The sequence below is a fragment of the Senegalia massiliensis genome, assembly GCF_009911265.1.
Lineage (GTDB): Bacteria > Bacillota > Clostridia > Tissierellales > SIT17 > Anaeromonas > Anaeromonas massiliensis_A.
In genome coordinates, this window is the sequence record NZ_QXXA01000006.1 from 115,344 (window position 1) to 173,014 (window position 57,671).

Consider the following 57,671-nt stretch of genomic DNA (forward strand, 5'->3'; position numbering starts at 1 on the left):
ACCTTATTTGAATAAATTGAATCAAATTTTCTATCTATATTTAAAGTTTTATCATCAAGTAATAACAGTTCTATATCTTTATTTTCATCACTATATAAATCTAAAAAAGCCTTTGATTTATCAGAACCAGTAACTTTATAATCTTTTTTAAGTAAATTTAAATCTTTTCCTGGTCCCATACCCAATTCTAAAATAGTAGAACCTTTCTGTAAATACTTCTTTAATATGTTAACTAAATAAGTTCCATCTATTCCTTCTGCCATATTAATATATTCTTTTGCATTTTCCATATTATCGAAATATGCCATATAATCCCCCCTTAGCTTAGCATAGTATATGAATTATATAGTTATTATATACCCAAAAAACTCAGGAAAATTTCCTGAGCTTTTTAATTAATATTTACTTTTTATTTTTTCTTCTTCTATTTTTTCAGCTAACCCATTTAAATATATCCATCTTTCCATCTTTTCTTCTAACTTTTCTTCCAGTACTTCCTTTTCTTTTAATAGCTCTTGTAATAAAACATAGTCTGAAGTAGTATCATTTATTTTTTGATCAATTTCTTCTATTTTAGTTTCTAAATCTAATATAATATCGTCTATTTCCTCATATTCTTTTTTTTCATTATAAGAAAATTTTAATTTTTGACTTTTAGATTTCTCTTTATTTTTCTTTTCATTTTTGGTTTTTTCTTCTTTTTTAAATAATGTATTTATTGCTTTATCTCTACTTTTTTTAAATGCAGTATAATTACCTGTATGTTGTACTATTTCACCTTCACCTTTAAATTCAAATAATTTTTCTGCTATTTTATCTAGAAAATATCTATCATGTGAAACTGCTATTACAGCTCCATCAAAGTTTTCTAAATAATCTTCTAATATTCTTAAAGTTTCTATATCTAAATCATTTGTAGGTTCATCTAATAATAATACATTAGGTGTCTCCATAAGAACCCTTAAGAGATGTAACCTTCTTTTTTCACCACCAGAAAGCTTAGATATATATGACCATTGTAAATCTTTTGAAAAGAGAAAGTTCTCCATCATTTGAGATGCAGTTATTTTATCTCCATCTCCTGTTTCTATATATTCTGCTCCTTCTTTTATATATTCAATTGCACGCTGATTTCCATCAATATGAGAAGTCTCTTGAGAAAATAATCCTATTTTAACAGTTTCACCTATCTCTACTTTCCCAGCATCAGGATTTGTAATTCTATTTATTATATTTATCAAAGTAGATTTACCTATTCCATTTTCTCCTATTATACCTACTCTATCATCTCTTAATACTGTATAAGTAAAGTCTTTTATTATTTTATTTTCACCATAAGCTTTAGATATGTCTTTTAATTCAACAATCTTTTTACCAAGTCTTCTACTTCCAACTGATATATCTATATTTTCTTTTGTAGTATCTATTTTACTTTCTTTCAAATTCTCAAATCTATTAATTCTTGCTTTTTGTTTTGTAGTTCTTGCTTTTGCACCAGTTCTTATCCATTTTAATTCACTATTATATAACTTTTTTCTTTTTTGCTCTTCTTTTTCTAAAAGTTCTTCTCTTTCTAATTTCTTTTCTAAAAAGTAATTATAGTTACCCATGTATTCATATATATTCTTGTTATCTAATTCTATTATTTTGTTCACTATTCTATCTAGAAAATATCTATCATGGGTTATCATTAGTAAGGCACCTTTTCTATTATTTAAATATTCTTCTAGATAATCTATTGAATCATTATCTAAATGGTTTGTAGGTTCATCTAATATTAATAAATCACATGGTTTTATAAGAGCAGATGCAAGAGCTATTCTCTTTTTTAAACCTCCAGATAAATTATCTACTTTTCTAGTAAAATTACTTATGCCTAATTTAGTTAATATTGCTTTTGCTTCACTTTCTAATTCCCATGCATTTTTCTTATCCATTTCCGATGATAATTTTATTATATTTTCGTTTGAAGTATTTTTATCTTCTATAGCCCTATTGTATTCTCTTATAGTTTTCATAATATCACTATTACCTTGAAAAACTTGCTCCAATATAGTTGCACCTTTTTCAAAATGAGGATTTTGACTTAAATATTCTATTCTTATATCATTTCTTTTAATAATTCTACCACTATCAGGACTTTCTTTCCCTGTAATTATTTTTAATAAAGTGGATTTACCTGTTCCATTTATTCCAATAAGACCTATCTTATCTTCTTCATTTATTCCAAAAGTTATATTATTAAATAATTCTTTTTCTCCATATCGCTTTGATATATTTTCTAAAGTTAATAAATTCAATTCTTTCACCTCTTAAAAATTTCTATATATATATTATATCATTTTTAAGAGGTATGAAAAAACTATCTAAAATCCAAAGAGTCTAAATATAGTCAAAAATGGTACATATAATATATTGTTTAAAAATACATCTATTATTATAAAAAATGTAGGATATGCTATAAATGATAGTTCCATGCCTTTTTTCTTAGATTCTTTATAGAATATAAAAGTAGCTAAGCCTGAAATAATATTCATAGCTAAAGGTCCTAATAATCTATAAAAATTGCTAAAAAAGAAATTTGGATAATATATTTCATTCCCTTGCGTAAAATATATAAATTTAAATACTATTATATTTGCAATTATATATATACCTATCATGACTGCTATCTTTATAGAATCTTTACTATACCCCTTGTTAAAGTAAGTAAAATAAAATATTCCTAAAGGTAATGCCATCACAAAAATTATCATAAGTCCTCTAATCACTGTATACATTATTGATATAAAAGGTATAACTACTGATTTTAAGCCAGCTGATAAATAATCTTCTCTTGTTATGCCTTCTTTAGCCATCATTTCCTCTGAGTCACTAAATATTCTAAGATCATCACTGTCATAAACCACATCATTAAATACGACATATTTATTTCCATTAAACTTTACTATTTCAATCTGGTTTGAATATTCATCAGTAGTAGAGATAAACTCTACATTTTTAACTTCACCATTTTTCTTAAGTGTCATATCAAATATATCGTTTTTATCTGATGAATATTGATTTCTTGAGTTTTCTCCCGATCCTATTATATGAATTTCATTATTTACCACATAGGTTTCTATATCTGATTCCAAATTATATATATCATAATTATCTAGATAATATTTAGTACTCTCAAAATCCAAGGTATCTTTATCAATTCTAATATTATTTATTTGATAGTCTTTGCTTCCATCTTTATTTAATCTTTTTAAATAAGTTACAACTAATCTGTCTTCTAAATTATCTATATTTATATCTTTTATACTATATCCAGTGTATTTATTTATATCAACTAAAACAATATTTTCATTTTTTTTCTCATTAAAAAGAGTTAATAATTCTCTATCTCTACCTTTATCCTCTACGGATATTAAAAGGTTATCTTCTGGACTATAATATGCGCTCTTTATATTTCTATCATTTTCTTTTTCAAATATATTTTCTAACTCTTCATTTTGAAATTTATAAGCTAATACTTTTTCATCGTTAGATGTAGTTATTATTATATTTTCATCTATCATACGTACAGTTAAATAATTTACATTTTCAATTATTTTTATAGGTTCTAAAAACTTATCTCCATCAAATGTAGACATATATACATTATTTTTGTAAAGGTAAATATATTTATCTTTTATTAAATATGATTGATTTACATTCTTATACTCAAAATTAGAAATTTCAGTAGTCCCACTATCCTTCACTTCACCTTTTTTATCTATAATATTAAAATTAAATTTATTAGGTTTTTCTATATTTAAGTTGAGTATGTTATCTTCTAATGAAGATAATTTAAAATCATCATCATTCGTTTCACCTATTTTAAAGTCTTCACTCCAATCATCTGTAAAGCTTATTTCACTAATATTTAGAAAATTATAAAAATGCATAGAAATCATTACAATTACTAATACAACTACTATTAATATAGTTCTAAAAAATATTTTATTTTTCATACTATCCCCCATTATCTAAATTATATTTATTTATATAATTTTATCATAATTTCAATGTATAATATGTCTGAAAATTATGAAGAAATTGAAACATATTATTTATTCTTTAAATTATCTAATTTAATTTTTATATTCTATAAAAGTATGTATATTCCTTTTTTTATTCTATATGAAGTTATAAAATATTATGATATAATTTATTGGAATTGTAAAATTATATGTAAAGGATGAAAATTTATTGATTACAGTAACTAATATAAGTTTAAGATATGGGGATCAAAAACTTTTTAAAGATGTAAATTTAAAGTTTAACCCTGGAAATTGCTATGGAATCATAGGTGCCAATGGTGCTGGAAAGTCTACTTTTTTAAAGATTCTTTCAGGAGAAATAGAACCTAATACAGGAGATATAAGTATTCCAAAAGATGCTAGAATGTCTGTTTTAAAACAAGATCATTTTATGTATGATGAGTATCCAGTTATAGAAACAGTTATAATGGGAAACTCTAGACTTTATGAAATAATGAAGGAAAAAGATCAAATATATATGAAAGAAGACTTTTCAGATGAAGATGGAATAAAAGCAGCAGAACTTGAAGGAGAATTTGCTGAATTAAATGGTTGGGAAGCTGAATCTGAAGCTTCTGCTTTGCTTCAAGGACTTGGAATACCGACAGATATGCATGACAAAAAAATGAATGAATTAATTGGTTCAGATAAAGTAAAAGTAATGCTTGCAAAAGCTTTGTTTGGTAATCCAGAAATATTAATATTAGATGAGCCTACCAATAACTTAGATATAAAATCTATAAACTGGTTAGAAGATTTTCTGCTAGACTTTGAAGGTACAGTTTTAGTTGTATCTCATGATAGACATTTTCTAAATACTGTATGTACTCATATTTGCGATATAGATTTTGGAAAAATAAAGCTCTATGTAGGAAACTATGATTTTTGGTATGAATCTAGTAAGTTAGCTCAACAAATGATGAAAGATCAAAATAAGAAAAAAGAAGAAAAAGTAAAAGAATTACAAGCATTTATTGCAAGATTTAGTGCAAATGCATCTAAATCAAAGCAAGCTACTTCTCGTAAAAAATTATTAGAAAAAATTACTATAGATGATATACAACCATCAAGTAGAAGATATCCTTTTGTAGGATTTAAGCCTGAAAGAGAAGTTGGAAATGATATATTAATGGTAGAAGATTTAAATAAAACTATTGATGGGGAAGTAATTTTAAAAGATGTAAACTTCACTGTAAATAAAGGAGATAAAATTGCCTTTGTAGGAGATGAAATCTCTATAACTACATTATTCAAAATATTAATGGGTAAAATAGAAGCTGATAGTGGTAGCTTCAAATGGGGAGTAACTATAACTACAGCATATTTCCCTAAAGATAACTCAGAATTTTTTAATGATGTAGATTTAAATTTAGTTGATTGGATGAGACAATTTTCTGAAGATCAATCAGAAAGTTATTTAAGAGGATTTTTAGGTAGAATGCTTTTCTCTGGTGAAGAAGCACTAAAAAAAGCTAAAGTATTATCAGGTGGAGAAAAAGTAAGATGTATGTTATCTAAAATGATGTTAAGTAGTGCAAATGTATTAATACTTGACCAACCTACTAACCATTTAGATCTTGAATCAATTACAGCTGTAAATAATGGACTAAAGGATTATAAGTCTAATGTATTATTTACATCACATGACCACCAATTTATACAAACAATCGCAAATAGAATAATAAAAGTAACTCCAGAAGGTATCATTGATAAAATGATGAGTTATGATGAATTTTTAGAAAAGGTAGAGTAATTTAAATTACTCTACCTTCTTCTTTAACCTTTTTATCCATATTAGCTCCTATTACTAAACCTATACTTGTTCCTAGTCCAGTACCAATAGGTATTCCTAGTCCAATATTATCAAATATAAGTAATCCTATACTTACTCCTAATCCTGAACCTATACTTATTCCTAAGGCTGTATATATCCCAGTATAATAGTCTTCTTGTATAATATTATGTCCTTCCCTAAGGTGTGTAGTTATATCATTTATTAATTCATCATTTCTTTTATAGATGTCTTTAGTTAAACTATATTGATTTTCTTCTAAAAATTGAATATGCTTTTCTAATCTATTTAGGTAATCACTACATTCCTTGCAATCATTAGAAAAAGTTTTCAATTTTTTATATAATTTCTCTAATAAATCTAAATTAAGCTTTTTTACCTCTTTCTCATTTAAATTTATTTTTAACTTATTTATAGTTTTAATCATATAATCACCTTCTATAAAAACTTTTGTACTTCTATAGTATATCCATTATTATCCTTTAAAAAGAAATGGTATATATTAAATTTTTCGTTCTTTTTAGGTTTATCTTCTATATTTATGCCCTTATTTTTAATACTTTCATACATTTTATCTACATCATTAACTATTAATGTGAGAATAGAACTTTTCTTATCTATAGTTTTATTTATATGAGTGCAAAACCCAATAGATGACCCTTGATTTATTTTATAAATCATACATGTTTTTTGGTCTTTATAAAGTTCAAGTTCTAATACATTTCTATAAAAATCATCAGTTTCTTTTAGATTATCTGTTCCTAGAAATAATATAAACTCATTATACATTTTTTCACCTCTATTTTCTAAAAGCCACTTTAAATGCCTCTCCTGCTGCATCTATTGTTTTTTCTATATCGCAATCTGTATGTGCTGTTGATAGGAATAATCCTTCAAATTGTGCTGGTGGTAAAAGAATTCCTTGCTTTAGCATTTCTTTAAAGAATATTGCATATTTATCTGTATCTGATTTCATAACTTGACTGTAACTATCTACAGGTCCTTGTGACATAAATATACATATCATAGCTTTTACTCTATTTATAGTCACATCTATATTTAATTTTTCTATATGTTCATTTAATCCTTTTTCTAACTTCTTGGCTTTTTCTTGTAAATCATCATATATATCTTTATTATTTTCAAGTATTTCTAAAGTATTATATCCCATATACATTGCTAATGGGTTCCCTGAAAGTGTTCCTGCTTGATATACACCACCTAATGGTGCTATCATATCCATTATCTCAGCTTTTCCACCATAAGCACCTACTGGAAGTCCTCCGCCTATAATTTTCCCAAAGCAAGTGAGATCTGGATTTATATCATATATTCCCTGGGCACCAGAGTATGATAATCTAAACCCTGTTATAACTTCATCAAATATAAGTAGAGAATTATATTCCTTTGTTACTTTTCTTAATTCTTCTAAAAATTCTTTCTTGGCTTCAACTACTCCCATATTTCCTGCTACTGGTTCTACTATTACTGCTGCTATATCATCTGAATCTTGAAATGCCTTTTTTACTGAATCTATATTGTTATATTCGCATACTATTGTATCTTCTATTACTGTAGAATTTACTCCAGGGCTTGTAGGAATTCCATAAGTAAGTGTACCTGAACCTGATTTTACAAGTAGTCCATCTGAATGACCATGATAACAACCCTCAAATTTTATTATTTTTTTCTTTTTGGTATAAGCTCTTGCAAGTCTTAAAGCACTCATTGTAGCTTCTGTCCCTGAGTTTACCATTCTAACTTTTTCTACTGAAGGATATGCATCTACTATTTTTTTTGCCATTTTAGTTTCTATTTGTGTAGGGAGTCCATAGCTTGTACCTTTTTTAAATTCATCTTCTATTCCATTTACTAACTTTTCATTACTATGTCCTAATATAAGTGGTCCCCATGAGCAAATATAGTCAATATATTCATTTCCATCTATATCATATATTTTACTTCCTTTAGCTTTTTCTATAAAAATTGGAGCTATATCCACAGAACCAAAAGCTCTTACAGGACTATTTACTCCTCCTGGAATATATTTTTTAGCTTCATCAAATGCTTTCTTTGACTTTTCAAATTCCATTAATTTCTCCCCCTTAGTTTTTCTGCTATTTCTTTTGCAAAATATGTTATTATTATATCTGCTCCTGCTCTTTTTATAGATAATAATGATTCATATATCACTTTTTCATCCATTAATCCATTTTTTATAGCCATCTTAATCATGGCATATTCACCACTTACATTATATGCTGCTATTGGTATATTATATTTTTCATCTACCCTTCTTATTATATCAAGGTAAGAAAGTGCTGGTTTTACCATTATAATGTCTGCACCTTCATCTATATCAATCTCTGCTTCTCTTAACGATTCCTTAGGGTTTGTAAAATCCATTTGATAACTACTTCTATCTCCAAATGATGGTGTTGAATGAGCTGCATCTCTAAATGGTCCATAAAATGATGACGCATATTTTATACTATAACTCATAATAGGTGTATCTTTAAAACCTTCACTATCAAGTTCTCTTCTCATATGAGCTATTCTTCCATCCATCATATCTGATGGAGCTACCATATCTGCTCCAGCTTTTGCATGACTTACTGCTATTTTTGATAGCTTTTCAACTGTAGTATCATTTTCTATTTTCCCGTCCTCAGTTAATAATCCACAATGACCATGATCTGTATATTGACACATACATATATCTGTAATTATATATATATCTGTAATTTCTTTTTTCACTTCTATTATTGCACGTTGAACTATTCCATCATCACTATATGCACTACTACCTATATTATCCTTTTTATCAGGTAAGCCAAATAACATTATATAATGAATACCTAATTTAGTTAATTCTTTTACTTCTTCAACTAATTTGTCTATTGAAAAATGATAATTATTTGGTAGTGAAGGAATTTCTTTTTTTATATTTTCTCCTTCCACTACAAATAATGGATATACTAAATCTTCTATGTTTAACTTAGTTTCTCTTACTAAATTTCTTATTATTCCATTTGTCCTTAAACGTCTTGGTCTGTTTTTTAATTCCACTTTTTCACTTCCTAATTGTTTAATATAGAGCTTATTATTCCATCTATTGTATATTCCTTTGCTTGACTAAATACTTTAAATCCAAATTCCTCTATTGCAGATGACGTAACAGGTCCTATTGATATTAGTTTTGCGTTACTTAATAACTTCTTATTTTCTTTACCTATAATTTCAAAGAAATTTTCAACAGTAGATGAAGATGTAAATGTAATATAATCTACATCTTTAAAATTATCTATAAACTCATCACTTTTACTATCATCTATAACTGTGGTATATGTATGTATTTCACATACATTTGATATTTGGTTTAATTTTTCTACTATAAACTTTCTTCCTTTAGCTGACCTAGGCAAAAGTATATTGTCATCTTTTTTCACTTTATCTTTTAATAAACCATACAATTCTTCTTGTTTGTAAGTTTTAGGCATTATATCTGCTATTATTCCAAATTGTTTTAATTTTTCTGTAGTAGATTTTCCTATTGATACTATTTTAGAGTTTTTAAGCCACCTACTATCATAACCCATTTTATATAATTCTTTAAAAAATATTTCTACTCCATTTTCACTTGTTAGTATTATATAATTATATTTATCTATATTTTTTATTTCATTTATTAACTTTGTATTTTCTAATTTTTCTATTTTTATTGTTGGAAACTCTATTGGATTTGCTCCTAATTCTCGTAATTTTTTTATCATAGAACTATTTTGAGCTCGTGAACGTGTTACAACTATATTTTTACCATGTAGTGGTTTTTTCTCAAAGAAGCTTAATTTTTCTCTATAGTCTACCACATCACCTATTACTATAAGACTTGGTGAAGACATATTTTTCTCCACTGCATAATCATATATCTTATTTAATCTTTCAGTAATTACTTTTTGATTATTTCTAGTAGCCCAATTTATTATTGCAACAGGAGTATCAGGGTTTTTACCATATTCCATTAATCCCTTAGTTATTTTTTCTAAATTTTTCATTCCCATTAAAAAAACTAAAGTTCCATTTAATTTAACTATAGATTCAAAGTCAAATTCTTTTTCATCATCACTTAAATGACCTGTGAAAACATGAAATGAGGTTGCAACGTTTCTTTGAGTAATAGGAATTCCAGCATAACAAAGCCCACCAATAGCTGAAGTAATTCCTGGTACTACTTCAAATTCTATATTATTTTTATATAATTCCTCTCCTTCTTCTCCACCTCTACCAAAGACGTAAGGATCTCCACCTTTTAACCTTACTACTGTTTTACCTTCTTTGGCTTTTTCAACCAATAACTTATTTATTTCACCTTGCTTAAGTGTATGATGATTTGGTTTTTTGCCTACATATATCATTTCACATTCTGTTTTAGATTCTTTTAAAAGGCTATCATTTACTAATCTATCATATACTATTACATCAGCTTCCTTTAATTTTTCCATTCCTTTTACTGTAATAAGACCTATATCCCCAGGTCCTGCTCCTATAAGATAAACTTTACCTTTATTCATCTCCAAACTCCTCTAATACAGTTTTTGCAAGTTCTAATCCTAGTTCTTCTGCTTCACTAATTTTTGAACTCTTTGTTTTTCTAACTAATTTTTTACCATCTTCATCTCCAAATAATGTGTCAAGAATTATTTCATCACCATTTATAGTTGCATATGCTCCTATTGGTATATGACAGCCTCCATTAACACCTTTTAAAAATGCTCTTTCAGCTTTTACTTGAATACAAGCTTGTTTTGAAGATATAGAATCTATCATATCTTCTAACTGTTTATCATCTTCCCTTATTTCTAGTGCAAGTGCACCTTGACTAGGTGATGGTAATATTATTTCATTAGGTAAATACATAGAAATTTTTTCTTCTAATCCTAATCGCTTAATACCTGCTGCAGCTAAAACTACTCCATCTAAATTTTGAGTTTTTATCTTTTCTATTCTAGTTTCAATATTACCTCTAATAGGTACTATTTCTAAATCATCTCTATAATTTAATAATTGATACTTTCTCCTTTTGCTTCCAGTACCAATTTTAGCTCCTCTTGGAAGACTATCTAAGTCACTATATCCTTCTTTTAATATAAGAACATCTCTTGCATCTTCTCTCTTAGGTATAGATGCAAATTTAAGTCCAGTTGGTAAACTAGAAGGCATATCTTTCATGCTATGAATTGCTATATCTATTTCACCCTTTAATAAAGCATTTTCAATTTCTTTTACAAATAATCCCTTGTCACCTATTTTATCTAATGGAATATCTTTTATTTTATCACCTTTTGTGCGTATTATTTTTATCTCAAAATCTATATTGGGATTTTTCTCCTTTAATTTATCTACTACCCATCTCGTTTGAGTTAGAGCTAATTTACTTCCTCTAGAGCCTACTTTTATTTTCATATAATTTTTTTCTCCCCTTTAAATCATCTAAGCTCAAATTTATTATTTCATTTAATATTTCCTTTTTTCTTTTTTCATCATTACATTTTTCTAATACTATTTTTCTTATATCACCTAATAATTTTAAGAACTCTATATACTTTTCATCATACTTTTCTTCTAATTCAAATATTATACTCTTTGAAAGTGATGGACTTTTTCCATTTGTTGAAACAGATATTGTAAGATCTCCTCTTTTAAAAGTAGAAGGTACAATGAAATCAGAATTTCTATCTGTTACATTATTACATAATATGTTTTCATCTTTACAATCAATACCTATTTTTCTATTTAACTTTTTATCATCAGTTGCTGCTATTACTATTGAAGAATTTAAAATATATTTTTTATTATACTTATCTTTTATTATATTAATTTTATCTTTATAATTATAAAACTCAGATTCTATTTTAGGGCTTATAATACTTAGTTTTCCCCCATATTCCATTAAATTTTTAGCTTTTCTTAGAGCTACCTTTCCTGCTCCTATTATTACTATATCTTTATCTTTTAAATTTAACATAATTGGATAAAATGAAGTTTCTTCTTTATAACTCATAAATATCTGACATCATTTCTATATAATTATCTAGTTTTTCTTTATCATTTATTTGCTTTAATTTAATTGCTGGATTTCTAATTATTCTTTTAAATGAAGAATGTATTATCTTTTCCATTATTTTTTTATCTCTTGAACTTAAATCTATTTTTCTAAATATATATTCTAAGGTGTTTTTCTCTATTTCCTCACATTTATCACTCATACTTTTAACTATAGGATCTACTTTTAAAGTATCTATCCAATTCTTAAAACTAATTATATCTTCATTTATTAAACTTTTAGCTTTTTTGGATAATTCTTTTCTTTTAACTTCATTTTTTTCTGAGATTTCCTTTAAATTATCTATATTATAAAGATTTACATTTTCTAGCTCTTCTACATCCTCTTCTACATCACGTGGTAGTGCAAGATCTAAAATATATAAATTCTTTTCTAATTTCTTCATATCTTTTTTCCTTATTATATGATGAGGGCAGGCTGTTGCTGTTATGAGTATATCTATATCTTTTATAATATTATATCTATCATCATATTCAATTGGAGTTACATTTTCATATAATTCTTTTATTTTATATAATTTATCATGACTTCTATTTGACATGAAAATCTCATCTAAATCTTCTTCTTCTAAGTATTTAAGAGCTAGATTTCCCATTTTTCCTAATCCTATAATAAGTGCTTTTTTGCCTTTTAAATCAATTTTTTCTCTTAAAAATTTAACTCCTATATAACTTATGGAAAGAGGTATTTCTGAAATTTTAAGTTCTTTCTTTACTTTTTTAGCTGTAGTAACTGATTCTCTAAATAACTTGTTTAATCTTTTGCCACTTCCGCCTATTTCCATAGCTAGCCTATGTGCTTCTTTTACTTGTCCTAAAATTTGATCTTCACCAAGTACTATAGATTTTAAACCAGCTGCTACTTCATATAAATGATAAATTGATTCTATCTCTTTTTTTACAAAAAAATATTTATCAATTTGCTTTATATCTGACTTTTTTCTATAAATATTTTTAACTACTTCTATATCCCTATCTACATTTCCATCTTCACTATATATATATATTTCACTTCTATTGCAGGTAGAAAGTATAATACATTCTTTTACTCCACTATCTAAAAGATATGTTGTAGTTTCTATTTTCATACTATCTGTAAAAGCTACCTTTTCTCTAATATCTGTTGTTGCTGTATTGTGATTTATTCCCACTACTGAAATATTCATAGATATCAACTCCTGATCCTATTTCTAATTAACACTTTCTGCACGCTCAAGTAATATATCACCTAAAACTGGCTCAACTCCTAATGGTTTAGATATTTTAAAATTAACTTCTTCATATTTATTATCTAACTCTTTTATTATATGAGGTATATCTTCTTTTATATGAATTCCTTCATATAAAAAGTAAGGTACTACTGTTATATCTTTTATATCTTCATTAACCATTTCTTCTACTACTTCTGGTATAAAAGGTCTACTTATCTCCATATAAGCGCCTTTTATAATATACTTATCTGTTTTCTCTTTTACGATATCTATCATATCAGAAAATCCTTTTTTTGCTTCATTTGATCTACTTCCATGTCCTATAATTAACAATCCCTTTTTCATTATATCACCTTTTCTTTCATTTTTATTTTTAAATAGATAGGTTTATATTATTATATTTATCATACATAATTATTAATAATAAAAAAATCCTACCGTAGAGGCAGGATTAAATATACTAATATATTCATACTAGTAAATCCTTCCCTCCGAAGGTTACTTCGTAAAATCAGGCAGGTCTCCTGGCTTACCATCATCCTACTTTCTCTCCTTCCCATTCTAATGAATAGTGGATTTGAGATTTCGTTATGGTTACAGTAGCGGGGGCTGCAGAGGTCTCTCACTTCTTTCCCTATTAATCATAAATATGAACCTAATTTTAATATTCAGTTTTTCTTGTAAGTTTATAATATCATTTGTTGGAGGGGTTGTAAATAGAATGTATATCAAAAATTAATCGAAAAGTATTTTTATTGATTAATTCGTAATTGAATAATAAAATTAATATTTATAATTTTATTTATCTTACACTAAAAACACATAATAAATAAGTAGAATATGCAGGTACTCCATAGGGAATACTTGTAGAAACATCTGCAGATTAAGATTGTGTTCTTCTTGTTGTATAAGTTACACTATGAATTGTAAAACTTGAATTTTTATTGGTATTATTTTTTACTATATTGGTGGCTTATAAATCTTCAATCCTCCTCTCTCTATGTATTAATTAAAATAAGATAATAAATTATTTTAATTCAACATTAGTAATTGCATAGTTTCTGATATGTCTTCATCTTGTGCATAATTTACTTGTGGTATCGATCAAATTAATGCTACAATTATAATTAAGGATATTGTTAATTTTCTGAATATTTTACACTTAAACAATCCTTTTACTATGGTAATTTAAGTGATTAATTACTTTATTAATTTAATTATACATTATAAAGGAAAATATTTCTATCTGAAAGGGTCTGACATTTTAAAAATCGTTTCTGAATATTTTCTTGGTGAAAATGAAGAAACCTATAAAAATTCTCTTAATAAAGCTATACATATATTAGAAATAAAAGGATATGATGAGTTGGCTAAGAATTATAAAGAAATTACAAAAAATAGATATAATATACAATTAAATTAGAAAAAACCCTTGCAAGGGTTTTTTCATTTCATTCTATATCCTCAATCAATTCCCTAATACTATTATACTTATTAGGATAATCTATCTGTGGCCTATCTATTAAAAGTACCTTTATATTCATATCAAGTGCTGCCTTTATTTTTTCATTTGTACCGCCTATATCTCCGCTATCTTTTGTAACTATATACTTTATATTATAAAACTCATACACAGCTTTATTAAAATCAGTACTAAATGGACCTTGAAGTGCTAATATCCTCTTAGGTAAAAATCCTAAATCAGTACATTTTTTTACTACATTTGCTGTAGGAAGTACTCTTATATATAAATTATCTTTAAAATTCACATTTTTAAATTTATCTAGATTATTACTTCCTGTTGTTAAGATTATATTTTCTTTTTTATTTTCTAAGTACTTTATTACTTGTTCATATGATGAAAATCTATCTATATTTTCATAAGTTATTTCTTTTCTTTCAAATCTAAAATATTTAATATCTGATTCTTCTGATGCTTCTATGGCATTTTTAGAAACTTCTGCTGCATATGGATGTGTCGCATCTACTATAATTTTTATATTATACTTCTTAGTTAAATCTACCATATCTTCTTTATCCAATCTTTTTGATATGACTTTTAAATTAGGATGAGTCTTAAAAAGTCTTGCTCCATAATTTGTAGCTGTTGTTGCAATTACAGAATGATTTTTATCTAGTAGTTTTTCTACAATAAGCCTTCCATCCTCTGTACCAGATAAAACTAATATCATATTTTATAACCTCTAGGTGTTACCATTTTTCCACCATCTATATATGAGTTTGAATTTCCTATTATAACTGTTGTAAACATATCTATATCAAAATTTAACATATTTTCTAAATCAGTAAGTATTGTTTCTTCACCTTCTCTTTTAGCATTTCTAACTATGGCTACAGGTGTAGATTTATCTTTATGTTTTAAAAATATATCTCTTGCTATTACAATTTGCTCTGTTCTTTTTTTACTTTTTGGATTATATATTGCTACTGAAAAATCTCCTTCTGCTGCAAGACGTAACCTTTTTTCTATAAGTGACCAGTCTGTAAGTAAATCACTTAAACTAATTGTAACAAAGTCATGCATAAGAGGAGCACCTACACAAGCTGCTGATGCATTGGATGCTGAAACCCCTGGTACTATCTCTACTTCTACATCACTTTTATGCTTTAATACTATTTCAAGCATTATACCAGCCATACCATAAACCCCTGCATCCCCACTACTTACAAGTGCTACAGTTTTTCCATCTTCAGCATATTCTAATGTCTTTTCACATCTCTCTACTTCTTTTTTCATTTGAGATGATACTATTTTCTTGTCATCAATTAAATCATTTACAAGTTCTATATATTTTTTATACCCTATTATAATATCAGATTCTTTTATAGCTTCTACTGCTCTAAAAGTCATATGTTTCTTATCTCCAGGTCCTATTCCTACTACATATATTTTTCCATTACTCATTGTTTTCCTCCCAAATAGATATTGTTATACCATCCATTTTTGTTTTTTTCATTATACATGTTCCATTATTACTTGAGATGTATCCTACAGGCTCTGAAACAGAGGATACTCCTATCGACTTTTTCACAAAATTAGAGCCTTCAAATAGATGTTCAACTTTTTTAATTTCTTCTCTACTAATTATATTAAGTGATACATTTAATTCCTTTGATGATTCTATAAGTCCAATTTCATCTTTTTTAACATCTACTGTTGCTATTTCTTTTAGACTTTCCATATATAAATTATTATTATCCATAGATTTATATATAGCATATAACATTCTATTTTTCTCTATTCCTCTTCTACATCCTATACCTAATACTATATTTCTTGGTATCAATACTGATGTGGGCATAGTGTATTTTTTAATGCTATTTGTTATATCTATTAAACTTTGTATATCTTTAAATCTTTCATCTTCTGGTGTGATGAGATTTTTAATTAAATTTTTATCTATAGAAATATCTGATTTAATTCCTACGTTTTTACCATTTACTATATCTGCTGTGACTATTTTTGCATCTTCCATACTTTCTATAGAAAGATTCAACTCTTTTGCTATCATATCTACAGATAATACACCATTTACATCAGATGCTGTAGTTATAACAGGTGTTGCTCCTATTAATTCAGATAGATGTATTGCGTAACTATTTGCCCCTCCAATATGCCCTGAAAGTAAGCTTATAATATGTTTTCCACCTTCATCCATTACAAGTATAGCAGGATCAATAGTTTTGTCCTTTATATGTGCTGCTATAGACCTTACTACAATTCCTGTAGCCATAATAAAAAGTATGGTGTCGTAATTTTTAAAGAAATCCTCTATATTCTCTGATAGTTTTCCTTTTATTGATTTGAATTTCCCATAATTATGCTTATCTAAGGTATAAATAGGCGTATCTTTTAAATATCTTTTTACTTCTAAAGCTTTCTTAAGTCCGCCTTTTGTAAGTGTAATTATAGCTAATTTCACTTTTTAGCATCCCTATATTCATGGGAAAAATTTTTATCATATAATTTTGATAAGCTATATTTATCTCCTAAAAATCCTCCTACTAATATTTGTGCTGTTTTTGTTATATTAGCTTCTTTTACTTTTTCTGATATATCTTTTAATGTTCCTTGTACTATCTTTTGATCAGGCCAAGTAGCTTTTTGTACCACTGCAACAGGAGTATTTTCATCATAATATTCTAAAAGCCTATCTACTACATTATCAATCATCTGTACTGATAGAAATATAGCCATTGATGCCTTATGACTTGCAAGTTTTTCTAAACTTTCACTTTCTGGAACAGGAGTTCTTCCTTCAAGTCTTGTACAAATTACTGTTTGAGAAACATCTGGAAGTGTAAACTCCCTATTTAATGCAGCTGCTGATGCTACAAATGAACTCACACCTGGTATAACTTTTGATTTTATATCTAGTTCATCTAATCTATCAATTTGCTCTCTTATTGCTCCATATATACTAGGGTCCCCTGTATGAACTCTTGCTACAGATTTTCCTTGTTTTATTCCATTTTCCATAACATCAATAACTTCTTCAAGTGTCATAGATGCACTATTATATAATTTACTTTCATCTTTTCTACAATTTAAAATATCTTTATTAACAAGAGAACCTGCATATATTATAATGTCTGCTTTTTCTACTATGTTTTTCCCTTTAACTGTTATTAAATCAGGATCTCCTGGACCTGCTCCTATAAAATATACTGTATTCATTTAAATACCTCCTTTTTTTATTATAAGTGTTGATAAATATGGTACTTTTTTATTTTTTAAATCATCAATATCATAGCTTATATTTTCTTCATTTGTGCCACATTTAGATACAAGTACAAATTTATCTTCTAAATTTCTGCTCTCTAAAATTTCAGCTAATCTTTTATGTTCAGTAGAAGGCTTCATAACTACTAAATTATCATAATCATCTACTACCTTTTCAAATTCACTTATATTTTTCCTAAGAGGTATTATAGAAAGTGTTTCTTCCTGAGACGCTAGAGGAATATTTACTTTATTCGCTGATGCACAAAAGGATGTTATTCCTGGTATAGTTTCAATATTTATATCTTTCTTTTTTAAGAAAGGTAATAAATACATATATGTACTATATACCATTGGATCTCCTATAGTTAAAAATGCTATATTTTTTCCTTTTTCAAGTAAATCTAATATTATTTTAGAGTTTCTCTCCCAAGTAACGTTTAGTTTTTCTTCATCATAAGTCATTGGAAATTCTAATTTTAATATTTCTGCTTTTTTATTTAAATAATCTTCAGCAATGGAGAGTGCTACACTTTTACTTTCCTTTTTACTTTTAGGACATATTACAATGTCTATTTTTTCTAATACTTTTACTGCTTTTATAGTAATTAGCTCCGGGTCACCTGGACCTACTCCAATGCCATAAAATTTTCCTATCATCATTTCACCTCTTAGCTGATATTATATATATTGGATTTGTACCTATCATCATAGTTAAGTCTCCAATACTTTTGCCTTTGCTTATATTTACATGTACTATATCTATGTCTTTAAATTTATATTGTTTTAAAAAGTTTATTGCTTTATATGCATTTTCTATGGTTATAGTGTTTATTACAATCTTATTATTATCTTTTAATTTTTCATATGACCAATTTATTATTGTCTCCATATTTCCAGATGAACCACCAATGAAAACCCTATCTATATCACCTATATCTTTTAACGCCTCTGGTGCAACACCTTCAATAATTTCTAAATTATCTATATTAAAATGACTTTTATTTTTAGCTATAAGATCTACTGCTTCCTTCTTTTTTTCTATTGCATAAACTTTACCATTTTCTACAATAGATGCTATTTCTATAGAGATACCTCCAGTTCCTGCTCCTATATCTATTACTTTTAAATCCTTTTCTAATTGTAATTTACCTATAGTTATAGCTCTAATTTCAGATTTTGTCATAGGTACTTTTCCTCTTATAAAATCATCATCTTCTATACTAAATCTACTCATCTTGTAATATCACCACCACATTTAAATCACTATTTTTTATTTTTATTATATCCTCAGGACTTCCACTATGAATCTTTTCATTTGGATATGATAAATTCTCTCCTATATAAATAGTTCGTCCTTCTATCCCATTATCCAAAAGTTCCTTTGCTATTTTTTGAGGAGTCCAGATTTTATCTGTAAGTATTGCTACCTTTTTATTTGTTGCTACTATTTCTAAAATGTCACTTTCTCTACCATGTAATGATAAAAAATGTGCATCTTCCCAAGATTCATTTATCCTAGAAAACATATATTGAACTGAACTAATTCCTGGGATTATGTCCATTTCTACATTTTTTAAATTTTTCTTGATATATGACTTTAAACTAAAAAATCCTGTGTCTCCTGAAACTACGACTGCTATTTTTTTGTTTAGATTTTCTTTTATATAATCTATCATTTTAGAAAGTCCTTGTGATATATCAAAAATTTCTTTTTTAGAGATATCAATATTTTCTAAATTTCTTTTAGCACCTATTATTATATTTGATTCGGCTATTTTCTTTTTAGCAATAGGTAATATATAATCTTTATGACCTGGCCCAAGTCCTATTATATATAATTTATTCATTTTTATATTCCTCCAACATATCTTTTCCTATAGGACACATTCCCAATAATCCATACTTTTTAGAAAATATTACTGTGCCAATTTTTATACTGTCATATACTCTGTCTCTACATTTCTCAGTTATTTTTTGTACTAATATTTTAAACAAATCATCTCTTTTATTTTCATCAATATATTCTATAGCCTTATCTGTTGTAATACTATTTAGTATATTATTTATATCATCTTGTAATCCACCTAAAGCTGCATAGTTACTAGCTAATATCTCCATTCTTGCATCTGCTACTTTACTATGTGTATGGAATATTCCACCTGATACTTTTATCATTTTGCCAATATGACCTACAAAAAGTATTTCTTCTATGTCATATTCTACAGCTTTATCTAGCATAAAACCTATGAAATTACTTGTCTTTATGAGAGAGTAATTTTTTAAATTTAACTCTTCTACAAAATCTCTACCATAATTTCCTGGTGAAAATATTACTTTTTTTATGCCTTTATTTTTAAGTACTGATAGCTCAAGTGCTATGGAATCCTTAAATGCTTCCTCACTCATAGGCTCAACTATGCCGCTAGTTCCAAGTACTGATATACCTCCTAATATACCAAGCTTTGGGTTAAAAGTTTTTTTGGCTATATCTACACCTTCTGGTATAGATATAGTGATCTTTACTCCAAGCCCTTCAGGTAATTCTTCTCTTACGGCTTCAATTATAGTTTTTCTAGGAACAGGATTTATTGCATATTCACCTATGTCTACAGCAAGTCCCTCTCTTGTTACCTTCCCTACTCCTATTCCACCTGTTAAAATTACTTCTTCGCCTTCTATTAATTCAGCTTCTGCATAAATCTTTATTCCATTTGTAGAATCAGGATCATCTCCACTATCCTTTACAATAGCACATTTGACTTTATCTTTTTTTATAATAATATCTTCTACATCTAAAATTAAATCCCAACCTTTAGGAGTTTTTATCTTTACATTTTCTATTTCGCATCCTGTAAATAGCATTCTAGTTGCTGCCTTAGCTGCCGCTGTAGCAGATGATCCTGTGGTATATCCATATCTTAATTTTTTACCACCTTTAACTACATATCTATCCATATTATCACCTATATCATATATAAAAGTGCATTTACTATAGCTGCAGCTACTGTACTTCCACCTTTTCTACCATTGGTAACTATATATGGCACTCCTAAATCTTTGATTATTTCTTTTGATTCAGCAGCCCCTACAAATCCTACAGGTACTCCTATTATCAAATCAGGTTTAGGCATTCCTTTTTCTATCTTCTCTTTTAAAGTGAAAAGTGCTGTAGGAGCATTTCCTATTGCAAAAATCTTTATATTTTTATTGTTCATTGCCTTTTCTATAGCTACCATTGAACGTGTGATTTCTCTTTTTTTAGCTTCTATTACTACATCCTCATCATGAACAAAATTACATACTTGTCCGCCAAGTTCACCTAGTACTCTTTTGTTTATACCTGATAAAACCATTCCAGTATCAGCATAAATATCACATCCATTTTTAAGTGCTTTTATCCCACTTTCTATGGCATCTTCATGAATTTCTAATATATCAGCATATTCAAAGTCAGCAGTAGTATGTATTACTCTCTTTACTACTTTACCTTCTTTTTCATCAAACTTTTTATCACCTAATTCTTCTGTAATTATTTCAAAACTATTTTTTTCTATAGTTTTTGGCTCTTTTACGTAATTCATTTTTTCACTCCTCTAAAATAGGCTTGGACCACCTTTTATTATGTTATATTCTTGTACTCTTTCATATTTATTAAAATTTATTATATTTTTAATTTCATATAAAAACTTTTCTTTATCAAAACATTCTTTATCATATAATATTCCTGTTACAGTACCACTATGTGAAGTGTTTATACCATATGCATTATATTTAACAGCTAAATTATATATATTTTCTAAATCCTCTTTAAATAAATATTTTTGATTTATGAAAGCACTCAATGTAGACCCTTTGGCTAATTTATGCATATCATTTTCTTTTAGTCCTTTTTCAACTAAACTTAAAGATTTTCTATATTCTAACTCATGTTTTATCTTTTCATAGTATAAATTTAATTTGTTAAATTTAACAGTATCAATAGTACCTTTCCCCTCAATACAAAGTACTTTTAAATCTAATTTATTCTCATATAATTTTTTATATCTGCCTTTTAAATAATCATATAATGTAAGTTTTTGAAATATAGTACTATCTGTAGGTTCTATTTCTATAGCTATATTAGCTATTTGTTCATTATCTATTTCTTCGTTTAAATACCTGCTTGTTGCAAGTATAGTAGCAGCTAAGTCAGCTGTACTACTTGCCATTCCTTTTCCTATTGGAATATTTGAATCTATATCTAAAGCAATGTTTTTATATTCATTTTGATTATATCCAAAATATTTAAGAGACTTTTTTATAGCATTATATGCTTTAGGATATAATATTTCATTTGATATACCCTCTTTAATTGTAACTACTGAAAATAAATCTATAGGATATGAAATGAGCAAGTTTTTACCATCAATATATCCCTGAAATAACTCTCCACAACTTGCTGGACATTTAGCTCTTATCATAGAATTTTCCAACCTTAAAAACAGGTTTATCTATATCGTTTTTCAATGTTTCATAGTCCTTATGGTCAATGCTTACTATAATACAAGTTGAAGTTCCTGCTGATTTATATAAATCTATATCGACACTTTCATCTATAGAGTAATCTAAGTCATTAGTCTTAGCCATTTCTTCTATTTCTTTTAATATTCCTTGTGATCCTACAGGTAATATCTCATGAATATAATCTTTTTGTTTTAAATCAATTATATTTTTTATTGAAATTATCTCTCCATTGTCTTCTAATATTTCATTTCCAACTTTAGGAATTCCAACAACTGCTATTAATGAATTCTTTGGAGTATAAGGCATTTTGAAGTTTCTCTTATCTACTAAACCTATGGCAGTCAATCCTATACCCGTTTGAACTGTAGGAAAATTTTCTTCTGTACTTCCTGTAACTAGTATATCTTCATCTAAGTTTAATTCTCTTAAAAGATTTTTTATTCCATTTAATATAATGTTTCCTGTAGGGTTCATTTCTACTGATAATGTATTTATTATAGAAATAGGTTTTGCTCCTATTGAAAATAATTCTGATAATACTACATGAAGTGTTAAATACCCTAAAGTTTCAGGATATGTTTTTACGATATCCTTTTCTTTATTTCCTATACCTCCAGCAGAATCACATGAAATTATTAATTTGTCATTTTCATTTATATCTATAAAAGTCAAATCTCTAAATTGTGTGGAATTCATAAAACTATCTCTCTTTCTTTTTTATAATTTCAAAAAGTGTAGAAGCTGCTATTATATTTAACATAGATGCTAATGTTAAAGGTATTACTATTGCCATGAATAAAGCCATACCTGAAAACGGCAATGCTAAAATGCTCGCCAATATTCCTGCTATAAAAGCTGAAATAGGTCCATTTAATATTATAGCTACTACATTTGATAATATCTTAAATCCTTTTATGTACACTTTTCCAAATACAAATGCTGTAAATGCCATAAGTGCCATAACTTCTAAATGCATAGGTAAGGAAAGAGGAAAGCCACTAGTCATAGCAGTTAAAAGGTGACCTAAGCCTGCAACCACAGCGCCATATACTGGTCCTAAAAAAATTGATGCAAAAAATCCTGGCATGCTATCAAGTGCAATGGTTGTTCCAGGATATTTAATCATAGCTCCTATAAAAGATAATGCTATAAGTACTCCTGAATAAGTTAATTTTGTTGTAGTAATTTTCTCATAAGTTTTAGTATTTGTCATAATTCTCCCCCTTAAAATTTTCAATATAATCTAATAAATAATATAAAAATTCTATATTACTATAAAAATGAATATGAGGATATCCTGCAAGAGTATTTTGTTTCTTTATCCCACATTTCCATCTTTTATATACTTTGCCTTCTCTTTTTTTAGATATATTATATAAGAAATCTATTTCATCATTTTTATTAATCATAGAGCGATGAAATTCATGAGCATTTATATTTATACCTTTGAAGTCTATTTCAATATATCCAAAGCGTTGAAGTTTTTCTGTCATATGACTATCTGTATCAATAAATCCTACCATTTCACTTTTATTATTATCTAAATCATAAATTGAATTTGTAAGATACATAAGTCCCCCACACTCAGCGTAACAAGGAAGTCCTTTTTCTAATATTTCTTTTAAGTCTTCTCTAAATGATTTGTTTGTTTCTAATTCATTACTAAAAACTTCTGGAAATCCTCCACCTATATATAAAGCATCTACATCTGGTAATTTTTCATCTTTAATTGGACTTATAGGAATAAGAGTTATGCCTAGTTGCTCTAATAAATCTAAATTATCTTTATAATAAAAATTAAAAGCTTTATCCTTAAATACTCCTATCTTCAAATCATATTTTTTTGTTATACCTATATAGTTTTGTGTTTTTATAACTTCCAGTTTTGATATTTCTAATAACTTATCTAAGTCTATAGTTTCTTCTATGGTTTTAGATAATTTTTCACTTTTTTCTTCTAGTTCATCTACTTCTTCAGCTGGTATTAATCCTAAATGTCTACTTTTTAATGATATATCTAAATTTTTAGGTAAATATCCAAGACACGGAATATTATTTTCTTTTTCTACTATTGTACGAAGTAAATCATAGTGCATTTTACTTGATACATTATTTATAATAACTCCAGCGATGTTAATATCTTTGTCAAAATTTTTATATCCTGATATTAAAGCTGCTAAACTAAGTGACATTCCTCTTCCATCCACTACAAGTATTATAGGTAATTTAAGTATTTTTGCTATATGACTAGAACTTGCATTGTCTTTTTCTATTCCAAAACCATCATATAACCCCATTACTCCTTCAATTATAGATATATCCTTGTCTTTTGAATTTTTATTAAATAGATTTGTAACTAATTCTTTATTTAGTAAATAACTATCTAAATTATATGAAGCATTCCCTGTTACAAATTCATGAAATTTTGGATCAATATAATCAGGTCCAACCTTAAAGGGAGCAACTGTAATACCTCTATTTGTAAGTGCCTTCATTATTCCAAGACTTAGAGTAGTTTTTCCTACTCCACTATTTGTACCAGCTATCATTATACCTTTCAATTCATCACCTCTTTTTATGCAAAATAAAAAATCCTACTTCGAAGTAGGATTAGATTTACAGCTATAAATATATTATTTACAAGCTAGCAATCCCTTCCCTCCGAAGGCATACTTTTAAAAAATCAGGTAGGTCTCCTGGCTTGCCATCATCCTACTTTCTCTCCTTCCCATTCTAATGAATAGTGGATTTGAGATTTCGTTATGGTTACAGTAGCGGGGGCTGCAGAGGTTTCTCACCTCTTTCCCTATTAATCATAAACATGAACCCAATTTTAATATTCGATTTTTATTGTTAAATATATATTATCATTTGTAGATATAGATGTAAATATTATTTTTTATTCTCTTATGATTTTTATTAAAACTTCTTTATCTTCACATCACCTTCATAGTTAATATTTATTTTTATTTTAGCTTTAGCTTTATTTCCTACCATTTTTATTTGACTTTTACCAGATTCTAATTTAAGTTCTTTATTATCTGCTATATCCTTTTCATAAATTTCTACTATATCCTTATCTGGTGTAACTAATACTATTTTAAAATCACCTTCTGTCACTTCTATATCATAATCTAGTATTACTTTCCCATTAGCTTGTGATTCAATTTTCCATAACGTTTTTACTCCAGAAAAGCTACTGAATTTTAATGACTTATTATTACCCATATTATTTTCTACGCTTTTTATGAATAATGCACTATCCTCACCTGAAGCTATTTCATGGTTATCATTGTATACTTCACCTTTCTTTTCACTTAAATATGAACATCCCATTAATGCAAATGATAAAAATATAGTTAAAATAAATATCAGTAATGTTTTTATTGATTTCTTCATCACAAACCTCCACTTAATCTTATTTATAAGATCTAACGAATTCATATAAATCCCCTTATATCAATTGAATTTAAAATATGTATAACAAAAACTAATAAATATTCAACATATAAAATATTCTATAAAAGTTTTTAAATCCCTTCTTTTATTATATTAAATTGAAAGAATCTCTCTAATAATTAATCAAAACAAAAAAACAAGTAAAAAAGTAATTACTTTTTTACTTGTTTTTTCATCTAATATTATATTCCTTAACCTATTAATAGGTTTTTTACTAATAATTAATTAAATTCTTTAGAACTCCATAATCATCTATATAGTCTATTTCAACTAATGCTCCTTCTGAAACTTTAAAATGCCATCTATCATCTATATCTAAATCAAGTAATAATGCTATAATGGTTTGAATAACTCCACCATGAGTAACTAGCAAATATTTTCCATCTTTTTTCTTTAGAATATTTAAAAATTCTTCTACTCTTGTGTATAAATCCCTTAATGATTCTCCTTCTGGTATAGCATAATTAATATAATCAACTATCCAATTTCTCCATTCATTTGGATATAGTTTTTCTACTTGTTTATAATTTTTATTTTCAAATATACCGAAATTTAATTCATTTATATTTTCTACTATGTCTAATTTAGTATCTATTTTTTCACTTATACTCTTAGCAATTATCTTACATCTTGTCATAGGGCTTGTATAAATACAATCCACATCATAATCAAAGTTATTTACTATCTTATCAAATTGATCTCTTCCTCTATCTGTATATTTAGATTCAGTTTGTCCTATATATACTTTTTTACTATTTGCAATGGTCTCAGGATGTCTTAAAAGTATTAGTTTCATTTAAATCCAACTCCTTAATATATAAATAGAAAATAAAAATATAATTTGTGTTATTTCAATTATAAACCCTATGGTATCTCCTGTCATCCCACCTATTTTTTTTGTTATATATCTTGTTAAATATAATGATACTAATATACAAATAACAATAGGTAGAATTGCATTAACTCCAAACAATACTACAGTTATTATACCTAAAAACACAAGTGCCAAACTAGATTCTTTTTTATTTATATTATCCATAAATATCTTACCCATACCACTTTCTCTAGCATAATCACTAATTGAAGCTGAAAATATTGCAAGTGTTCTACTTAAAATAGGTACTAATAATATATACTTTAAATCTATATAAGAAGTTAAAGTGATATTTGATATTAGTAATATTATTATCCCAATTACACCAAATGCTCCTATCCTACTATCTTTCATTATTTCTAACATTTTCTCTTTATCTCTATTTGAAAAAATTCCATCTATTGTATCAGAAAAACCATCCAAATGAATGGCTCCTGTTATCCAAATATATATAATCCATATGATTAAAGATAATACTGGTCTATGAATAAATTTTTCTAAAAATGTAAATATAAAAAGTATAATACCTATTATCAAACCTATTATAGGTAAATATTTTATTCCTTTTTTATATTTTTCTTCTGTATATTCTACATATGGTACAGGAATCCTTGTGAAAAATGATAATAAAAGTATAAAACCTTCCATCATTTTTCTCCTTTAATTTCTATAGGTATACCAGACACTGTAAGGTACACTTTATTTGCTCTTTTTGCAATATATTGATTTACCCTACCTGCAATATCCCTAAATATACTACCTAATTTATATGAAGGTACAATTCCCATGCCTAATTCATTTGTTACAAGTACTACATTTTTATCTTTTAATGCATCTAAAAGTATATATATTTCATTAAATATCTGATTTTCTAAAGTATCTATTTCTTCTTCAGAAATATCATCAAAATCTATATTTTTTTCTAATATTAAATTTGAAATCATTATTGTAATACAATCTAATATAATAGTATCTGCATATTTAAATTTATCGTCGTCTAATATAATATTAAAGTTTTTATACATTTCTATTGTATGCCAAGATTCTGGTCTTTGTTTTCTATGTTTTTTAATTCTAGATTTCATACCTTCATCAAAAGGTATCGAAGTTGCAATATATACTACATTTTTCCCATTCTTTTTTACTATTTTTTCAGCAAAACTACTTTTTCCACTTCTAGCTCCACCTGTTACTAAAGTTAAATCACCCATTTAATTCACCTGCTTCATCTAATGATTTTAGTGCATCTAATATGAATATATTTTCTTCTCTTCTTTTTATGGCAATTCTAAAATAGGTATTATCTAAACCTACAAAGTCTTCACATGTTCTAATATAAATATCTTTTTCTAATAATAAATATTGAAGAGTAGATGCTTCAATATTTTTTAATCTACATAAAAAGAAATTTGTGTAAGTTTTATATACATTCAAATATGATATCCTTTTTAATCCTGAATATAAAAAGTCTCTTTCCTCATATAACCAAGTTAAACTTTTATAATAATATAGATCATCATCAATTATATCTTTAACTACATTTAATGCTAAACTATTTACAGCCCAAGGCTCAATATTATCTTTCATTTTCTTTATAATATCTTTATGTGAAATGCCAAATCCTAGTCTAAGTCCAGGTATAGCATAAAATTTTGTAAGAGACCTTAATATAAAGATATTATATTTATCTATAAATTCTATAGTGGTTTTTTCTTCTAAAAAATCTACAAAAGATTCATCTATAAATAAAAATATATTTCTTTCATCTAATATCTCTAATAACTTTTTTAGAAAGTCATTATTGTAGAAATTCCCTGTAGGATTGTTTGGATTACACAACACAAGACAATCTATATTTTTTTCATCTAAATGGATTTTTAGCTTTTCTAAATCTATATTAAAATTATCTTTGTCTGTTTTAAAATACTCTATATTACTTCCACTAAGACTAAATGCCCTTTCATATTCATTAAAAGTAGGTTGGACTATAGATATATTTTTGAATTTTATACAACGTGAAAAAACGTATATAAGCTGTATTGCACCATTTCCAAGTATTACATTTTCACTACTAATTCCTAATTTTTTCGAAATTGCTTCTCTTTGTCTCTTTCCATCTACTTCTGGATATTTATCTATATTATCTAAAGAGCTTCTTAAACTTTCTATTACTCTTTCAGATGGACCTAATGGATTAATATTTATACTAAAATCTATTATATTTCCATCTCCATAATATCCACCATGTTTATTCATATATCTACCCTCCAATTACAAATACTATAACAATGAAAAATAAGGAAAATAATATTTCACTTATATACATAATATTTATAGTTCTATTTATATCTTCAATTTCTAATGTTCTATTTTTATCTCCTATAGTTGGCTTATATATTTTTTCACCGAAATAAATATTCTCCCCACCTATTTGAATATTTAATAACCCTGCTACTGCAGATTCAGGAAATCCTGCATTTGGACTCTTATGATTAAATCTATCTCTTATAAATATTTTAAAGCCATTTTTTATATCATATTTTAATAAACCAACTAAAATCATAAAAAAACTTCCTATTCTTGCTGGTATAAAATTTACTACATCATCTAATTTAGCTGAGAAGTACCCAATATCTTTATATTTTTTATTAGTGTAACCTACCATTGAATCAAGTGTATTTATTGATTTATATAAAAATACAAATTGTACAGGCATTTCTACTAAAAATCCTATAAATATATAAAACAAAGGTGCTAATACTCCATCAATAGTATTCTCTGCTATAGTTTCTACTGTAGCACGTGTTATTTCATCTTCAGATAAATTTTCTGTATCACGTCCAACTAAATATGATATTAATATTCTTGCTTTTTTTATATCACCTTTTTTTAATACTTTATAAATTTTAATTCCTTCATCTCGTAAACATTTTGCTGCAAGGGATGTGTAAAGCAAATAAATAGTTATTACAATATTAAAAACCGGGTGAATCTTATTAGCTATAAAAAGTATAATACTAATAATTATAAAAACTATCATTAATACTAATATTAAAAGTAAAAATCCTCCTATTTTTAAATCCATTTTTGATTTTCTGATTTTATTTTCAATATATGATATTAACTTACCTATATAAACAATAGGATGTGGTATAAAATATGGGTCCCCAAATAAAAAATCTAATATAAGAGCTAAAAAAATTATATACATTTCTATCATTTTTTACAATCCCATTATTTCTTTTATTTTATCCATATCTAAATTTGTTCTAGTTAAATCTGCTAATTTGTTATACTCACCTTGTTTTATTTCTTCAAAGCTAGTTTTATCTTTATCTTTTTCTAATCCTTTTTTTTCTAATATTTCTTCTATTATATTTATTCTAAAATTATCATTTTCAAATATTCCATGAAGATAAGTACCATATACTGTTCCCTTATCATTTATAGCACCATCAAATCTATTTCCTTCTAATTCTATAAATGGTTTACAATTAAATCTCTCAGTTTTACCCATATGAATTTCGTATCCATTTATACTTTCACCATTAAGTTTTCCTGATACTCTTAATGTATCTTTCTTTTCATTTATAACTGTTTTAGTACTAAGAAGGCCTAGTCCATTTATTCTATCCATATTAGATTCAATATGTAATGGATCAGATATTTCTTCTCCTAACATTTGATATCCTCCACATATACCCATAATAGGAATACCTTCTTTATGCTTTTTATATATTAATTTATCTAAATCGCTTTTTATTATATATTCCATATCTTTTATAGTGTTTTTACTTCCTGGAATTATAAGAAAATCTATATTATCAAAGTCTTCTTTTTTAGTAATATATCTTACATTTACTCTTCTTTCCATTTCTAGAGGCGTAAAATCACTAAAATTTGATACAAATGGAAGCTTAATAACTCCTATATTCACATCATTATCCACATTTTTATTAAATCTTGTAGTTACACTATCTTCATCATCAATATCTAATTTAGTAAATGGAAGAACTCCAAGACAAGGTATATTTATTTTTTCTTCTAACATTTTTATTCCAGGATTTAATATTTCAATATCCCCTCTAAATTTGTTTATAATGAAGCCTTTTATTCTTTCTCTCTCTTCTGGCTCTAATAACATAATAGTTCCATAAATACTTGCAAACACGCCTCCTCTTTCTATATCTCCTACAAGTATTACAGGACTATCTACCATTTCTGCAAGTCCCATATTTACAATATCATTTTCACGTAAGTTTATTTCTGCAGGACTTCCTGCTCCTTCTATTGCTACTATATCAAATTTATCATTTAATTCATTATATGCTTTTTTAACAATTCCCTTTATATTTGGTACTTCTTTTCTATATTCAGATGCAGTTAAAGTTCTATGAACTCTACCCATAAGTATTACTTGACTACCTACATCACTTGTAGGTTTTAAAAGTATTGGATTCATTTCAACCATTGGTTCTATTTCTGCTGCTTCAGCTTGTACTACTTGAGCTCTACCCATTTCTTCTCCATTTTCAGTGACATATGAATTCAATGCCATATTTTGTGATTTAAATGGAGATATACTATATCCATCTTGTTTAAATATTCTGCAAAGAGCAGCAGTAACTATACTTTTTCCTACAGAAGACCCTGTGCCTACTATCATTATATTTTTTGCCATGACTTTTCTCCTTTATAATTATAAAATTCTTTTTCATTTTCAAACAATGGTATCTCTAATTTTTTATGGACTTTAACAAGCCAAGGTTCTTTTAAACTAGCCTTATCTAATGTTTTTTTATTTAAAAATACTTCTCTTGTTATACCAGAATCTATTATTTCACCTTTATTTAATACATATATATAATCGCAATATTCATATATAAAATCCATATCATGACTTGATACTATTGTTTTTTTTCCATCATTAACAATACTATTCATAGTATTTATCATATTATCTGTCATTATTGGATCTAAACCAGCTAATGGTTCATCAAAAAATATTACTTTACAATCTAATGCTAAAACTCCTGCTATTGCAACACGTTTCTTTTCCCCATGGCTTAAAAAATGAACTGGTTTATCTTTAAATTCTTCTATATTGAGTAAATTTATTATTTTATCAACTTTTATTTTTACAGTATCTTCATCAATTCCTAAGTTTCTAAGCCCAAAGGCTATATCATCATAAGTGTTAGAATAAAAAATTTGTTTATCTGCCTCTTGAAATACTATCCCTACTTCTTTTCTTAAGTTCCTTAAAAATTTTTTATTGTATTTTATTTTTTTATCATTAAATAAAACTTCACCTTTATTGGGTTTAAGATAACCTATTAGATTTAAAAAAAGAGTAGTTTTCCCAGCACCATTTCCTCCAACTATACCAATTTTATTTCCTTTATTTAAATCTATATTTATATTTTTTAATGCAACTTTTCCGTCTTCATAATTATAATTTAAATCTACTGTCTTTAACATATATTCACCTACATATAAAACCTATTGTCATAATTTTTACTTTCAAGAGAAATTATCATATCTTTATATCGTTTAATAATCCTAACAATTAATGTTCTTAAAAGTAATCCTAAAGAATTAAAACTATTTTTCATGTTTATATATCCAAACCTTAAATCTTGTGCTTTATAAATCTTAGCTATCTCTTCTAAAAGTATAAATATAAATCTATATGTGAGCATTATAAGCTCTATTAAAAGGACTGGTATTTTATATTTTAATAATAATTTAATTAAATTATTAAAGGGTGTAGTAAGTATTAAAAAGTAACTACAAGATATGGCTGAAAATGCTCTAGTTGTAAGGATGATAGCTTTAAGTAAGCTATCATCCCTTACAACTAGATAAAAATTAGAAAGTTTAACGCTAAAAAAAGTGTCTACATTACTATGTGAAATCGAAAAAACTAAAGCTATTAAACTTAAAATAATAAAACTCATAGGTAATAAATACATTTTAAAGTATCCTTTTATAGGTATTTGGGCAATACCTACTAAAATAACACTCATAATAATGAAAATAGATATATGAACAATATAGCTATTAGAAAATAAAGCTATAGTAATCATCATAATAAATAAAAAAAGCTTTAAATCATCATTAAAATATCTTAATTTATTTATATATGCATATCTATCAATTATTAGCATTTTTAGCTTTACCCTTCATATAGCCTAAGAAATATGCTATTATTCCAGTACCTATAGCTCCTTGTAAGGTAAATATAAGGGTTTCAGTTTCTCCTCCTGGTGGTTCCCAAAGAGGACTAAACCAAGGAGTATAGCTTTCAGGAATAGCTTCCTCAGCTAGAGAATCAGAGCCTGCAAACTCAGAGTCTTTTATTACAAGTATTGGAACAGCTATAAGTATTACAACTATAAATAAAAGTAATAAATTTTTATATGTTTTTTTCATAAGCTAAAACTCCTTCCTCTTTATATCCAGCTATTAAATTATATACAATAACACTAAGTATTCCTTCTGCTATAGCAAGCGGTATTTGAGTTATAGCAAATATAGATAAAAACTTAACTAATAATTCCATAAATCCTTCATTTGCTCCTGCATGAGCCATGGCAAGCTGAAAAGATGTAACAACATAAGTTATTAAATTTCCAAATGCAGCTGCTAGAAATATTGAAAACTCTTTTTTCCATCCAGCTTTCTGAGAAAGCTTATAAATACCAAATGCTACAAAAGGTCCTACTATTGCCATAGAAAACGTATTTGCTCCAAGTGTAGTGATTCCTCCGTGGGCAAGTAATAATGCTTGAAAAATTAGCACAATCATCCCAATTACACTCATTACAGATGGACCTAATACTATTGCTCCAAGACCTACCCCTGTAGGATGTGATGAACTTCCTGTTATAGATGGTAATTTTAAAGCAGATAACACAAATACAAATGCCCCCATAAGTGCTATTAATATTTTTTTGTTTCCATCTTCTTTCACCATTTTAGAAATATTCCTAAATCCTAAAATTACAAAAGGCAAACTAACAATTGTCCAAAGTCCTGCCCAAAAAGGACTTAAGTAGCCTTCCATGATATGCATAGCATTTGCATATTTTGGCATAAACACTAATACTAAACCAAATAAAACTAGATACTTCTTTTTCAACTTTATCCCCTCCGAATATTTTTTACACAATAAAAATCCTACCTCGGAGGTAGGATAGTTTTTTAGCTAAAATATATATTATCTATAAGCTGGTATATCCTTCCCTCCGAAGGCTTAATTCCCTAAATTAGGCAGGTCTCCTGGCTCGCCATCATCCTACTTTCTCTCCTTCCCATTCTAATGAATAGTGGACTTGAGATTTCGTTATGGTTACAGTAGCGGGGGCTGCAGAGGTTTCTCACCTCTTTCCCTATTAATCATAAGTATGAACCTAAATTTAATATTCGATTTTTATTGTTAAATATATATTATCACTTGTGAAGATAGAAGTAAATATATTTTTAGTTTTTATTCTGATTATAAAAAAACCTATAAAATAGACCTCTCTAAAATCATCTATCTTATAGGTTTATATTAATATAATTTATCGTTTATCTATTAACTTTCTACTTCTCCTAAAGCAACTGGTTTCTTCAATACCTTTAAAAGTAATGCTGTAATTATACTTCCTACTAATATTGCTATTATATATAAGAGCCAATTTGTAACTACAGGGAATACAAATATTCCTCCATGTGGTGCAGGGGAAGATGCTCCAAATACTGCGGATAATCCTCCTGCTATAGCTGAACCTGCTATTATTGAAGGTATTACACCTTTTGGATCTGCTGCTGCAAAAGGTATTGCTCCTTCCGTTATAAATGAAAGTCCCATTACATAATTAGTTTTTCCTGCATCTATCTCTTTTTCTGTAAATTTATCTTTAAAGAATGTAGTCGCAAGCGCTATTCCAAGTGGTGGTACCATTCCTCCAGCCATTACTGCTGCCATTATATGTCCATTTCCTTCTGCAACTGATGCTACACCAAATACATATGCTGCTTTATTTACAGGGCCTCCCATATCTACTGCCATCATCCCACCAAGTATTAGTCCTAATAATAATTTATTTGCTCCACCAAGTCCACTAAGCCAGCTATTTAGTCCTGTATTTAGCCATTCTACTGGTGGAACTACTATAAAGTTCATAATAGCACCTACTATTAATATTCCAAATAGAGGAAATAACAGAACTGGTTTTATTCCTTCTAATGATTGTGGCAAATTACTAAATAGTTTTCTGAGCATTTTTACTACATAACCTGCTAAAAATCCTGCTAAAAGTGCTCCTAAAAACCCTGCTTTTCCATTTGCAGCAAGAGCTCCTCCTACAAATCCTGGTGCTAGAGCTGGTCTATCGCCTATAGATGATGCAATGAATCCTGCAAGTATTGGTAGCATAAAGCTAAATGCTGTGCCTCCTAGTGTATTAAAAAATGCCGCAATTTCATTACCTGAACCATAATTATCTGCTCCTGCATTATTAAAATCAAATAAAAATGCTAATGCTATTAATATTCCTCCACCTACTACAAATGGAAGCATATTTGATACACCATTCATTAAATTTCTATATATTCCCTTGCCTGTACTTTGAGATTTAGTAGATGTAGAAGTTTCTTTTGCTTCGTATACATCACCATTTTTTTCTAATGCTCTTTCTATTAAAGCACCTGGCTGCTTTATAGCATCTGATACTGGAGTTTGTATTACAACTTTTCCATGAAATCTATTCATTTCTACTTTTGTATCTGCTGATACTATTATAGCCGTTGCTTCTCTTATTTCTTTATCTGTGAGTCTGTTTTCTACACCTGTTGAACCATTTGTTTCTACTTTTATATCTACATTCATTTTTTCAGCTTTAGATTTTAAAGCGTCTGCTGCCATATAGGTATGAGCTATTCCAGTAGGGCATGCTGTAACTGCAAGTATTTTTTCTCTTTTTTGTTCTACTTTAGGTTTTTCTTTTTCTAATCCTTCTTTTTCTATTTGTTTTTTATCTATTATATCTAATATTTCTTTTTTGGTATCTGCAATTAATAATTCTTTTCTAAAACTCTCATCCATCAAAAATGTAGATAGTTTCTGAAGGGTTTTTAAATGATCATTGTGTGCTCCTTCACTTGCTGCTATCATAAAAAATAAATGAGTAGGTTCTCCATCTAATGAATCAAAGTCTATACCATCTTTACTTCTCCCAAATGCTATTGATGGAGTTTTTACTGCATTAGTTTTAGCATGAGGTATTGCAACTCCTTCTCCTATTCCTGTAGTCCCTTCTGATTCTCTTTTTAATATTTCTTTTTTATATTCCTGTTTATCATTAAGTCTATCTGCTTCATCTAATTTATTTATAAGTTCATCTAATGCATCTTCTTTCTTTATACTTTCTAATTCTAATATAATAGTATCATTTTTTATTAATTCAGTAATTTTCATTTTTTCACATCCTTTACTTTAATCTTTCAATAACTATATTATCTAGCAATTGTTCCACTTCTTCTTTTTTAGCTAAATCACTAGAAAAAGCTGTTGCAGAGCCTGCTGCTACCGCCCATCTAAATGAATTTAGTACATCTTTTGTCTTTGTATAACTTGATAAAAATCCTGCTATCATTGAATCTCCTGAACCTACTGAATTTTTAAGTATTCCTTTTGGTGATTTTACAAAATGCACTTCATTTTCTGATAGTAATATTGCTCCATCACCTCCCATAGAAACTATTACGTTTTCCGCTCCTCTTCGTTGTAACTTCTGTCCATACTTAATTATGTCTTCATTATCCTTTATTTCTATATTAAATATTTCTTCCAATTCTTTCTTATTTGGCTTTATCAAAAATGGATTATTCGAAAGAGTTTTTTCTAAAGATTCTCCTGTTGTATCTACTATTATATTAATATTTTTTTCACTACATCTTTCTTGTATTGTAAAATACATATCTCTTCTAAGTGATGATTGAATATTTCCTGCAAGTATTAAGAAATCACCATCTTTTAATTTATCTATTTTTTTATAAAATTCTTCTATTTTTTCATCAGGAATATCAGGACCTATTGCATTTATTTCTGTTTCAATTTCACTTTTCAATTTCACATTTATTCTTGTTGGTTCATCTAAATATATAAAGTCTGTATTAATATCGGATTTCTTTAAATACTCTTCTAAGTATTTTCCTGTAAAACCACCTATAAACCCTAAAGCTGTACTTTCTACTTCTAAATTATAGAGTACTCTTGAAATATTTATTCCCTTGCCCCCTGGATAAATATATGTGTCTTTTGCTCTATTTGTTTCTCCAAAATTTATTTTATCTATTTCTAGGTTATAATCTATTGCTGGATTAAAAGTTACTGTGTAAATCATTACTCTGTCACCTCTATTTCTGTATGTTTAGTATAATTACTTTGTTCTTTATCTGTAATTATTATGACATCAGAAAAATCTGTTACTTTCACAAAACTAATTTTGTCAAATTTACTATGATCAGCTAATACAAAACTTTCAGTAGAATTATCTATTGCCCTTTTTTTCATTATAGCTTCCTCTGTGTCTGGTGTTGTAAGTCCATACTCTAAATGAATACTATTAATCCCAATAAAAACTTTATCGAATCTAAATTTTTCTAAATTTTTAAGTGCGTCTGATCCTACTACTGCTTTTGTCTTTCGTTTAATTTTTCCACCTAATATATATACATCTATTCCTCGGTCAAGTAGTAAATCTACATTATCAACTCCATTAGTTACTACAAGTATATTTTTTTTATCTATTAATTTAGCCATTTCATATGCAGTAGTTCCAGCATCTAAATATATACTATCTCCTTCTTCTATAAGTGATGCTGCATATTTTGCTATAGAAACCTTTTCCTTTTTATTATGAATAAGCTTATCTTTAAAACTTTCTTCATTAAATCTTCCTTCTAAAAGTGCAGCTCCTCCATGAACTCTTTTTAATTTATTCTCCTGTTCTAAATATGATAAATCTCTTCTTATGGTTGATTCTGAAGAGTTTGTTATTTCTACAAGTTGATTTACTTTTACAATTCCTTTTTTATTTAATTCTTTTAATATAAGTTCTTGTCTTTGTTCTGTAAGCATATTTTTCACCTTCTTAATTACATTATAAATTAAAAAAACTATAAAGTCAATCATATTCACTCAATTATATTCATTAACAATCACAAATATTCATATATGCAGTCACTTTCAATCATATCATGTAATAAAGGTACTAGGATTTGTGCCCTAGTACCTTTATTATCTATATTTAATTATTTTTTAAATATATCTCTTATAAAATCAAATATACTTTTACTTCTCTTTTCTTCAGGTGCATTTATAGCTAAATCAGCCATTTTTAGTATTCCTTCCTTAGATTTGGCAACTGCTATAAATCTTCCTGAATGACAAAATACAGCATCTTCTACTCCAGTTATTTCTGCTAATTCATCATTTTCTTTTCCTGCCCAAGATTTAGGCAATTTCTTCTTATCAGTACCATCTTTACCTCTTACTGTCTGGATAGCATAATTATGATCTTTAGGATATATTACAAATAATACTTCTCCTCTTTCATCTATTTTTTTTAATATTTCTCCCCAAGGAGAAAATTGTTGTAAAATTAATATCTTTGGATTTGTTCTATTTTCAAAAGCAGTTATAATATTTTCTGTAGATTTTATTACTGAAATCCTACTATTAAAAGTATTTTCAAATACTACTTTTGCTAATTTCACAGCTTCCATAAAAGCATTGTCTATAGAATCATCTAAATACCAAGGAGGATTAAACCCTGATATTATTTTGGAAATATGCATAAGTGGTATATCTTGTTGAATTCTAATACCATTATCTAAAGCATCTATTCCTTCTATTACTACTCTATCTATATAGTGAAATATATCATTGACTTCTTCTTCACTTAATGAATCTTCTTTAAACTTTATAATCTCTTTACCAAATTGTCTCCATATTAAGCCACAAGCTGCATATGGTATTCCATTTTCTCTATATTTTTTCTCTATACCATGATGGTCAAATTCTCCTCTACCTACATCATAAACAATATCTAGATCTTTTAATATATCATTATCTCTAGTTCTTATTAATTCTATATCAAATATTTGTTTAAGTATTGCTGTAGCCATGACATCATCTGCATGAAATCTACCATTATGAGTACCTACTTTTTTAAATTCTTTTTGATTAGCCATCTTATCACCTTCTTAAAATAAAATCTCTATCATGTCATGATAGAGATTTTATAATTATATATTTCTATTTTTTACGAATTCCTTTTTATTATCCTTATTTTTTATAATTCAATTTCAAGTTCTACTGGACAATGGTCACTTCCCATTATATGCGAATGAATTTTTGCATCTATTAAATCATTCTTTAATCTTTCAGAAACTACAAAGTAATCGATTCTCCATCCAGAGTTTCTCTCTCTTGCTTTTCTCATATAACTCCACCAACTATATACTTCTTCTTTATCAGGATAAAAGTGTCTAAATGTATCTATAAAGTTAGCATTTAAGAGTTCTGTCATCTTTCCTCTTTCTGTATCTGTAAATCCAGCATTTTTCCTATTGCTTGATGGATTTTTAAGATCTATTTCATTATGTGCTACGTTTAAATCACCACATAATATTACAGGCTTATTTTTGTCTAATTCAATTAGATAATTTGTAAAATCATCTTGCCATCTAGCTCTATAATCTAATCTTTCAAGACCTCTTTTTGAATTAGGTGTATAAACATTTACAAAATAAAATTTATCAAATTCAAGAGTTATTACTCGTCCTTCTTTATCATGTTCTTCTATCCCAAGTCCTTTAGTAAAAGATATAGGTTTTTTCTTTGTAAATACTGCCGTTCCAGAATAACCTTTCTTTTCTGCATAGTTCCAATACTGATTATAACCTTCTAAATCCAAATCAATTTGTCCCTCTTGTAATTTTATCTCTTGAAGTGCAAATATATCTGCATCTACTTCATCAAAATATTCTAAAAATCCTTTTTTTACACAGGCCCTAAGACCATTTACATTCCAAGATATCATTTTCATATATATCACTCCAATTAAATATTAATGTCCATATAAATGATACCACTATTTAGAGTAAAAAAACAATTATATTAAATATTCCATTTTGTGATATATTGGTTTTGTTTGTGGTATAAATATATTAAATATTTCATTTTAATATATTTATACCACAATACGTGATAGGAATTATTGTAAAAAATAATAAATATAAATTACATGATAATAAAAGAATTGCAATAGTATGTCATAGAGATGAACAACATGAATTAGGAGCAGGTATGATAACATATTTTTTTATTTTAGTAGGTTATAATAATGATATAAAAATAAGAAAAAGTCATATAAAGATATAGATCCAGATATATACTTAGACAGTTTTAATGATATCTTAAACTTAAGAAAGGAAGATTCAAATGAAATTAGCTTTTAAAATTGCAGTAAGATTTTTAAAATCCAATAAAGGTCAAACTATTCTTATTGCACTTGGTATTGCAGTTGGAGTATCAGTTCAAATATTTATAGGTTCACTTATACAAGGTCTTCAAAAGGATTTAGTGGATAGTACAATTGGTAATTCATCACAAATAACAATAACTTCTGATTCAAATGACAATATAATAAGTAATTATGATGAAAAAGTGAAAACAATAAACAATACAGATGATAGAATAAAAAATATATCTGTAGCTGCAGATGGTCCAGCACTTACTCGTGGTGATAAAAAAGATTATTCTTTACTTATAAGAGGATTAAATATTGATAATGCAAATAATATATATGATATAAATAAAAGAATCTATAAAGGTAAAAAACCAAAAGGCAATGGTGAAGTCTTAATAGGTAAAGTTTTAAAAGAAGAATTGGATGTAAATTTAAATGAAAATATTGATGTTGTAACCAATTCAGGTAAAACAAAAGAAATGAAAATAGTAGGTTTTTTTGATTTAGGCGTAGCAACAATTAATGAATCTTGGATGATCACAACCCTTGAAACAGCTCAAAATTTATTTGAATTCAATGATAATATTACAAGTATAGAAATGCAAGTAGAAGAAGTATTTGAGGCAGATGTTATTGCTAATAAAATTAAAAGTAATCTAGATGAAAATATAAAAATTACAAACTGGAAAGCTCAAAATGAGGAATTATTAAGTGGTTTAAATGGTCAAAGTATATCTAGCATAATGATTCAAGTTTTTGTTATTATATCAGTAGTTTTAGGTATAGCATCAGTCCTCGCTATTACTGTTATACAAAAGTCTAAGCAACTTGGAATTCTTAAAGCAATGGGTATACAAGATAAAACTGCTAGCTTGATATTCTTGTTTGAAGGATTACTTCTTGGAATAATTGGTGCAATACTTGGAGTAGCACTTGGACTTTTTATAAGCTATATGTTTACTCAATTTGCAGTAAATCCAGATGGATCACCTGTAGTAGCATTATATATTGATCCTATATTTATTGTCATATCAACATTTATAGCAATAGCTGCATCTGTTATTGCAGCACTTATACCAGCAAGACGTTCTTCAAAATTAAGTCCAATAGAGGTGATTAGAAATGGGTGATAGTATTTTAAAATTAGAGAATATCGATAAAGTATATGGTGAAAAAATAAAAACAAAAGTACTACACGATATAAACTTAAAATTCCAACAAGGAACATTTAACTCAATAATAGGCACTTCAGGTAGTGGTAAAAGTACACTTCTAAATATAATAGGTACATTAGATAAGCCTACTAAAGGAAAGGTTATTATTGACGGTAAAAGAACTGATACCATGAAAAAAAATGAAATAGCTACTTTACGAAATAAAACTATGGGGTTTATTTTTCAATTCCATTATTTATTGCCTGAATTTACAGCTTTAGAAAATGTCCTCATGCCATATAGAATAGGAAATAACAAGGTAACAAAAGAAGTAAAAAGAAGAGCTGAAGAACTTATAGAATTTGTAGGATTAAGCCATGTAAAGAATAATTTAGCTACAGATATGTCTGGAGGTCAACAACAAAGAACTGCTGTTGCAAGAGCTCTTATCAATAAACCTAAGTTACTTTTAGCAGATGAACCAACTGGAAATCTTGATTCTGAATCAACTGAAAAAGTATATTCTTTACTAAGGAATATAAGTAAAGAAATGAATACTACATTTATAGTTATAACCCATGATAAAAAAATAGCTGAAAGAACAGATAGAATAATAGAATTAAAAGATGGAAAGATAAATATGGATGTAGACAAATAAAAGTTTGGCATTAATGATATGATACTTCCAAAGTAGACAATCTAATTAATTAAAATTTAGATTATCTACTGGGAGGTATTTTTTATGGCAAAAAAATCAAAGCATAATATTTATCCCTTGGTTCTTAGAAACTAGATTAATAAATCGTATAATGATATAGAAACAGTAAAGTGGGTTATCCAAAATGATATGAGTTATAAGGATACTGTTAGTAAATATTCACTTATAATTATGAAAAACTATTAAGAATTACTTAATAAAAATACAAAATTAAATACAAATCCTTTCATAAAAGATTATAATATATATAAGAACTTAATGACAAAGTAAAAGGGAGGAGGTTGTTTTTTGAAAATTATTCAAATTATACTTTCTATTATTGTAGTTATTTTAGGAGTAATCTCTATTGTTAACGGAAGTTCTATTAAAACTATCACAATGTCATTTATGCTTATAGTTTTAGGGATTCTTCAGGGCGTTGATGCAATATATTTTTACAAACAAGATAAGAAGATTATTGCTGGAATTATGTTATTAATAAGTTTATTTATTGTTATAATCACAATTGTCAATTTTTTTACAATGTAAAAATTTATATTATAAAAAAATATTAATAAAATAATAAACTTATTTGTCATTGGATCTTGTTTTAAGTTAATAGTTAATGTTTTGAAAAATAAGTAGCCATAAACTACTTACTTTTCCGCATTTATATATTCAAATCCCTATAAAAATTGTTAATTTAATCTTACCTAGTTTCTAAATACCTTTCTGTTGCCAAATTAGGTTGCGACAACATCAATATTAAAAGCTTGCATTATATTTCACAATATTCTATAATTTAACTATGAAATCTCTATTATAAATGAAATGAGGTGAAAATCATGAAAAAATTATTTGTTTAATTATGGTTAGTACATTTTTTTAAGTTCTTCTAGTTTAGTATTTCCTGAAACTAATTTAACATCTTTCCAAAATTAAATCTTATTAAAGGAGAATATTATGGACATTATAAAGAAATTTGTTGTTACATATGTAGAATTTTTTATTATAATTTTTCTTGCTGATTTATTAATTGATAAAACATTTAATATTGTAGGAAATTTAAAAGGTTCATTTATTATAACAGCCATATTTATGTTATTTGGATATGTCTTTAAAAAATTATCATATAAATAAAAATCCATGTGAAAGACTTTTATAATATTTACTCCAATGTCTAAATATATTTAATTATAAAATGTTTTTAATTTTAAACAATTAACTTCTAAGAAAAGCAGAACATTAACAATAATTTGAAGAGTTAACAGAAAAAATAAAAGAATATATTAGATTTTATAATGAAAGAAGGTTACAAAAAAACTAGGATGTATGGCTGCTTTAGAATATCGAAACCACACATCCCTTTGTGCATAAAATTTTAATTAAATTATCTGTCTACTTAACATAGGTCAGTTCATAATGCCAAACTTTTATTTGTCTTATCCTAAGGCAACATCTAGTGTCATCATTACAGCAAAACCAAGCATTGCTCCAATTGTTGCTACATCTGTATGTGATTCTTGTTGCGCTTCTGGTATAAGCTCCTCTACTACAACATAAATCATTGCTCCTGCTGCAAATGCTAAAGCATATGGAAGTATTGGTCTCATTACAAGTACTAAAGCAGCTCCAAGCACTCCTGCTATTGGCTCAACTATTCCAGATGCCTGACCATACATAAAACTCTTTCTCCTAGATAATCCTTCACGTCTTAAAGGTATTGAAACTGCTGCTCCTTCAGGAAAGTTCTGGATTCCTATACCTATTGCAAGAGCTATAGCACCTGCTAAAGACGCAGATGGTAAACCTGCTGCTGTTGCCCCAAAAGCAACTCCTACAGCTAATCCTTCTGGTATATTATGCAAAGTAACTGCAAATACTAACAATATACTTCTTTGTAAACTCGTCTTTATACCCTCGGCTTTTTGTCTAGGTTCACCTAAGTGTAAATGAGGAAGTAATTTATCAACTAATAATAAAAATACTCCTCCAGCTAAAAATCCTATTAAAGCTGGTACAAATGACCCATCTGACATTTCTATTGCTGGTGCGAGTAATGACCAAAAACTTGCAGCAATCATAACTCCCGCTGCAAAACCTAACATTCCATTTAATACATTTATATTAATCTTTTTAAAGAAAAATACAAGGGCAGCTCCAAGGGCAGTAAACCCCCATGTAAATAATGTTGCAAGTAACGCTTGAACTACTGGATTTAATTCTAAAAACCAATTCATATATTCATTCTCCTTCATTTATAATTGCAATTATTTTATTATATTATTCAGTTAATTAAATATATACCCATTGTCATATAATTGTAACCAAAAAGTTAGCTTCAGCTAATAATCAACCATTTGATATAATGTAAATATATGATAAGATTAATAGGACAAATTAGTTTATATTATATATTTTAAAGAAAGTGAACTAATACAAAATAAAGCAGTTGTACTTGGAGCAAATTATTACATAGGTCTTAGTATTATACGCTCACTAGGAATGGAGGGTATAAATGTAACTGCTATTGACTATTCTAAGAAAGATACTATGATTTTTATTCTAAATAAAAAATTAATAGCTCCTCATTATAAGGAAAAACCAATACTATTTCGTAGTGCTGATCCTTATGTAGAGTTTATAGAGCAGAAAAGCATAATATAGCTGTACCTGAAGCATATGCAATATGGGATATAAAAGATCCAAAACCAGTAATATCATTTATGGATTTAAAATTAAAACATGTTAAAAATAAGTTTTTATAATATAGGAGATGAATAACAAATGATTAAATTAAATGAACTTCTTAAATCAATAAACATAATTAATTCTTGGAATGAAAAAAATATGGATATAACAGGAATATCATATCATTCAAAAAAAGTTGAAAAGGGCAATATTTTTGTATGCATAAAAGGATATAAAACTGATGGTCATAAATATATAATGAATGCAATTAATAATGGAGCAAGTGCATTAATTGTAGAAGAATACCAAGATGGATGGAATATTCCACAATATAAAGTAGCAAATAGTAGAAAAGCACTCGCACATTTAAGTAGTTATTTTTATAATAACCCTTCACGAACTATGAAAATAATAGGAATAACAGCTACAAATGGGAAAACAACAACTTCATTTATGATAGATAAAATACTTGGTGATAATGGATATAATACAGGACTTATTGGAACAGTTATGAGTAAGTTTGGAGATGTAACAATACCTTCAATTTTAACAACTCCTGAATCATTAGATTTGCAAAATTATTTTTATCAAATGAAAAACAAGAAAGTTTCACATGTAACAATGGAAGTTTCATCATCTTCTTTGGAATTAAGTAGAGTTGAAAACGTAGACTTTGATATTGTTGCCTTTAATAATATAAGTAGAGAACATATTGATTTACATGGATCCTTTGAAGATTATTTTAATGTAAAATCAAGTCTTATTACAAATGCTAAAAAATCTGCTTGGTCTGTGCTTAATATTGATTCACCTATGCTTAAAGATTTAATAGATAAAACTAAAGCAAATATTTTAACATATGGTGTTGAAAATAAAGATGGTGATTTATCATGTGAAGAACTAGATCTATCTACAGGTAGAGCAAGTTTTTATGTATCTATAAATAATACTTTAAATCTAGGAAATATAAAATATGATAAAAGAAGATTTAAAATAAATTTATCAGTACCAGGATTCCACTCAGTATACAATTCAATGAGTGCTATTGCTATTGCTCTCTTATCTGGAGTTCCAATAAAAAATATTCAAAAAAGTTTAGAAAGCTTTGTTGGTGTTGAGAGACGTTTTCAATTTGTATTTGAAGATAACTTTAAAATTATAGATGACCATTTTGCAAATGTTGGAAATATAAATGTTACACTTGGCACTCTTCATAAAATGGTTTATAAAGATTTACATTTAGTATATGGAATAAGAGGAAATCGTGGACCAATAGTTAATAAAGAAAATGCTGAAACAATAGCAAACTGGGCAGACAAATTAGGCTTTAAGAAAATAATAGCAACAACAAGTGACTCTCATGTAACAGAAAAAGATAAAGTCACTAAAGAAGAATTAGATGTATTTATGGATATCATGAATAAGAATAATATAGAAGTAGAGTTATATAATGAATTACCTGATGCAATTAATAGTGGGCTTTCTCGTGCAAAAGATAGTGATGTAGTATTACTTGCAGGATGTCAAGGTATGGATTATGGTGCTCATATTGCACTTGAAATTATGCATGACTTAAGACCTGATATAAATAAAGCTTTATTATATGCACCTCTAAAAGATAGAGTGGCTGGTTCATCAGAGTTAGATATTATGGAATAAATAGAGAAAAACTTTGAAAAAGCCGGTGTGGATATAGTATGTATACCTTGCATTACTACCTATTATTTTATAGAAAAAATTCAAAGCAATTTAAAAATTTCAATCTTAAATTGCCTAAAACAAACTAATAGATATATCCAGCTACTAGATCCTATGCAAATATTAGCAGATTATATAACAAAAAGCTAATTCACTTTGGAATTAGCTTTTTGTTATTATTTTTATTTTAAATAATACTCCATTATATTTTTAACTCTTGGAACAACATGATGACTACCACCTTTATCTTCTACACCTTCTATTATCATAGAAACTACTAGTTCAGGATTATCAATGTCCATAGCTACAAACCATCCATCTTCTTTTCCAGTTTCATTTTGTGATGACTTTAATTCTGCTGTTCCTGTTTTACCTGCCAATTTTATGCCGTCAAGTTTAGCTTCATTTCCTGTACCATTTTTATCTTCAATTATATTAATTAAACTTTGTTTTAATATGTCTATATTTTTATCAGTTATAACATCTTTCTTCCATATTTCTGATTTAACACCTTCACCTTGTTCTAATATAGGCTTCATTATATCTCCTTCATTTACAACTGAACTATATATTAATGAAAGATGTAATGGACTTACAAGTACTTCTCCTTGACCATAACCTGTATTAGCTAATAGTATTTCATTTCCCATCTTATTTTCATTAGCAATCTGAGATTTTTCTATAGGATAATTCACTGGAATATCTTCATTAAATCCAAATTTTTTCGATTCTTCTATAAAGTTTTTTTCTCCAATTTCAAGTGCAGCCATAGCAAAATATATATTATCCGAATATACAAATGCATCATTTAAATTAACATTAGAAATTTTATCACTCACTCTAGTTACTTTATAATCTCCCCAAGAGTTATCTTTTTGCCACTGCTTTCCATTTATACTCAATTTTTCACTAGGATTTATTGAATTTTTATCTAAAGCAATATCTGCCGTTACAAGTTTAAATGTAGAACCTGGAGAATATGCATCATTAAATCTATTTTGAAATTCATTTACTTCTGTATCTTCCCATTCCTTAGATTGAGTGTTTGATATATAAGTTGTAAATAAATTTGAATCAAATGAAGGAGAACTTACCATTGATAAAACTTCACCAGTTATTGGATGTATGGCAACAGATGCCCCTACATTTCCATCCATTTCATTATATATTTTCTTTTGTAAATCCATATCTATAGATAACTTTAAATCTTTGCCATCTTCAGGCCTAGTTTTTGCTAAAACTACCTTATCTATTTCCTTTCCATCATTTATCTTAGATATATATATTTCTTTACCATCTTTAGAACGAAGACTTTCTTCATAAACTGACTCTAGTCCTAGTTTACCAACTATACTTGTACTGTTATATATACCTTCTTTATCCTTTTCTAATTCTTCAGCTGTTATAGAGCCAGTATAGCCAATTAAGGATCCAAAAGCTTCTCCTCCAGGATATATTCTTTCTTTAACTTCTTGATGTTTTACACCTTTGATATCAAGAAGTTGCGAAAGTTTTGTATCATCTACTGACAATTTTACTATAGGAATAAAATATTCTGGATTAGTATTTTTGTCTAATTTATCTTCTATTAATTCTTTGTCTATGTCGAGAATGTTTGACATATTAGATATATTAGATTCTTTATTTTCTTCAAATAATTTAGGATATATACCTATGTTATATCTTGTCCCATTTACAGCAAGCCCATTTCCAGATTTGTCGTATATTTCTCCTCTTTCTGAATATAATGTTTCAATTCTAACTTTATCCTCTTTATTCATATCTGGGAAAATTAAATTTTCATCCCATTTCACATGCCAATTATTTTCTCCATCTATATCCTCTTCTACCATTCTAATATTAAAATCTTCTAGTTTTATTTCACCTGCTATTGAATCCATCTTCAACGTAAATTTCAATGTATCATCTTTATCTTGTTCGTCATTTAATTCTATATGTATATCCTTAGCTCCAATACCATCATATATATTAGTATATCTTGTTATAAAGTCTTCTTTTGATATATATTTTTTTGAATCAGTTGATAAAATGTCATACATTTTTTCATAATCTTTAGATGCCCAGCTATCTTTATACGCATTAAATGCATCTTCTTTAGTCTGACTACTACATCCAGTAAATATTAATACAGTCATTAAAAATACGACTATAATTAAAATACTTATTTTATGTTTATTCAATTTATACACCCCTTATACAAAATAATATTAAAGGCAACCTATTTACTTCAATAGGTCGCCTTTTTAATTAGCTAATTGGTTCCATATACATCATAGATCTCTTTTCTGGTGTTAATACTTTTTGATGAGCAAGTAACCCGTTAAAAAATCTTATTAAATCATTTTGAATTATATTATTAGATAAATCTATCTTTTTATCTATCATTTCATTTGTAACAATTAAATTTGGATTTTCTATTACTTCATCACTTTCAAATGAATACAGTTTTGAAGATGATGCTGAATAAAAATGTTTTTTATTCAACCATGATCCATCAGGAAATACCACATTATTTTCTTTTACACTCATAATGTCATTACCTAATTGATAAGGATTAAATATCCCTAACATATTTGAAATTGTAGGTAGAGCATCTACCATTCCCATTGGTGTGTTGATAGTTTCATTAAATTGCTTATCTTTAGACCAAACAATAAATGGAGTTCTTTTTAATTGCTTTTTAAATCTTCCATTCATAGCTGTATATTCTGGATCTTCTTTTGTATAATATTCTCCTGTATCTTGATTATAATTAAATGTCTTTCTGTAATCATCAGTTGATATTTTAGCATGGTGGTCACCATATAAAACTACTACAGCATTATCTAATAATCCTTCTCTATCCATTCCTTCTATAAATGATTGTAAAGCTAAATCAGCATAATGATAAGATTTTAAGTAATTTCCTATATCTGTGCCTTCTAAATGTCCTACATTAAACCCTGGATATTTTTCTACATCATCAAAAGGATAATGATTGGAAAGAGTTATAAGAGTTGACATAATTGGCTTCTGTTGTTCTTGTTTAACCTGCTTTATTTTTTGAATTGATTGGTTAAAGAAAGATTTATCACTTAATCCTAATCCTAATCCTATTTCTTCATCAATTACATAATCATCTTTAGAAAAAAACTTGTCATAACCTAACGTTTTGTGCATCACATTTCTATTCCAAAAGTCTCCATTATTACCATGCATACTCATTGTGTAGTATCCTTTATCTTTCAATAATTTTTGCAAAGATACATAATTTCTATCAGCATGAGTCATAAAGACCGTTCCATTATTTATTGGCAAAAGTGAAGTATTAAATGTAAACTCTGAATCACTACTTGTTCCTACTGAATGCTGAGGATAGAAGTTATCAAAATATAGCCCTTCACTAGCCATTTTATTTAAAAACGGAGTTACAGAACCATCTTCAAATTCTAAATCCATAGCAAATCTTTCTGCACTTTCATAATGTATTACATACACATCTTTACCTTTAAATATATCTGTATATTCATTTTTATTTTGTTTATCTATATTGTTTTCAACTAAATCTTCTAATAATACAGTAGCTTCTTCTGTTTTAATTTCTGGTACACTACTTGAAGCGATATTCTTCACAAAATCTGCAGTTGTATAAGAATAAATACCTAATTGTTCAACTAAGTATGGTCTATTCCACTGTTTCATTATACGACTCTTATCTGTACCACTTAAAGTACTAAATACAAAGAATAAAATTGTAGTTCCTATAACAAGTGGAACAACAAACTCTAATCTACTTCTATTATTCTCTGCTTTTTCAAAGAAATTTCTTCTCTTTAACTTACGTATCACTACTACTAATACTATTGTAGGAATTGCAAATAATAATACTTTAAGATCTAATGTTTTTATTACACTATCTCCTACTTCTTTAACCTGAGTAAGTTGCTTTAATAATGAAAATGATAAAAATGAACTATAATGCTTATAATAAACATAATTCATTCCATTTAATAAACTAAAAAATACTGACAGTGCTACATATAAATAGTTCCTACGTTTATATGATAAAAATAATGCTATTATACTTGTAAAAATTATCATTGGTATAGTAGTTACAATAGGTTTCCAATAAGAAATTCCACCTACTGTCATCTTTCTTAATAACATATCATTTAGAATTGCTCCTATTATCAGTAGTATAAATATTATATTGTTTTTAAACCCACTTAGTAATTTGTTTTTGAGTTTCATATTATCCCCTCTTCATTCCATATCCTATTAATTTACATTATCTTTCTATTTTACTATAAAGATAGTTTATATCAAAGTGAGTAAAATATCAATTATCTATTCTTATTAATAGTATTAAAAAACTATAACAACAATTCTTATTTTTTTAGATATAATAAAATTATTTTATTTTATACAAATATAGCTTATTATAATTTATATGTTCAATCCCTTTAAACAAGCCAATTGAATTTTCAAAAATGTTTAGAATTAACTATACAATTAAAACTTTTTTTAGATTCATAACATATATTACATAATTATTTCAAAAAAATGGATTTATAGCTTGTTTTTTTTGTTATATTACATTTTCATTAAAGTTTATTCTTCTATTGCCTTATTATACTATTTTCCATAATCATAAATAAAAATTTTATGGGTGAATTAGATTTCCTTCAATATGTTTAAATAAACTATTCTTCAAGTTGAACATCTCTTTTCACTTTACTATTGTCACTTTGATATAGTTTTGGAAATATTGATTTATCTAACTTATAATTAAAGCCTACTACTATTGCAGCTATTATTCCTATAATTCCAAGAACAATAAATGCAGCTCTATAAGACATATTATCAATTAAATATCCCATAACTACCCTTCCCCCAGTTCCACCTATAAAATATCCAATATTTCTATAACTATTTATCCTACCTCTATGACTTGCTGGAACTCTTCTACTTATATAAGGTGCTGATCCTAACATATTTACTATTTCTCCTATTGTGAATGCAAACATCATTATGTAAAAGATAAAATAAATATCAGTATCTACTATGATCAAGTAACTAAGTGAATAGAGAGTTATTCCTATTATTATTTTAGGCAATTCATTCAATTTTCTTAGTAAATGAGTAACTATAGGGGTAAACGCTATAACTACGAATCCATTAAAACTAGAAATTAAACCAAAGTATCTTGCTCCTTTATCTAAAAATATATCTTCCATATAAAGAGGCAATACAAAAGACCATTGATCATATATAAATGATGAAAACATAAATATTATTAACTGTATAAGTATTGATTTTCTCTTTTTCAAAATATCAAGTGATGAAGTATTTACGTCAGCATCATTTTCATATTCATTTTCTTCTTCTTCAATATTTTGAATTTTTACATTTTTAATAAAAAATATTATAAGCATAGTAGATAAAAGAGTTGTTGCTCCATCAATTATAAATGCTAGACTTAAATAATTTTCAAATAACAATCCACCAATACTTGCTCCAAACATAAATCCCAAATTATGCCCTAAATATGATAGTGAATAAACTTTTTCTCTCTCTTTTGGTTTAGTTACATCTGCTATTAATGCTTCAAATGCTGGATATTCCATATTAGCAAATAACCCTGCTATTACAAAAAATACAAGCATTAATGTTCCAGGTTCTACAAGACCTGCTAACATAAAAAATATTACAGTTATTATATCAAATGTAATTATTAAATTTTTTCTGTTATATTTATCAGCAAGTTTTCCTCCTATTATTGTAGCAGGCAAAAATAATCCTCCAATAGCAATAGATAGCCAAGCTATTGTAGATGCTGAATATCCAATCTTTCGACTAAGTATCAAAGTTAAAAGTGGCCAAATAAATCCTCCCATATTTGTTATTATTCTAGCAAAGAATATAACATATGCAGATTTAGAAAGCCCCTTATATTGAGAAAATATACTTATCATTATTGTTCATCTCCTTAATTTCAAATAAAAATAACACCAATTATATTATAATATAATTAGTGTTATTTTTCTCCTTTATTTTAGATTAAACCTTCTTTTTCTAGGAAATCTCTTGCTACTTTTTCTATATCTTCTTTTTCAACATCCACAAGATAATTCATATTCTGCATTTCTTCATCTGATATAGTATCACCTAGCTTTTCTAATACTCCTTTTAACTCTGGGTATTTTTTAAGGCTTTCATTATGCATTATAGGGGCTGCATAATATGGTGGGAAAAATGACTTATCATCTTCTAAAACTTTTAAATTTAACTCTATTATCTTCCCATCAGTTGAAAAGGCATCAATAGTATCTACTTCCCCACTATCTATAGCATTATATCTTAATCCTGGATCAAGACCATTTGTTTCTCCGAATTCAAAACCATAAGCTTCCTTAACTCCTGGATAACCATCACTTCTCTCCAAAAACTCTACAGTAGCACCTAAAGTTAATTCCCCTGCTACACTTGCTAAATCACTGAAAGTTTCTAAATTATTTGCTTCAGCTAAATCTTTTTCTACTGCAAATGTATAAGTGTTATTAAACCCTAAAGGTTCTAACCATGTAATATTATATTGATTTTGATATTCTTCTTTTACTATATTATATACTTTATCTGGATCAGTTACTTTATCTTCTCTTTTAAGTATAGCTTCAAATGCTGTACCCGTATATTCTACATAAGTGTCTATTTCATTACTTTTAAGTGCTTCAAATGCTGGTAGTGTTCCACCTAACTCTTTTATTTCAGTTTCATAATCTGTGTTTTCTTCGATTAATATTGAAAGTATCTGTCCTTCTATTCTAGCTTCTGTATAATTTTTAGTTCCTACAATGACAGTTTCATCTTCATTGAAATACTGATATCCTACAACACTCACTATAATTAATACAACTGCTAAAGCCAAAGCCCCTATTCTTTTTCTTGTTTTTTTATCAGTAATAATGTGTCCAAAGACAGAAACTGAAGCTTTCTTTTCTATCAAACCAAGTAAATAATCTATCCCAAGAGCTAATGCTGTCGTAGGTATTGCTCCTGCAAGGATTATAGAATTATCACTCATAGATATTCCTCTAAATATAAAATCTCCAAGGCCTCCTGCACCAATAAGAGCTGCTATTGTTGTAGTACCAATGTTTATTACAGTAGCAACTCTTATACCACCCATTATAACCGGAAATGATAGTGGCAAGCTTACCATAAACAATATTTGTATAGGTGTCATTCCTACACCTTTTGCTGATTCTTTTATAGATTCATCTACACTCTTTATACCTATAAACGTATTTTTAATAATAGGTAAAAGCGCATATAAAAATAATACTATAACTGCTGGTCTATAACCTATACCACCTATTAATGGAATTGGAATGATAAATCCAAACATAGCCAAGCTTGGTATAGTTTGAAATATATTTGCTACAGTAAGTATTCCATCTCCAAGCTTTTTACTTCTTGAAACTATTATTCCGAGTGGTACCCCTATAAGTACTGCTAATAATACTGCAGTAAGTGTTATTTGCATATGTTCAATAGTTTTCGCTATAATCTCACCAAAATTTTCAATCATATAATTAAAAACCATAAAATTCTCCTTTCTTAATCAACTTGTAATAAATCTGATATAACATTTAATGCACTACTTTTCGTTACTGCTCCTTTTACTTTATTTTGAGAGTTTATAACAGGAACAAAGTTAATATTTTGTTCATTTATTATATTTATAACATCTGCCATGCTCATATCTTCATGCACTGGTTTTATATCTGTTCTTTTCAGTTCAGTCATAGTCATATTTTTATCATTACTTCTTGTATCCTTAGCAGTTATATAACCTTGATAATTTTCATCTTTATCTACAATTATAAGAAAGTTAACTTCTCTTTCTCTCATTCTTTCAACTGCTTCAGCAAGTCTTCTTCTAAGATAAATCTTGGGATATTTTTTAACCATTATATCACTAGCACTAATCAGTTCTGGACTCCTCCATAACCTATCTTTTCCAACAAAGTTTTCTATAAATTCATTTTTAGGATTAGATAATATTTCTTCTGGAGTATCAAATTGTACAATATTTCCTTTATCCATAACAGCTATTCTATCTGCCATTTTTATAGCTTCATCCATATCATGAGAAACCATAACAATTGTTTTCGATAACTCTGATTGCAATCTTATAAGTTCATCTTGTAATTGTTCACGGGTTATAGGATCAAGTGCAGAAAAAGGTTCATCCATTAATAAAATATCAGGATTTGCAGCTAATGCCCTTGCTATACCTACCCTTTGTTGTTGACCTCCACTTAATTCTGAAGGATACCTTTTAGCATATTCATCTGCTGGAAGTCCTACTAAATCTAATAATTCGCGTGCCCTTTCTTCTCGTTCTTCTTGAGTCCACTCCTTTAGTAGTGGTACAAGCTCAATGTTTTCACTTACAGTCATATGTGGAAAAAGACCAACCATTTGAATAACATATCCTATATTTCTTCTAAGTTCTATAGCGTTTATATCTAATATGTTATCACCATTTATTAATATTTCTCCTCCTGATGGCTCAATGAGTCTATTTATCATCTTCATTGTAGTAGTCTTTCCACAGCCACTCTCTCCAATAAGTACAACTAACTCTCCTTTTTTGATTTGAAAGCTTAAATCATCAATAACAGCTTCAGTTGCATCATCAAATATTTTTTTTACGTTCTTAAATTGAATCATTTAATTTCTCCTTTCCTTTTATATTAAAAATAATTTCAACAATATTTTTTATAATATAATTATTAACATTTAAAATTAAAGCTAGAAGTTTATACACATATCTAGCTTGTCCTTATCAGTTATGATATTATAATTTATATTTAAAAATCTTTGGTAAAGTAAGATATAGCCTAAAGTAATATAAGAGAATTAATCTATAAGAGGATTAAAAAACCTAATAAGTAAATTACTATATTTTATTATATTACATTTTCAGAATATTTTCCAGTAAAATTCCGAATTATAATATATTTTTTTTGTTAAATGTTATTTAAATTACTTTGTTTTAATATTAAATGTATCTGTATAGTTCATTATTTTATATATTAAAAATAAAATGGACCTTTATTGGTCCATTTTATTTGAATTTTTAGTCATTTCATTTATAGTATTCATTTCTTTATTTGTTAAATACCTCCATTTACCTATAGGTAAATTTTCTAAAGTTACATTCATTATTCTTATTCTTTTAAGTTTTACTACATTATACTCTAAATATGAACACATTCGTCTAATTTGTCTATTAAGTCCTTGTGTTAATATTATCTTAAATTTATATTTACTAATTTTTTCAACAAAACATTTCTTTGTTACTGTATCTAATATAGGTACTCCATTTGACATATCTTTTATAAATTTATTTGTTATAGGTTTATCTACTGTTACTATATATTCTTTTTCATGGTTATTTCCTGCCCTAAGAATTTTATTTACAATGTCCCCGTCATTTGTTAAGAATATTAGCCCTTCAGAATCTTTATCAAGTCTACCTATAGGAAATATCCTTTCAGGATAATTTACAAAATCTACTATATTGCCTTTAACATGTGATTCTGTTGTACATGTTATACCTCTAGGCTTATTTAATGCTATATATATAAGTTCTGGTTTGGCATTCATTAATTTACCATCTACTTCTATATAATCATTAAAATCAACTTTATCCCCTAATTCTGCTTTTTTACCATTTATTTTAACTCTTCCTTGCTCTATCATTGAATCAGCTTCTCTTCTAGAACAAAGTCCTGTCTCTCTTATAAATTTATTAATTCTTTTCTTTGAATTATTTTGTTCCATTAAATATTATTACTCCTTAGAATTTAATTATTTTTGATTTTGTAACATCTATTTCTATCTTTCTTAACTCTTCACTTTCACCTGTAATTGCATGAACACTAGGAATATACTCCCTCCAATATTTATATTCGTTAATAAAATTATACCCTTATGTGCTAATTATAACACAAAATTTAATTATCACTATCTCATTTTACCTATGTTATAATTGTATTGATAGTAAAATATAAATTTAAAAGGTGAAGATATGGAAAAAAAGAGTAATCTTAATTTTGTAATAATACTACTTATATCCTTGATTGGAACAGGAGTTATTGGATATAAAATATTACTTGAACTTAATTTTATAGATGCATTATATATGACTGTTATAACAATATCTACTGTTGGTTATGCAGAAGTTGGAGAAATGGATACAGAAGCAAAACTCTTTTCTATAATCTTAATATTTATAAGCTTAGGTACAGTAGGTTATTTATTTAGTAGTATAGTGTCTTCTTTTTTAGAGGGAGATTTAAGAAAGGCTTGGAGGAGGAGAAAAATGGAGCAGTACATAACAAAATTAAATAATCACTATATAATATGTGGCGCAGGAGAAACAGGTTATAATGCTATCAAACAGTTTAAAAGAAGTAATGAACCATTTGTGGTTATAGATAAAGATAAAAATAAAATTAATGAATTAATAGAAAATGATATATTTGGAATATGTGGAGATGCAACAGCAGAAGATACACTTAAAAAAGCTAAAATTAAAAATGCCAAGGGACTTATATCTTCTCTATCAACTGATGCAGAAAATGTTTATACAGTTTTAACTGCAAGACAAATGAATAAAGATTTATATATAGTATCTCGTGCTATAAATAAACATGCAGATGAAAAATTAAAAAAAGCTGGAGCAAATAACACTATTTCTCCAAATGAAATAGGTGGAACCAGAATGGCTGCATTAATGCTTAGACCTACAGTTATTTCTTTCTTAGATATAATGACAAGAGCCGGCGATGTAATACTTGATCTTGAAGATGTAGTTATATCAGAAAATTCCTCACTTATAGATAAGGCACTTCAAGAAGCTAAAATCCCCGAAAAAACTGGATTAATTGTACTTGCTATAAAAAAGAAAGATTCAGAAAAATTATCATTTAATCCAAGTTCAGATGAGATTTTAAAAGAAGGCGATACAATGATAGTATTAGGTAGAGAAGAGCAAGTAAATGACTTAAGAGAAATAGCAAATGATAGAGGAAAAAGACATTTAAGTATAT

General features: G+C 27.2%; 58 protein-coding genes, 1 pseudogene and 3 riboswitches (2 of these 62 cut by a window edge). Of the genes and pseudogenes, 11 read left to right on the forward strand and 48 right to left on the reverse strand.

Annotation, left to right across the window (positions count from 1 at the left end; genetic code table 11):
- The 3 genes from D3Z33_RS06350 to D3Z33_RS06360 form a co-directional block, all read right to left on the reverse strand.
- Positions 1-308, reverse strand: partial view of a class I SAM-dependent methyltransferase gene (locus tag D3Z33_RS06350; RefSeq protein WP_160196939.1) — the 5' portion only. It extends 256 nt beyond the left edge of the window; the window shows 308 of its 564 coding nt (coding positions 1-308); its start codon is at positions 306-308; the stop codon falls past the left edge of the window.
- A gap of 87 nt (positions 309-395) precedes the next feature.
- Positions 396-2,300 (reverse strand): ABC-F family ATP-binding cassette domain-containing protein, encoded by a 1,905-nt coding sequence (locus D3Z33_RS06355; RefSeq protein ID WP_160196940.1) that lies wholly within the window; start codon positions 2,298-2,300, stop codon positions 396-398.
- A 66-nt stretch (positions 2,301-2,366) separates the two neighbouring features.
- Entirely contained in the window at positions 2,367-4,001 is a 1,635-nt protein-coding gene (locus D3Z33_RS06360) for a hypothetical protein (protein ID WP_160196941.1), read from the reverse strand.
- A gap of 238 nt (positions 4,002-4,239) precedes the next feature.
- Between D3Z33_RS06360 and D3Z33_RS06365 the strand changes: the two genes are divergently transcribed.
- Positions 4,240-5,823, forward strand: coding sequence for an ABC-F family ATP-binding cassette domain-containing protein (locus D3Z33_RS06365; protein WP_160196942.1), 1,584 nt, complete (start codon positions 4,240-4,242; stop codon positions 5,821-5,823).
- A gap of 1 nt (position 5,824) precedes the next feature.
- On the opposite strand, the gene D3Z33_RS16515 is transcribed toward D3Z33_RS06365, so the two are convergent.
- From D3Z33_RS16515 to D3Z33_RS06410, 9 genes are read right to left on the reverse strand one after another with little or no spacing between them, the layout of a single operon-like run.
- Positions 5,825-6,289, reverse strand: a complete 465-nt coding sequence (locus D3Z33_RS16515; RefSeq protein WP_201750451.1) for a hypothetical protein — start codon at positions 6,287-6,289, stop codon at positions 5,825-5,827.
- An 11-nt stretch (positions 6,290-6,300) separates the two neighbouring features.
- Entirely contained in the window at positions 6,301-6,651 is a 351-nt protein-coding gene (locus D3Z33_RS06375; RefSeq protein WP_160196943.1) for a VOC family protein, read from the reverse strand.
- Between the two features lie 10 nt (positions 6,652-6,661).
- Positions 6,662-7,954, reverse strand: coding sequence for a glutamate-1-semialdehyde 2,1-aminomutase (gene hemL, locus D3Z33_RS06380; protein WP_160196944.1), 1,293 nt, complete (start codon positions 7,952-7,954; stop codon positions 6,662-6,664).
- Positions 7,954-8,931, reverse strand: a complete 978-nt coding sequence (gene hemB / locus D3Z33_RS06385; RefSeq protein WP_160196945.1) for a porphobilinogen synthase — start codon at positions 8,929-8,931, stop codon at positions 7,954-7,956. The genes hemL and hemB overlap by 1 nt, the downstream gene beginning before the upstream one ends.
- Positions 8,932-8,942: 11 nt before the next feature.
- Positions 8,943-10,433: a uroporphyrinogen-III C-methyltransferase gene (cobA, locus tag D3Z33_RS06390; RefSeq protein ID WP_160196946.1), complete on the reverse strand. Its 1,491-nt coding sequence runs from the start codon at positions 10,431-10,433 to the stop codon at positions 8,943-8,945.
- Positions 10,426-11,325, reverse strand: coding sequence for a hydroxymethylbilane synthase (hemC, locus tag D3Z33_RS06395; RefSeq protein WP_160196947.1), 900 nt, complete (start codon positions 11,323-11,325; stop codon positions 10,426-10,428). The genes cobA and hemC overlap by 8 nt, the downstream gene beginning before the upstream one ends.
- Positions 11,303-11,923, reverse strand: a complete 621-nt coding sequence (locus tag D3Z33_RS06400; protein ID WP_243153439.1) for a precorrin-2 dehydrogenase/sirohydrochlorin ferrochelatase family protein — start codon at positions 11,921-11,923, stop codon at positions 11,303-11,305. The genes hemC and D3Z33_RS06400 overlap by 23 nt, the downstream gene beginning before the upstream one ends.
- Positions 11,913-13,151, reverse strand: a complete 1,239-nt coding sequence (hemA, locus tag D3Z33_RS06405) for a glutamyl-tRNA reductase (RefSeq protein ID WP_160196948.1) — start codon at positions 13,149-13,151, stop codon at positions 11,913-11,915. Before hemA ends, D3Z33_RS06400 begins: the two co-directional genes overlap by 11 nt.
- Before the next feature lie 24 nt (positions 13,152-13,175).
- Complete coding sequence (locus tag D3Z33_RS06410) at positions 13,176-13,541, reverse strand: sirohydrochlorin chelatase (protein ID WP_160196949.1); 366 nt, start codon at positions 13,539-13,541, stop codon at positions 13,176-13,178.
- Between the two features lie 152 nt (positions 13,542-13,693).
- A riboswitch (cobalamin riboswitch) is annotated at positions 13,694-13,870 on the reverse strand.
- A gap of 518 nt (positions 13,871-14,388) precedes the next feature.
- On the opposite strand from D3Z33_RS06410, the gene D3Z33_RS06415 reads away from it, so the two are divergent.
- On the forward strand, positions 14,389-14,619 hold the full coding sequence (locus D3Z33_RS06415) for a hypothetical protein (protein ID WP_160196950.1): 231 nt from the start codon (positions 14,389-14,391) through the stop codon (positions 14,617-14,619).
- Positions 14,620-14,647: 28 nt separating this feature from the next.
- Here the strand turns inward: D3Z33_RS06415 and D3Z33_RS06420 are convergent, their stop codons facing one another.
- The 29 genes from D3Z33_RS06420 to D3Z33_RS06560 all read right to left on the reverse strand — a co-directional run bounded on the left by D3Z33_RS06420 (position 14,648) and on the right by D3Z33_RS06560 (position 39,882).
- Complete coding sequence (locus D3Z33_RS06420) at positions 14,648-15,388, reverse strand: cobalt-precorrin-6A reductase (protein WP_160196951.1); 741 nt, start codon at positions 15,386-15,388, stop codon at positions 14,648-14,650.
- Positions 15,385-16,122, reverse strand: coding sequence for a precorrin-3B C(17)-methyltransferase (gene cobJ, locus D3Z33_RS06425; protein ID WP_130805328.1), 738 nt, complete (start codon positions 16,120-16,122; stop codon positions 15,385-15,387). Before cobJ ends, D3Z33_RS06420 begins: the two co-directional genes overlap by 4 nt.
- Entirely contained in the window at positions 16,115-17,140 is a 1,026-nt protein-coding gene (cbiG, locus tag D3Z33_RS06430; protein ID WP_160196952.1) for a cobalt-precorrin 5A hydrolase, read from the reverse strand. The genes cobJ and cbiG overlap by 8 nt, the downstream gene beginning before the upstream one ends.
- Positions 17,137-17,895 (reverse strand): precorrin-4 C(11)-methyltransferase, encoded by a 759-nt coding sequence (gene cobM, locus D3Z33_RS06435; protein ID WP_160196953.1) that lies wholly within the window; start codon positions 17,893-17,895, stop codon positions 17,137-17,139. The genes cbiG and cobM overlap by 4 nt, the downstream gene beginning before the upstream one ends.
- Positions 17,896-18,600 carry a precorrin-2 C(20)-methyltransferase gene (cobI, locus tag D3Z33_RS06440; RefSeq protein WP_160196954.1) on the reverse strand — a complete coding sequence of 235 codons (705 nt, stop codon included), beginning with the start codon at positions 18,598-18,600 and terminating at the stop codon, positions 17,896-17,898.
- 4 nt (positions 18,601-18,604) lie between these two features.
- Positions 18,605-19,177 carry a precorrin-6Y C5,15-methyltransferase (decarboxylating) subunit CbiT gene (gene cbiT / locus D3Z33_RS06445; RefSeq protein WP_160196955.1) on the reverse strand — a complete coding sequence of 191 codons (573 nt, stop codon included), beginning with the start codon at positions 19,175-19,177 and terminating at the stop codon, positions 18,605-18,607.
- Positions 19,170-19,790 carry a precorrin-6y C5,15-methyltransferase (decarboxylating) subunit CbiE gene (cbiE, locus tag D3Z33_RS06450; protein WP_160196956.1) on the reverse strand — a complete coding sequence of 207 codons (621 nt, stop codon included), beginning with the start codon at positions 19,788-19,790 and terminating at the stop codon, positions 19,170-19,172. The genes cbiT and cbiE overlap by 8 nt, the downstream gene beginning before the upstream one ends.
- On the reverse strand, positions 19,783-20,898 hold the full coding sequence (gene cbiD, locus D3Z33_RS06455; RefSeq protein ID WP_160196957.1) for a cobalt-precorrin-5B (C(1))-methyltransferase CbiD: 1,116 nt from the start codon (positions 20,896-20,898) through the stop codon (positions 19,783-19,785). Before cbiD ends, cbiE begins: the two co-directional genes overlap by 8 nt.
- An 8-nt stretch (positions 20,899-20,906) precedes the next feature.
- Positions 20,907-21,524, reverse strand: coding sequence for a precorrin-8X methylmutase (locus D3Z33_RS06460; RefSeq protein WP_160196958.1), 618 nt, complete (start codon positions 21,522-21,524; stop codon positions 20,907-20,909).
- A gap of 12 nt (positions 21,525-21,536) precedes the next feature.
- Complete coding sequence (locus D3Z33_RS06465) at positions 21,537-22,403, reverse strand: hypothetical protein (RefSeq protein WP_160196959.1); 867 nt, start codon at positions 22,401-22,403, stop codon at positions 21,537-21,539.
- Complete coding sequence (locus tag D3Z33_RS06470) at positions 22,390-23,142, reverse strand: AIR synthase related protein (RefSeq protein ID WP_160196960.1); 753 nt, start codon at positions 23,140-23,142, stop codon at positions 22,390-22,392. The genes D3Z33_RS06465 and D3Z33_RS06470 overlap by 14 nt, the downstream gene beginning before the upstream one ends.
- Positions 23,143-23,146: 4 nt before the next feature.
- Entirely contained in the window at positions 23,147-23,659 is a 513-nt protein-coding gene (locus D3Z33_RS06475) for an ECF transporter S component (RefSeq protein ID WP_160196961.1), read from the reverse strand.
- Positions 23,646-25,007 (reverse strand): cobyrinate a,c-diamide synthase, encoded by a 1,362-nt coding sequence (locus D3Z33_RS06480; RefSeq protein WP_243153440.1) that lies wholly within the window; start codon positions 25,005-25,007, stop codon positions 23,646-23,648. The genes D3Z33_RS06475 and D3Z33_RS06480 overlap by 14 nt, the downstream gene beginning before the upstream one ends.
- 108 nt (positions 25,008-25,115) lie before the next feature.
- Positions 25,116-25,292, reverse strand: a riboswitch (cobalamin riboswitch).
- A gap of 73 nt (positions 25,293-25,365) precedes the next feature.
- Positions 25,366-25,845, reverse strand: a complete 480-nt coding sequence (locus tag D3Z33_RS06485) for a hypothetical protein (protein ID WP_160196962.1) — start codon at positions 25,843-25,845, stop codon at positions 25,366-25,368.
- Positions 25,846-26,119: 274 nt separating this feature from the next.
- The gene (locus tag D3Z33_RS06490) at positions 26,120-26,701 is read right to left on the reverse strand and encodes a histidine phosphatase family protein (protein WP_160196963.1); all 582 of its coding nucleotides are present in this window, start codon (positions 26,699-26,701) and stop codon (positions 26,120-26,122) included.
- Positions 26,702-27,427, reverse strand: coding sequence for an adenosylcobinamide-GDP ribazoletransferase (gene cobS / locus D3Z33_RS06495; RefSeq protein ID WP_160196964.1), 726 nt, complete (start codon positions 27,425-27,427; stop codon positions 26,702-26,704).
- Complete coding sequence (cobU, locus tag D3Z33_RS06500) at positions 27,427-27,990, reverse strand: bifunctional adenosylcobinamide kinase/adenosylcobinamide-phosphate guanylyltransferase (RefSeq protein WP_160196965.1); 564 nt, start codon at positions 27,988-27,990, stop codon at positions 27,427-27,429. The genes cobS and cobU overlap by 1 nt, the downstream gene beginning before the upstream one ends.
- Positions 27,983-29,035 carry a pyridoxal phosphate-dependent aminotransferase gene (locus tag D3Z33_RS06505; protein WP_160196966.1) on the reverse strand — a complete coding sequence of 351 codons (1,053 nt, stop codon included), beginning with the start codon at positions 29,033-29,035 and terminating at the stop codon, positions 27,983-27,985. Before D3Z33_RS06505 ends, cobU begins: the two co-directional genes overlap by 8 nt.
- A 4-nt stretch (positions 29,036-29,039) precedes the next feature.
- Positions 29,040-29,999: an adenosylcobinamide-phosphate synthase CbiB gene (cbiB, locus tag D3Z33_RS06510; protein ID WP_160196967.1), complete on the reverse strand. Its 960-nt coding sequence runs from the start codon at positions 29,997-29,999 to the stop codon at positions 29,040-29,042.
- A gap of 3 nt (positions 30,000-30,002) precedes the next feature.
- Complete coding sequence (locus D3Z33_RS06515; RefSeq protein ID WP_160196968.1) at positions 30,003-31,460, reverse strand: cobyric acid synthase; 1,458 nt, start codon at positions 31,458-31,460, stop codon at positions 30,003-30,005.
- Positions 31,445-32,260 (reverse strand): energy-coupling factor ABC transporter ATP-binding protein, encoded by an 816-nt coding sequence (locus D3Z33_RS06520; protein ID WP_160196969.1) that lies wholly within the window; start codon positions 32,258-32,260, stop codon positions 31,445-31,447. Before D3Z33_RS06520 ends, D3Z33_RS06515 begins: the two co-directional genes overlap by 16 nt.
- A gap of 8 nt (positions 32,261-32,268) precedes the next feature.
- Complete coding sequence (gene cbiQ / locus D3Z33_RS06525; RefSeq protein ID WP_160196970.1) at positions 32,269-32,949, reverse strand: cobalt ECF transporter T component CbiQ; 681 nt, start codon at positions 32,947-32,949, stop codon at positions 32,269-32,271.
- Entirely contained in the window at positions 32,936-33,214 is a 279-nt protein-coding gene (locus D3Z33_RS06530) for an energy-coupling factor ABC transporter substrate-binding protein (protein WP_160196971.1), read from the reverse strand. The genes cbiQ and D3Z33_RS06530 overlap by 14 nt, the downstream gene beginning before the upstream one ends.
- The gene (locus D3Z33_RS06535; RefSeq protein WP_431768828.1) at positions 33,198-33,923 is read right to left on the reverse strand and encodes an energy-coupling factor ABC transporter permease; all 726 of its coding nucleotides are present in this window, start codon (positions 33,921-33,923) and stop codon (positions 33,198-33,200) included. The genes D3Z33_RS06530 and D3Z33_RS06535 overlap by 17 nt, the downstream gene beginning before the upstream one ends.
- A gap of 113 nt (positions 33,924-34,036) precedes the next feature.
- Positions 34,037-34,213, reverse strand: a riboswitch (cobalamin riboswitch).
- Positions 34,214-34,361: 148 nt separating this feature from the next.
- On the reverse strand, positions 34,362-36,245 hold the full coding sequence (locus tag D3Z33_RS06540; RefSeq protein ID WP_160196972.1) for a PTS fructose transporter subunit IIABC: 1,884 nt from the start codon (positions 36,243-36,245) through the stop codon (positions 34,362-34,364).
- Between the two features lie 13 nt (positions 36,246-36,258).
- Positions 36,259-37,173: a 1-phosphofructokinase gene (gene pfkB, locus D3Z33_RS06545; protein WP_160196973.1), complete on the reverse strand. Its 915-nt coding sequence runs from the start codon at positions 37,171-37,173 to the stop codon at positions 36,259-36,261.
- The gene (locus D3Z33_RS06550) at positions 37,173-37,910 is read right to left on the reverse strand and encodes a DeoR/GlpR family DNA-binding transcription regulator (RefSeq protein WP_160196974.1); all 738 of its coding nucleotides are present in this window, start codon (positions 37,908-37,910) and stop codon (positions 37,173-37,175) included. The genes pfkB and D3Z33_RS06550 overlap by 1 nt, the downstream gene beginning before the upstream one ends.
- 173 nt (positions 37,911-38,083) lie before the next feature.
- Positions 38,084-39,025, reverse strand: a complete 942-nt coding sequence (locus D3Z33_RS06555; protein ID WP_160196975.1) for an MYG1 family protein — start codon at positions 39,023-39,025, stop codon at positions 38,084-38,086.
- Between the two features lie 101 nt (positions 39,026-39,126).
- Positions 39,127-39,882 (reverse strand): exodeoxyribonuclease III, encoded by a 756-nt coding sequence (locus tag D3Z33_RS06560; RefSeq protein WP_160196976.1) that lies wholly within the window; start codon positions 39,880-39,882, stop codon positions 39,127-39,129.
- A gap of 158 nt (positions 39,883-40,040) precedes the next feature.
- On the opposite strand from D3Z33_RS06560, the gene D3Z33_RS06565 reads away from it, so the two are divergent.
- The 6 genes and pseudogenes from D3Z33_RS06565 to D3Z33_RS17165 form a co-directional block, all read left to right on the forward strand.
- The gene (locus D3Z33_RS06565) at positions 40,041-40,217 is read left to right on the forward strand and encodes a hypothetical protein (RefSeq protein ID WP_160196977.1); all 177 of its coding nucleotides are present in this window, start codon (positions 40,041-40,043) and stop codon (positions 40,215-40,217) included.
- Positions 40,218-40,277: 60 nt separating this feature from the next.
- Entirely contained in the window at positions 40,278-41,435 is a 1,158-nt protein-coding gene (locus D3Z33_RS06570) for an ABC transporter permease (protein ID WP_160196978.1), read from the forward strand.
- Positions 41,428-42,117 (forward strand): ABC transporter ATP-binding protein, encoded by a 690-nt coding sequence (locus tag D3Z33_RS06575; RefSeq protein WP_160196979.1) that lies wholly within the window; start codon positions 41,428-41,430, stop codon positions 42,115-42,117. The genes D3Z33_RS06570 and D3Z33_RS06575 overlap by 8 nt, the downstream gene beginning before the upstream one ends.
- A gap of 348 nt (positions 42,118-42,465) precedes the next feature.
- Complete coding sequence (locus D3Z33_RS06580; RefSeq protein WP_160196980.1) at positions 42,466-42,705, forward strand: hypothetical protein; 240 nt, start codon at positions 42,466-42,468, stop codon at positions 42,703-42,705.
- A gap of 414 nt (positions 42,706-43,119) precedes the next feature.
- Positions 43,120-43,296 carry a hypothetical protein gene (locus D3Z33_RS06585; protein ID WP_160196981.1) on the forward strand — a complete coding sequence of 59 codons (177 nt, stop codon included), beginning with the start codon at positions 43,120-43,122 and terminating at the stop codon, positions 43,294-43,296.
- 118 nt (positions 43,297-43,414) lie between these two features.
- A pseudogene (locus tag D3Z33_RS17165) lies at positions 43,415-43,483 on the forward strand (IS3 family transposase); the annotation flags it as partial.
- A 115-nt stretch (positions 43,484-43,598) separates the two neighbouring features.
- On the opposite strand, the gene D3Z33_RS06595 reads toward D3Z33_RS17165, so the two are convergent.
- Entirely contained in the window at positions 43,599-44,396 is a 798-nt protein-coding gene (locus tag D3Z33_RS06595; RefSeq protein ID WP_160196982.1) for a ZIP family metal transporter, read from the reverse strand.
- 265 nt (positions 44,397-44,661) lie between these two features.
- On the opposite strand from D3Z33_RS06595, the gene D3Z33_RS06600 reads away from it, so the two are divergent.
- A complete protein-coding gene (locus D3Z33_RS06600; protein ID WP_160196983.1) occupies positions 44,662-44,823 on the forward strand; it encodes a hypothetical protein in 162 nt (53 codons plus the stop codon).
- 120 nt (positions 44,824-44,943) lie between these two features.
- Complete coding sequence (locus D3Z33_RS06605; RefSeq protein ID WP_160196984.1) at positions 44,944-46,506, forward strand: Mur ligase family protein; 1,563 nt, start codon at positions 44,944-44,946, stop codon at positions 46,504-46,506.
- Between the two features lie 221 nt (positions 46,507-46,727).
- Here D3Z33_RS06605 and D3Z33_RS06610 read toward each other — a convergent pair whose 3' ends face one another.
- From D3Z33_RS06610 to rluF, 6 genes are all read right to left on the reverse strand, one after another.
- Entirely contained in the window at positions 46,728-48,746 is a 2,019-nt protein-coding gene (locus D3Z33_RS06610; RefSeq protein WP_243153441.1) for a penicillin-binding transpeptidase domain-containing protein, read from the reverse strand.
- Positions 48,747-48,813: 67 nt separating this feature from the next.
- Entirely contained in the window at positions 48,814-50,796 is a 1,983-nt protein-coding gene (locus D3Z33_RS06615; protein ID WP_160196985.1) for an LTA synthase family protein, read from the reverse strand.
- A 452-nt stretch (positions 50,797-51,248) separates the two neighbouring features.
- Entirely contained in the window at positions 51,249-52,520 is a 1,272-nt protein-coding gene (locus D3Z33_RS06620; RefSeq protein ID WP_160196986.1) for an MFS transporter, read from the reverse strand.
- A gap of 80 nt (positions 52,521-52,600) precedes the next feature.
- Positions 52,601-54,151 (reverse strand): glycine betaine ABC transporter substrate-binding protein, encoded by a 1,551-nt coding sequence (locus D3Z33_RS06625; protein ID WP_201750452.1) that lies wholly within the window; start codon positions 54,149-54,151, stop codon positions 52,601-52,603.
- Between the two features lie 14 nt (positions 54,152-54,165).
- Positions 54,166-55,284 carry an ABC transporter ATP-binding protein gene (locus D3Z33_RS06630; protein ID WP_160196987.1) on the reverse strand — a complete coding sequence of 373 codons (1,119 nt, stop codon included), beginning with the start codon at positions 55,282-55,284 and terminating at the stop codon, positions 54,166-54,168.
- A 384-nt stretch (positions 55,285-55,668) separates the two neighbouring features.
- Positions 55,669-56,400: a 23S rRNA pseudouridine(2604) synthase RluF gene (gene rluF / locus D3Z33_RS06635; protein ID WP_160196988.1), complete on the reverse strand. Its 732-nt coding sequence runs from the start codon at positions 56,398-56,400 to the stop codon at positions 55,669-55,671.
- Between the two features lie 247 nt (positions 56,401-56,647).
- Between rluF and D3Z33_RS06640 the strand changes: the two genes are divergently transcribed.
- A protein-coding gene (locus D3Z33_RS06640; protein WP_160196989.1) for a potassium channel family protein crosses the window boundary here: on the forward strand, positions 56,648-57,671 show its 5' portion. 2 nt of this gene lie beyond the right edge of the window; 1,024 of the gene's 1,026 nt are visible here — the first part of the coding sequence; the start codon lies at positions 56,648-56,650; the stop codon is cut by the window's right edge — 1 of its three bases falls inside, at position 57,671.

What these genes read in the sequence shown, in the direction of transcription:
- D3Z33_RS06360 (WP_160196941.1), bottom strand. Translation starts at nt 4,001, where the DNA reads ATGAAAAATAAAATATTTTTTAGAACTATATTAATAGTAGTTGTATTA.
- D3Z33_RS16515 (WP_201750451.1), bottom strand. Translation starts at nt 6,289, where the DNA reads ATGATTAAAACTATAAATAAGTTAAAAATAAATTTAAATGAGAAAGAG.
- D3Z33_RS06375 (WP_160196943.1), bottom strand. Translation starts at nt 6,651, where the DNA reads ATGTATAATGAGTTTATATTATTTCTAGGAACAGATAATCTAAAAGAA.
- hemL (WP_160196944.1), bottom strand. Translation starts at nt 7,954, where the DNA reads ATGGAATTTGAAAAGTCAAAGAAAGCATTTGATGAAGCTAAAAAATAT.
- cobA (WP_160196946.1), bottom strand. Translation starts at nt 10,433, where the DNA reads ATGAATAAAGGTAAAGTTTATCTTATAGGAGCAGGACCTGGGGATATA.
- hemC (WP_160196947.1), bottom strand. Translation starts at nt 11,325, where the DNA reads ATGAAAATAAAAGTAGGCTCTAGAGGAAGTAAATTAGCTCTAACTCAA.
- D3Z33_RS06400 (WP_243153439.1), bottom strand. Translation starts at nt 11,923, where the DNA reads ATGAGTTATAAAGAAGAAACTTCATTTTATCCAATTATGTTAAATTTA.
- hemA (WP_160196948.1), bottom strand. Translation starts at nt 13,151, where the DNA reads ATGAATATTTCAGTAGTGGGAATAAATCACAATACAGCAACAACAGAT.
- D3Z33_RS06410 (WP_160196949.1), bottom strand. Translation starts at nt 13,541, where the DNA reads ATGAAAAAGGGATTGTTAATTATAGGACATGGAAGTAGATCAAATGAA.
- D3Z33_RS06420 (WP_160196951.1), bottom strand. Translation starts at nt 15,388, where the DNA reads ATGATATTAGTTTTATCTGGTACAGAGGATGGAAGGCTTATTGTAGAA.
- cobJ (WP_130805328.1), bottom strand. Translation starts at nt 16,122, where the DNA reads ATGAGTAATGGAAAAATATATGTAGTAGGAATAGGACCTGGAGATAAG.
- cobM (WP_160196953.1), bottom strand. Translation starts at nt 17,895, where the DNA reads ATGAATACAGTATATTTTATAGGAGCAGGTCCAGGAGATCCTGATTTA.
- cobI (WP_160196954.1), bottom strand. Translation starts at nt 18,600, where the DNA reads ATGATAGGAAAATTTTATGGCATTGGAGTAGGTCCAGGTGACCCGGAG.
- cbiT (WP_160196955.1), bottom strand. Translation starts at nt 19,177, where the DNA reads ATGAGTAGATTTAGTATAGAAGATGATGATTTTATAAGAGGAAAAGTA.
- cbiE (WP_160196956.1), bottom strand. Translation starts at nt 19,790, where the DNA reads ATGAATAAATTATATATAATAGGACTTGGGCCAGGTCATAAAGATTAT.
- cbiD (WP_160196957.1), bottom strand. Translation starts at nt 20,898, where the DNA reads ATGGATAGATATGTAGTTAAAGGTGGTAAAAAATTAAGATATGGATAT.
- D3Z33_RS06460 (WP_160196958.1), bottom strand. Translation starts at nt 21,524, where the DNA reads ATGAATTACGTAAAAGAGCCAAAAACTATAGAAAAAAATAGTTTTGAA.
- D3Z33_RS06465 (WP_160196959.1), bottom strand. Translation starts at nt 22,403, where the DNA reads ATGATAAGAGCTAAATGTCCAGCAAGTTGTGGAGAGTTATTTCAGGGA.
- D3Z33_RS06470 (WP_160196960.1), bottom strand. Translation starts at nt 23,142, where the DNA reads ATGAATTCCACACAATTTAGAGATTTGACTTTTATAGATATAAATGAA.
- D3Z33_RS06475 (WP_160196961.1), bottom strand. Translation starts at nt 23,659, where the DNA reads ATGACAAATACTAAAACTTATGAGAAAATTACTACAACAAAATTAACT.
- D3Z33_RS06485 (WP_160196962.1), bottom strand. Translation starts at nt 25,845, where the DNA reads ATGAAGAAATCAATAAAAACATTACTGATATTTATTTTAACTATATTT.
- D3Z33_RS06490 (WP_160196963.1), bottom strand. Translation starts at nt 26,701, where the DNA reads ATGAAACTAATACTTTTAAGACATCCTGAGACCATTGCAAATAGTAAA.
- cobS (WP_160196964.1), bottom strand. Translation starts at nt 27,427, where the DNA reads ATGGAAGGTTTTATACTTTTATTATCATTTTTCACAAGGATTCCTGTA.
- cobU (WP_160196965.1), bottom strand. Translation starts at nt 27,990, where the DNA reads ATGGGTGATTTAACTTTAGTAACAGGTGGAGCTAGAAGTGGAAAAAGT.
- D3Z33_RS06505 (WP_160196966.1), bottom strand. Translation starts at nt 29,035, where the DNA reads ATGAATAAACATGGTGGATATTATGGAGATGGAAATATAATAGATTTT.
- cbiB (WP_160196967.1), bottom strand. Translation starts at nt 29,999, where the DNA reads ATGATAGAAATGTATATAATTTTTTTAGCTCTTATATTAGATTTTTTA.
- D3Z33_RS06515 (WP_160196968.1), bottom strand. Translation starts at nt 31,460, where the DNA reads ATGGCAAAAAATATAATGATAGTAGGCACAGGGTCTTCTGTAGGAAAA.
- D3Z33_RS06520 (WP_160196969.1), bottom strand. Translation starts at nt 32,260, where the DNA reads ATGTTAAAGACAGTAGATTTAAATTATAATTATGAAGACGGAAAAGTT.
- cbiQ (WP_160196970.1), bottom strand. Translation starts at nt 32,949, where the DNA reads ATGCTAATAATTGATAGATATGCATATATAAATAAATTAAGATATTTT.
- D3Z33_RS06530 (WP_160196971.1), bottom strand. Translation starts at nt 33,214, where the DNA reads ATGAAAAAAACATATAAAAATTTATTACTTTTATTTATAGTTGTAATA.
- D3Z33_RS06540 (WP_160196972.1), bottom strand. Translation starts at nt 36,245, where the DNA reads ATGAAAATTACTGAATTAATAAAAAATGATACTATTATATTAGAATTA.
- pfkB (WP_160196973.1), bottom strand. Translation starts at nt 37,173, where the DNA reads ATGATTTACACAGTAACTTTTAATCCAGCAATAGATTATAACCTAGAA.
- D3Z33_RS06550 (WP_160196974.1), bottom strand. Translation starts at nt 37,910, where the DNA reads ATGCTTACAGAACAAAGACAAGAACTTATATTAAAAGAATTAAATAAA.
- D3Z33_RS06555 (WP_160196975.1), bottom strand. Translation starts at nt 39,025, where the DNA reads ATGGCTAATCAAAAAGAATTTAAAAAAGTAGGTACTCATAATGGTAGA.
- D3Z33_RS06560 (WP_160196976.1), bottom strand. Translation starts at nt 39,882, where the DNA reads ATGAAAATGATATCTTGGAATGTAAATGGTCTTAGGGCCTGTGTAAAA.
- D3Z33_RS06570 (WP_160196978.1), top strand. Translation starts at nt 40,278, where the DNA reads ATGAAATTAGCTTTTAAAATTGCAGTAAGATTTTTAAAATCCAATAAA.
- D3Z33_RS06575 (WP_160196979.1), top strand. Translation starts at nt 41,428, where the DNA reads ATGGGTGATAGTATTTTAAAATTAGAGAATATCGATAAAGTATATGGT.
- D3Z33_RS06585 (WP_160196981.1), top strand. Translation starts at nt 43,120, where the DNA reads ATGGACATTATAAAGAAATTTGTTGTTACATATGTAGAATTTTTTATT.
- D3Z33_RS06595 (WP_160196982.1), bottom strand. Translation starts at nt 44,396, where the DNA reads ATGAATTGGTTTTTAGAATTAAATCCAGTAGTTCAAGCGTTACTTGCA.
- D3Z33_RS06600 (WP_160196983.1), top strand. Translation starts at nt 44,662, where the DNA reads ATGGAGGGTATAAATGTAACTGCTATTGACTATTCTAAGAAAGATACT.
- D3Z33_RS06605 (WP_160196984.1), top strand. Translation starts at nt 44,944, where the DNA reads ATGATTAAATTAAATGAACTTCTTAAATCAATAAACATAATTAATTCT.
- D3Z33_RS06615 (WP_160196985.1), bottom strand. Translation starts at nt 50,796, where the DNA reads ATGAAACTCAAAAACAAATTACTAAGTGGGTTTAAAAACAATATAATA.
- D3Z33_RS06620 (WP_160196986.1), bottom strand. Translation starts at nt 52,520, where the DNA reads ATGATAAGTATATTTTCTCAATATAAGGGGCTTTCTAAATCTGCATAT.
- D3Z33_RS06625 (WP_201750452.1), bottom strand. Translation starts at nt 54,151, where the DNA reads ATGGTTTTTAATTATATGATTGAAAATTTTGGTGAGATTATAGCGAAA.
- D3Z33_RS06630 (WP_160196987.1), bottom strand. Translation starts at nt 55,284, where the DNA reads ATGATTCAATTTAAGAACGTAAAAAAAATATTTGATGATGCAACTGAA.
- rluF (WP_160196988.1), bottom strand. Translation starts at nt 56,400, where the DNA reads ATGGAACAAAATAATTCAAAGAAAAGAATTAATAAATTTATAAGAGAG.